The organism is Hydrogenophaga sp. (assembly GCF_030651625.1).
GTDB lineage: Bacteria > Pseudomonadota > Gammaproteobacteria > Burkholderiales > Burkholderiaceae_C > Hydrogenophaga.
The window spans coordinates 225,200-282,360 of record NZ_JAUSCF010000024.1; the positions used below are offsets into that span (position 1 = coordinate 225,200).

General features: G+C 64.6%; 55 protein-coding genes (2 of these 55 running past the window's edge). 47 read left to right on the top strand and 8 right to left on the bottom strand.

Annotation, left to right across the window (positions count from 1 at the left end; genetic code table 11):
* The 19 genes from Q7V46_RS12040 to Q7V46_RS12130 all read left to right on the top strand — a co-directional run.
* Positions 1–316, top strand: the 3' end of a protein-coding gene (locus tag Q7V46_RS12040; protein WP_304913783.1) for a 3-(methylthio)propionyl-CoA ligase. The gene continues 1,328 nt to the left of window position 1, outside the view; 316 of the gene's 1,644 nt are visible here — the last part of the coding sequence; its start codon lies off the left edge, out of view; it ends in the stop codon at positions 314–316.
* A 17-nt stretch (positions 317–333) separates the two neighbouring features.
* Entirely contained in the window at positions 334–1,617 is a 1,284-nt protein-coding gene (locus tag Q7V46_RS12045; RefSeq protein WP_304913784.1) for a branched-chain amino acid ABC transporter substrate-binding protein, read from the top strand.
* Between the two features lie 194 nt (positions 1,618–1,811).
* Positions 1,812–3,041 carry a branched-chain amino acid ABC transporter substrate-binding protein gene (locus Q7V46_RS12050; protein WP_304913785.1) on the top strand — a complete coding sequence of 410 codons (1,230 nt, stop codon included), beginning with the start codon at positions 1,812–1,814 and terminating at the stop codon, positions 3,039–3,041.
* Positions 3,042–3,250: 209 nt separating this feature from the next.
* Positions 3,251–4,276, top strand: coding sequence for a branched-chain amino acid ABC transporter permease (locus tag Q7V46_RS12055; protein WP_304913786.1), 1,026 nt, complete (start codon positions 3,251–3,253; stop codon positions 4,274–4,276).
* Positions 4,277–4,349: 73 nt separating this feature from the next.
* Positions 4,350–5,666: a branched-chain amino acid ABC transporter permease gene (locus Q7V46_RS12060; RefSeq protein ID WP_304913787.1), complete on the top strand. Its 1,317-nt coding sequence runs from the start codon at positions 4,350–4,352 to the stop codon at positions 5,664–5,666.
* Complete coding sequence (locus Q7V46_RS12065) at positions 5,663–6,478, top strand: ABC transporter ATP-binding protein (protein ID WP_304913788.1); 816 nt, start codon at positions 5,663–5,665, stop codon at positions 6,476–6,478. Before Q7V46_RS12060 ends, Q7V46_RS12065 begins: the two co-directional genes overlap by 4 nt.
* A gap of 13 nt (positions 6,479–6,491) precedes the next feature.
* Positions 6,492–7,187: an ABC transporter ATP-binding protein gene (locus Q7V46_RS12070; RefSeq protein ID WP_304913789.1), complete on the top strand. Its 696-nt coding sequence runs from the start codon at positions 6,492–6,494 to the stop codon at positions 7,185–7,187.
* 300 nt (positions 7,188–7,487) lie between these two features.
* Complete coding sequence (locus Q7V46_RS12075) at positions 7,488–9,596, top strand: 3-hydroxyacyl-CoA dehydrogenase NAD-binding domain-containing protein (protein WP_304913790.1); 2,109 nt, start codon at positions 7,488–7,490, stop codon at positions 9,594–9,596.
* Between the two features lie 163 nt (positions 9,597–9,759).
* Positions 9,760–10,935, top strand: coding sequence for an acetyl-CoA C-acyltransferase (locus Q7V46_RS12080; protein WP_304913791.1), 1,176 nt, complete (start codon positions 9,760–9,762; stop codon positions 10,933–10,935).
* Between the two features lie 158 nt (positions 10,936–11,093).
* Positions 11,094–12,917 (top strand): acyl-CoA dehydrogenase, encoded by a 1,824-nt coding sequence (locus Q7V46_RS12085; RefSeq protein WP_304913792.1) that lies wholly within the window; start codon positions 11,094–11,096, stop codon positions 12,915–12,917.
* On the top strand, positions 12,917–13,219 hold the full coding sequence (locus tag Q7V46_RS12090) for a Dabb family protein (RefSeq protein ID WP_304913793.1): 303 nt from the start codon (positions 12,917–12,919) through the stop codon (positions 13,217–13,219). Before Q7V46_RS12085 ends, Q7V46_RS12090 begins: the two co-directional genes overlap by 1 nt.
* Positions 13,220–13,444: 225 nt before the next feature.
* Positions 13,445–14,236: an SDR family oxidoreductase gene (locus Q7V46_RS12095; RefSeq protein WP_304913794.1), complete on the top strand. Its 792-nt coding sequence runs from the start codon at positions 13,445–13,447 to the stop codon at positions 14,234–14,236.
* Positions 14,237–14,365: 129 nt separating this feature from the next.
* On the top strand, positions 14,366–14,791 hold the full coding sequence (locus Q7V46_RS12100; protein ID WP_304913795.1) for a PaaI family thioesterase: 426 nt from the start codon (positions 14,366–14,368) through the stop codon (positions 14,789–14,791).
* Positions 14,791–15,576 (top strand): SDR family NAD(P)-dependent oxidoreductase, encoded by a 786-nt coding sequence (locus tag Q7V46_RS12105; RefSeq protein ID WP_304913796.1) that lies wholly within the window; start codon positions 14,791–14,793, stop codon positions 15,574–15,576. The genes Q7V46_RS12100 and Q7V46_RS12105 overlap by 1 nt, the downstream gene beginning before the upstream one ends.
* 212 nt (positions 15,577–15,788) lie before the next feature.
* The gene (locus Q7V46_RS12110) at positions 15,789–16,805 is read left to right on the top strand and encodes an NADP-dependent oxidoreductase (RefSeq protein WP_304913797.1); all 1,017 of its coding nucleotides are present in this window, start codon (positions 15,789–15,791) and stop codon (positions 16,803–16,805) included.
* Positions 16,806–16,918: 113 nt separating this feature from the next.
* A complete protein-coding gene (locus Q7V46_RS12115) occupies positions 16,919–18,583 on the top strand; it encodes an isovaleryl-CoA dehydrogenase (protein WP_304913798.1) in 1,665 nt (554 codons plus the stop codon).
* A 68-nt stretch (positions 18,584–18,651) separates the two neighbouring features.
* Entirely contained in the window at positions 18,652–19,587 is a 936-nt protein-coding gene (locus tag Q7V46_RS12120; protein WP_304913799.1) for a glutathione S-transferase family protein, read from the top strand.
* Positions 19,584–20,045, top strand: coding sequence for a GNAT family N-acetyltransferase (locus tag Q7V46_RS12125; RefSeq protein WP_304913800.1), 462 nt, complete (start codon positions 19,584–19,586; stop codon positions 20,043–20,045). Before Q7V46_RS12120 ends, Q7V46_RS12125 begins: the two co-directional genes overlap by 4 nt.
* Positions 20,046–20,183: 138 nt before the next feature.
* The gene (locus tag Q7V46_RS12130) at positions 20,184–21,089 is read left to right on the top strand and encodes an SDR family oxidoreductase (protein ID WP_304913801.1); all 906 of its coding nucleotides are present in this window, start codon (positions 20,184–20,186) and stop codon (positions 21,087–21,089) included.
* Between the two features lie 24 nt (positions 21,090–21,113).
* On the opposite strand, the gene Q7V46_RS12135 is transcribed toward Q7V46_RS12130, so the two are convergent.
* The 4 genes from Q7V46_RS12135 to Q7V46_RS12150 all read right to left on the bottom strand — a co-directional run bounded on the left by Q7V46_RS12135 (position 21,114) and on the right by Q7V46_RS12150 (position 24,956).
* Positions 21,114–22,385, bottom strand: a complete 1,272-nt coding sequence (locus Q7V46_RS12135; protein ID WP_304913802.1) for a TRAP transporter large permease — start codon at positions 22,383–22,385, stop codon at positions 21,114–21,116.
* A complete protein-coding gene (locus tag Q7V46_RS12140) occupies positions 22,385–22,960 on the bottom strand; it encodes a TRAP transporter small permease (protein WP_304913803.1) in 576 nt (191 codons plus the stop codon). Before Q7V46_RS12140 ends, Q7V46_RS12135 begins: the two co-directional genes overlap by 1 nt.
* Positions 22,957–23,958, bottom strand: coding sequence for a TRAP transporter substrate-binding protein (locus Q7V46_RS12145; RefSeq protein ID WP_304913804.1), 1,002 nt, complete (start codon positions 23,956–23,958; stop codon positions 22,957–22,959). The genes Q7V46_RS12140 and Q7V46_RS12145 overlap by 4 nt, the downstream gene beginning before the upstream one ends.
* Before the next feature lie 77 nt (positions 23,959–24,035).
* Positions 24,036–24,956, bottom strand: coding sequence for an amidohydrolase family protein (locus Q7V46_RS12150; protein ID WP_304913805.1), 921 nt, complete (start codon positions 24,954–24,956; stop codon positions 24,036–24,038).
* A gap of 150 nt (positions 24,957–25,106) precedes the next feature.
* Here Q7V46_RS12150 and Q7V46_RS12155 point away from each other — a divergent pair, with 150 nt between their 5' ends.
* The 21 genes from Q7V46_RS12155 (at position 25,107) to Q7V46_RS12255 (ending at position 44,995) form a co-directional block, all read left to right on the top strand.
* A complete protein-coding gene (locus tag Q7V46_RS12155; RefSeq protein WP_304913806.1) occupies positions 25,107–26,588 on the top strand; it encodes a PLP-dependent aminotransferase family protein in 1,482 nt (493 codons plus the stop codon).
* Positions 26,589–26,619: 31 nt separating this feature from the next.
* On the top strand, positions 26,620–27,156 hold the full coding sequence (locus tag Q7V46_RS12160; protein ID WP_304913903.1) for a methylated-DNA--[protein]-cysteine S-methyltransferase: 537 nt from the start codon (positions 26,620–26,622) through the stop codon (positions 27,154–27,156).
* A 131-nt stretch (positions 27,157–27,287) separates the two neighbouring features.
* Positions 27,288–28,502, top strand: a complete 1,215-nt coding sequence (locus Q7V46_RS12165) for a multidrug effflux MFS transporter (RefSeq protein WP_304913807.1) — start codon at positions 27,288–27,290, stop codon at positions 28,500–28,502.
* A complete protein-coding gene (locus tag Q7V46_RS12170; protein ID WP_304913808.1) occupies positions 28,499–28,807 on the top strand; it encodes a hypothetical protein in 309 nt (102 codons plus the stop codon). Before Q7V46_RS12165 ends, Q7V46_RS12170 begins: the two co-directional genes overlap by 4 nt.
* 597 nt (positions 28,808–29,404) lie before the next feature.
* Positions 29,405–29,596 (top strand): Flp family type IVb pilin, encoded by a 192-nt coding sequence (locus tag Q7V46_RS12175; RefSeq protein ID WP_304913809.1) that lies wholly within the window; start codon positions 29,405–29,407, stop codon positions 29,594–29,596.
* Between the two features lie 78 nt (positions 29,597–29,674).
* Entirely contained in the window at positions 29,675–29,854 is a 180-nt protein-coding gene (locus Q7V46_RS12180) for a Flp family type IVb pilin (protein ID WP_304913810.1), read from the top strand.
* A 119-nt stretch (positions 29,855–29,973) separates the two neighbouring features.
* The gene (locus Q7V46_RS12185; protein ID WP_304913811.1) at positions 29,974–30,582 is read left to right on the top strand and encodes a prepilin peptidase; all 609 of its coding nucleotides are present in this window, start codon (positions 29,974–29,976) and stop codon (positions 30,580–30,582) included.
* A gap of 11 nt (positions 30,583–30,593) precedes the next feature.
* Positions 30,594–31,946 (top strand): ATP-binding protein, encoded by a 1,353-nt coding sequence (locus Q7V46_RS12190; RefSeq protein WP_304913812.1) that lies wholly within the window; start codon positions 30,594–30,596, stop codon positions 31,944–31,946.
* Positions 31,947–31,948: 2 nt separating this feature from the next.
* Entirely contained in the window at positions 31,949–32,800 is an 852-nt protein-coding gene (gene cpaB / locus Q7V46_RS12195; protein WP_304913813.1) for a Flp pilus assembly protein CpaB, read from the top strand.
* Between the two features lie 16 nt (positions 32,801–32,816).
* A complete protein-coding gene (locus Q7V46_RS12200) occupies positions 32,817–34,376 on the top strand; it encodes a type II and III secretion system protein family protein (protein ID WP_304913814.1) in 1,560 nt (519 codons plus the stop codon).
* Positions 34,377–34,388: 12 nt separating this feature from the next.
* Positions 34,389–34,691 carry a hypothetical protein gene (locus Q7V46_RS12205; RefSeq protein WP_304913815.1) on the top strand — a complete coding sequence of 101 codons (303 nt, stop codon included), beginning with the start codon at positions 34,389–34,391 and terminating at the stop codon, positions 34,689–34,691.
* A 36-nt stretch (positions 34,692–34,727) separates the two neighbouring features.
* On the top strand, positions 34,728–36,017 hold the full coding sequence (locus Q7V46_RS12210) for a TadE/TadG family type IV pilus assembly protein (RefSeq protein ID WP_304913816.1): 1,290 nt from the start codon (positions 34,728–34,730) through the stop codon (positions 36,015–36,017).
* Positions 36,018–36,019: 2 nt separating this feature from the next.
* The gene (locus tag Q7V46_RS12215; RefSeq protein WP_304913817.1) at positions 36,020–36,526 is read left to right on the top strand and encodes a TadE/TadG family type IV pilus assembly protein; all 507 of its coding nucleotides are present in this window, start codon (positions 36,020–36,022) and stop codon (positions 36,524–36,526) included.
* 9 nt (positions 36,527–36,535) lie between these two features.
* Positions 36,536–37,015, top strand: a complete 480-nt coding sequence (locus Q7V46_RS12220) for a TadE/TadG family type IV pilus assembly protein (RefSeq protein ID WP_304913818.1) — start codon at positions 36,536–36,538, stop codon at positions 37,013–37,015.
* 34 nt (positions 37,016–37,049) lie between these two features.
* Positions 37,050–38,222, top strand: a complete 1,173-nt coding sequence (locus Q7V46_RS12225) for an AAA family ATPase (RefSeq protein ID WP_304913819.1) — start codon at positions 37,050–37,052, stop codon at positions 38,220–38,222.
* Between the two features lie 81 nt (positions 38,223–38,303).
* Positions 38,304–39,665 (top strand): CpaF family protein, encoded by a 1,362-nt coding sequence (locus Q7V46_RS12230; protein WP_304913820.1) that lies wholly within the window; start codon positions 38,304–38,306, stop codon positions 39,663–39,665.
* Between the two features lie 4 nt (positions 39,666–39,669).
* Complete coding sequence (locus Q7V46_RS12235) at positions 39,670–40,647, top strand: type II secretion system F family protein (protein ID WP_304913821.1); 978 nt, start codon at positions 39,670–39,672, stop codon at positions 40,645–40,647.
* A 3-nt stretch (positions 40,648–40,650) separates the two neighbouring features.
* A complete protein-coding gene (locus tag Q7V46_RS12240; protein ID WP_304913822.1) occupies positions 40,651–41,610 on the top strand; it encodes a type II secretion system F family protein in 960 nt (319 codons plus the stop codon).
* A gap of 22 nt (positions 41,611–41,632) precedes the next feature.
* The gene (locus tag Q7V46_RS12245) at positions 41,633–42,979 is read left to right on the top strand and encodes a LytR C-terminal domain-containing protein (protein WP_304913823.1); all 1,347 of its coding nucleotides are present in this window, start codon (positions 41,633–41,635) and stop codon (positions 42,977–42,979) included.
* Positions 42,980–43,130: 151 nt separating this feature from the next.
* Entirely contained in the window at positions 43,131–44,513 is a 1,383-nt protein-coding gene (locus Q7V46_RS12250; RefSeq protein ID WP_304913824.1) for an MFS transporter, read from the top strand.
* Between the two features lie 110 nt (positions 44,514–44,623).
* Positions 44,624–44,995 (top strand): hypothetical protein, encoded by a 372-nt coding sequence (locus Q7V46_RS12255; protein WP_304913825.1) that lies wholly within the window; start codon positions 44,624–44,626, stop codon positions 44,993–44,995.
* Between the two features lie 45 nt (positions 44,996–45,040).
* Here Q7V46_RS12255 and Q7V46_RS12260 read toward each other — a convergent pair whose 3' ends face one another.
* Positions 45,041–45,568 carry a 2'-5' RNA ligase family protein gene (locus tag Q7V46_RS12260; RefSeq protein ID WP_304913826.1) on the bottom strand — a complete coding sequence of 176 codons (528 nt, stop codon included), beginning with the start codon at positions 45,566–45,568 and terminating at the stop codon, positions 45,041–45,043.
* A gap of 232 nt (positions 45,569–45,800) precedes the next feature.
* Between Q7V46_RS12260 and Q7V46_RS12265 the strand changes: the two genes are divergently transcribed.
* Complete coding sequence (locus Q7V46_RS12265) at positions 45,801–47,201, top strand: mercuric reductase (RefSeq protein WP_304913827.1); 1,401 nt, start codon at positions 45,801–45,803, stop codon at positions 47,199–47,201.
* Positions 47,202–47,275: 74 nt separating this feature from the next.
* On the opposite strand, the gene Q7V46_RS12270 is transcribed toward Q7V46_RS12265, so the two are convergent.
* A complete protein-coding gene (locus Q7V46_RS12270; protein WP_304913828.1) occupies positions 47,276–47,467 on the bottom strand; it encodes a hypothetical protein in 192 nt (63 codons plus the stop codon).
* Positions 47,468–47,692: 225 nt separating this feature from the next.
* Between Q7V46_RS12270 and Q7V46_RS12275 the strand changes: the two genes are divergently transcribed.
* The 6 genes from Q7V46_RS12275 to Q7V46_RS12300 all read left to right on the top strand — a co-directional run bounded on the left by Q7V46_RS12275 (position 47,693) and on the right by Q7V46_RS12300 (position 55,355).
* Positions 47,693–50,119 (top strand): Tex family protein, encoded by a 2,427-nt coding sequence (locus Q7V46_RS12275; RefSeq protein ID WP_304913829.1) that lies wholly within the window; start codon positions 47,693–47,695, stop codon positions 50,117–50,119.
* A 224-nt stretch (positions 50,120–50,343) separates the two neighbouring features.
* The gene (locus Q7V46_RS12280) at positions 50,344–51,171 is read left to right on the top strand and encodes an HDOD domain-containing protein (RefSeq protein ID WP_304913830.1); all 828 of its coding nucleotides are present in this window, start codon (positions 50,344–50,346) and stop codon (positions 51,169–51,171) included.
* Positions 51,172–51,552: 381 nt separating this feature from the next.
* The gene (locus Q7V46_RS12285) at positions 51,553–52,383 is read left to right on the top strand and encodes an HDOD domain-containing protein (protein WP_304913831.1); all 831 of its coding nucleotides are present in this window, start codon (positions 51,553–51,555) and stop codon (positions 52,381–52,383) included.
* A gap of 47 nt (positions 52,384–52,430) precedes the next feature.
* Positions 52,431–53,510 carry a patatin-like phospholipase family protein gene (locus Q7V46_RS12290; protein ID WP_304913832.1) on the top strand — a complete coding sequence of 360 codons (1,080 nt, stop codon included), beginning with the start codon at positions 52,431–52,433 and terminating at the stop codon, positions 53,508–53,510.
* 34 nt (positions 53,511–53,544) lie between these two features.
* Positions 53,545–54,561: a rhodanese-related sulfurtransferase gene (locus Q7V46_RS12295; RefSeq protein ID WP_304913833.1), complete on the top strand. Its 1,017-nt coding sequence runs from the start codon at positions 53,545–53,547 to the stop codon at positions 54,559–54,561.
* Between the two features lie 95 nt (positions 54,562–54,656).
* On the top strand, positions 54,657–55,355 hold the full coding sequence (locus Q7V46_RS12300; RefSeq protein ID WP_304913834.1) for a haloacid dehalogenase type II: 699 nt from the start codon (positions 54,657–54,659) through the stop codon (positions 55,353–55,355).
* A gap of 5 nt (positions 55,356–55,360) precedes the next feature.
* Here the strand turns inward: Q7V46_RS12300 and chrA are convergent, their stop codons facing one another.
* A complete protein-coding gene (chrA, locus tag Q7V46_RS12305; protein WP_304913835.1) occupies positions 55,361–56,566 on the bottom strand; it encodes a chromate efflux transporter in 1,206 nt (401 codons plus the stop codon).
* Positions 56,563–57,161, bottom strand: partial view of an FAD-dependent oxidoreductase gene (locus tag Q7V46_RS12310; protein ID WP_304913836.1) — the 3' portion only. It continues 550 nt past the right edge of the window; 599 of the gene's 1,149 nt are visible here — the last part of the coding sequence; its start codon lies beyond the right edge, outside the window — the gene reads right to left on this strand; it ends in the stop codon at positions 56,563–56,565. The genes chrA and Q7V46_RS12310 overlap by 4 nt, the downstream gene beginning before the upstream one ends.

Sequence of the window (57,161 nt, forward strand, 5' to 3'; positions counted from 1 at the left end):
CAAGTCCGGTGGCGAATGGATCAGCTCCATCGATGTGGAGAACATTGCCATGGCCCACCCTTCGGTGGCCATGGCCGCCTGTGTGGGCATGAAACATCCCAAGTGGGACGAACGGCCCATCGTGGTGGTGGTGAAGAAGCCGGGTGCCGAGGTCACGCGCGAAGAATTGCTGGCGTTTTACGAAGGCAAGATTGCCAAGTGGCAGATCCCGGACGATGTGGTGTTTGTGGACGCGATTCCTCTGGGGGCCACCGGCAAGATGCAAAAGATGAATTTGCGCCAACAACTCAGAGACTACGTGCTTCCGACGGCATGAGTCAGTCAGGCGGGCCCATGTCTGCGCCGATGCAGCCTCAGTGGGTTGCGGGCTGGCCGCATTGTCTGAAGGCCACCTGCATCGGGCTGGCCGTTCTGTGGAGCACAACCCCAGCGGTGGCCGACGGTCCCCTTGCAGGTCAGACTGTGCGCATCGCCTTCATCGACCCGCTTTCGGGGCCGGTGGCCGATATCGGTCGCAACGGCCTGCGCAGCTGGCAGTTCATGGCAGAGCACAAGAGCGGTGCAGGCAATCCGGCAGGGGTGCGCTTTCTGGTGGCCGGGTTCGACAACAAGGGTTCGCCGCAAGAAAGCCTCAATGTGCTGAAAGTGGCGATCGACCAGGGATTTCGGTACATCGTTCAAGGCAACAGTTCGGGTGCGGCGGCAGCGTTGAGCGATGCGGTGACCCGTCACAACGCCCATCAGCCCGACAAGGCGGTTGTGTTCATCAACTACGCGGCCATGGACCCGGCGCTGACCAATGAAAAATGCAGTTTCTGGCACTTCCGCATCGATGCCGACACCTCGATGAAGATGCGTGCGCTGACCGGTTTTCTGATGCAGCAGCCGCACCTGAAAAAAGTGTATCTGCTGAACCAGAATTACGCGCACGGGCAGCAGGTCTCGTTGTACTTCCGTCAGGAGGTTGCACGCCAGCGGGCAGACGTCACGGTGGTGGGCGATACGCTGCATTCGCCTTTTCAGGTCGATGACTTCAGGCCCTATGTGCAACGCATCAAGGAATCGGGCGCGCAAGCGGTCATCACGGGCAACTGGGGCGTGGACATGCGCCGGCTGGTGCAGGCCCTGCAGGAAGAGGGCATGACGCTGCCCCTGTTTGCCTACTATCCCGCTCTCAAGGGCACACCGACCGCGCTGGCCCGTGCGTCAACCACCATACCGGTCTATCAGATTGCCTACAGCCACACCAACCAGGAAGCACCTGTGGCGGCGATCGCCACCCACTTTCGTAAACGGTATGGCGAGGATCTTGTGGTTCTGGCCAGCTACGACGGGCTTGAAATGCTGGGGCAGGCCATGAAGCACATGGGGACCACCGATCCCGCCCGTGTGGCGACCCGTCTCAGCGGCATGATCTTTCAGGGATTCAATGGTCCCGTGCAAATGCGGGCCGACGATCACCAGTTGCAGAAGGGCATCTACATCTCGCGCTGGCAGAAGGTCGACAACGCATTTCCCACTGGAGCCGAAGGAACCGACCACACCTTCGCGCCGGTGCAGTTCCTGCCCGGGTCCGAGATCACCGGCAGCACCAGCTGCCAGATGCAGCGACCCTGAGCACCCATGCATGGCACCTCCCCTCCAAGCCCCCGCCCGCGCATCCGCCTTTGCCAATGCCCATCCTCCCTTCTGTCGGTCCTCGGAGCAAAGACAGTCGCCTGTGCGATAGGCGCTAGGGGCAATCCCTGAGGGCCGCAGGGCACCACGCTTGTAAGCTAGACGTCAACCACCCCAACCACAGGAGACAACCCATGAAATTCGCGTTGAAAGCCCTCACGGGCGCCGCTCTGTTGACCTGCGCATTTGCGGTCCACGCCCAGAAGGGCGAGACCGTCAAGATCGCCTGGATCGACCCGCAGACCGGCCTGATGGGCCCGGTTGGCAACAACCAGCTGCGCAGCTGGCAGTTCTTCGCCGAGAAGTTCAATGTCAACAACGCTGCGGGCGTGAAGTTTGAAGTGGTCGGATTCGACAACAAGCTGAGCCCGGCCGAGAGTCTGACGGCACTGCAGGCCGCCATCGACCAGGGTGTTCGCTACATTGCCCAGGGCAACGGTTCTTCGGTGGCGGGTGCATTGATCGATGCCGTCAACCGCCACAACAGCCGCAACCCCGGCAAGGAAGTGATCTTCCTGAACTACGCGGCGGTCGACCCCGACTTCACCAACAGCAAGTGCAGCTACTGGCACTTCCGCTTTGACGCCGACACATCCATGAAGATGGAAGCGCTCACGACCTACATGAAGGAAAAGACCGACGTCAAAAAGGTCTACCTCTTCAACCAGAACTACTCCCACGGCCAGCAGGTGGCCAAGTTCGCCAAGGAGAACCTCAAGCGCAAGCGCCCTGACATCGAGATCGTGGGCGAAGAACTCCACCCGCTGGCCCAGGTGCGCGACTTTGCTCCCTACATTGCCAAGATCCGGGCAGCCGGCGCAGACACCGTGATCACCGGCAACTGGGGATCCGACCTGGCCCTGCTGGTGAAGGCCGCCAACGAAGGTGGATACACCGGCAAGTTCTACACGTACTACACCGGCGTGACGGGCACCCCAACTGCGCTGGGCACGGGTGGCGAAGGTCGTGTGTACCAGGTGGCCTATTCGCACTACAACATGGGCGAGCCCATGAAGGGATGGATGGCCGAGTTCAAGCAGCGCTTCAACGACGACATGTACACCGCAGCCATTCCCAACGTCTACTCGGCGCTGAGCGATGCCATGGCCAAGGCCAAGTCCACCGATCCGGTCAAGGTGGCCGCTGCGCTGTCAGGATTGAAGTTCAAGGGTTTCAACGGTGAGGTGGAAATGCGCAGGACCGATCACCAGTTGCAGCAGCCGCTGTACCTGACCGTCTGGCAGAAGACCGATGCCAAGCACCCCTACAGCCCTGAGAACACCGGCATGACTTTGGCACCGGTGCAGGAGTTCCCTGCCTATGTGGCCAGCACGCCCACCAGCTGCCAGATGAAGCGTCCCTGAACGAGCCCACCCCCGCGCCGCTTGGCGTCACCCCCTTGCAGGGGGCGGCGCAAGTGGCCCGGCGGAGCCGGTTCCACCGCACTTCTGGATGGGACAACTCGCGCCGGCCAGTTGCTGGTCGGCGCGATTCTTTGACTGATTGAACGGGCCGTACTTGGTCCGCTTCCATTTTCACTCTCCCAACCGCCACGCTAACGAAAGACACCTTCATGGAGTTCTTCATCATCTCCATGCTCAACGGGCTGAGCTACGGGCTCTTGTTGTTCATGTTGAGCTCGGGCCTGACGCTGATCTTCAGCATGATGGGTGTGCTGAACTTCGCGCATGCCAGTTTCTACATGGTGGGCGCCTACATCGGCTACACGCTGGCCCAGACGCTGGGTTTCTGGCCGGCATTGGTGCTGGCGCCCGTGATTGTGGGCTTGCTGGGTGCCTTGTTCGAAAAACTCAGCCTGCGCAAGGTGCACAAGTACGGTCACGTGCCCGAGTTGCTCGTGACCTTCGGGCTGTCCTACATCATTCTGGAACTGGTCCAGCTGGTCTGGGGACGCACGTCGGTGGAGTTCCGGCCACCCGAGCTGTTGCAAGGGCCTGCTTTCACGCTGCTGAACCACGCCACCGACGGCCTGAGTCTGGTGATGGGTCGCGCACCCGCCGAGCTGTGTGGCGCAGCCGCGCAGACCATGTGTTCACCATTTCCCGCCACGCGCGCCTTCATGATGCTGGTGGCTGTTGTGATGCTGGCCAGCGTCTGGCTGCTGCTCACCCGCACCCGTGTCGGTCTGGTGATCCAGGCCGCACTCACGCACCCGGAAACCGTGGAGAGCCTGGGCCACAACGTGCCGCGTGTGTTCATGCTGGTGTTTGGCGCGGGCACGGGCCTGGCCGGTCTGGCCGGCGTGATCGGAGGCAGCACCTTCGTGACCGAACCCGCCATGGCCCACACCCTGGGGTCGTTGATTTTCGTGGTGGTGGTGGTGGGTGGCCTGGGGTCGCTTTCAGGGGCGTTTCTGGCGTCCGTGCTCATTGGCGTGATCCAGACCTTTGCTGTTGCGCTGGACCATTCCCTGCTGGGGCTGGCGCAGAGCGTGGGCCTGCAGTTGTCTGACGCCTGGAGCAACAACTCGCTGCTCAGGCTCACGATCTCGCAAGTGGCGCCGATCCTGCCGTACCTGTTCCTGGTGCTGGTCCTGATTTTCCGGCCCCGAGGGCTGCTCGGTACAAGAGATACCTGACGGCATCTCCAAGCCAAATATTCCACTGGTTGCTGCCCGCAAGGGCAGCCGGTCCTACACCGAAAGGCGCAACGTGCAGCCCTCTACAACGTCTGTCATCACCCCTGCTCACTACAGCTTCAAGCCCTACAACATCGGCCGCTGGATCACCTGGGGCCTGTTTGCCGTGGTGCTGCTGTTCGCCCCCCAGGTTTTCACCAGCAACCTGTCCATCACCATGCTGGCGCAGATGGGTATCGCCATCATCGCCTGCCTGTCCTACAACATGCTGCTGGGCCAGGGCGGCATGCTCAGCTTCGGGCATGCGGTGTACACCGGCCTGGGCTCGTACGTGGCAATCCACGCGCTGCTCAAGGCGTCCGAGGGCGTCATGGCACTGCCGGTCAGTCTGATTCCGCTCGTCGGTGGCGTGGCTGGCCTTTTCTTTGCCCTGTTGTTTGGCTATGTGACCACCAAGAAAGCAGGCACCACCTTTGCCATGATCACGCTGGGCATGGCCGAGCTGGTGTTCGCGATGTCGCTCATGTTCTCCGAGTTCTTCGGCGGCGAAGCCGGTATCTCTGCCGACCGCGTGGTGGGTGATTCGGTCATGGGTATCACCTACGGACCGGGCGTGCAGGTGTACTACCTGATCGCGGTCTACACCTTCGTGAGCGTGGCGCTGATGTTCGCCTTCACCCGCACACCGCTGGGGCGCATTCTCAATGCGGTGCGCGACAACCCCGAACGCGTGGAATTCATCGGATACAACACCCAGATGGTGCGCTACCTTGCGTTCATCATTGCGGGCTTCTTTGCCGGCATCTCGGGCGGTCTGGCCGCCATTCAGTTCGAAATCGTCACCGCTGAGGTGGTGGGCCCGATTCGCTCTGGCGGCTACTTGCTGTTCACTTTCCTGGGAGGCGCCACCTTCTTCTTCGGTCCCATCATTGGCGGCATCCTGATGGTGCTGGCCTTTGTGCTGTTCTCCGAGATCACCAAAGCCTGGCTGCTGTACCTGGGCCTGATCTTCCTGTTCATGGTGATGTACGCGCCCGGCGGCATCGCCAGCCTGATCATGATGAACCTGCGGGTGGCGGCCTTTGGGCGGTTGCGTGAGCTCTGGGTGAGCTACCTGGCGCTGACCGTGACGGCGCTCGTGGTGCTGGTGGGAGCGGGGGCCATGATTGAAATGGTCTATCACCTGCAACTGAGTACGGCCATGGGCGACACCGTGCAGTTCCTGGGCGTGACGCTGCATGCGCTGGAGCCTTCGAACTGGGTGGGGGCTTTGTTGGTGGCGCTCACCGGGCTGGGTCTGTTCGAGATCACGCGCCGGGCTTTCCTGAAGCAGTGGAGCGACATCCAGACCGACATTGAAAAAGAAATCAAGCGACGGGAAACCCAATGACCGAAACCTTCATGGAACCTTCTTCTGCTTCGTCGGCCACGGGTGGGTTTGCTTTGGAGTTGCGCGACCTGCGCAAGAGCTTTGGCAAGACCGAAATCATTCGCGGCGTGAATCTGGCGGTGAGCCCAGGCGAGCGCGTGGGCATCATCGGCCCCAATGGCGCTGGCAAGTCCACGTTGTTCAACCTTATCTCCGGCAGGTTTGAGCCCACCAGTGGCGACGTGCTGCTGGGTGGTCAGCGCATCAACGGCAAGAAGCCATTCGAGATCAACCGAATGGGGCTCTCGCGCAGCTTCCAGATCACCAACATTTTCCCCAAGCTCAGTGTGTTCGAGAACCTGCGCTGTGGTGTGTTGTGGAGCCTGGGATACAAGTACACGCTGTTCCGCTTCCTGGCCGACCTTGACGACGCCAACCAGCGCGCCGAGGAGTTGATGCACATGATCCGGCTGGACAAGAAGCGCGACGTGCTGGCCATGAACCTCACCTATGCCGAGCAGCGCGCGCTGGAGATCGGCATCACCATCGCAGGCGGCGCGGGTGTGATCCTGCTGGACGAACCCACCGCAGGCATGAGCAAGAGCGAGACCTCGCGGTTCATCGAGCTGATCCGTGAAGTGACCGTGGGCAAGACCCTGCTCACGGTGGAGCACGACATGGGCGTGGTGTTCGGCCTGGCCGACAAGATCGCCGTGGTGGTTTATGGCGAAGTGCTGGCTTTCGACGCGCCCGAAGCGGTGCGTGCCAATCCGCGCGTGCAGGAGGCTTATCTGGGCTCCGTGCTTGCCGATCAACAAGCCGCTGGGCATTGAGGGAGCGCACATCATGTTGAAGATCGACAACCTCCACGCCTACTACGGCAAGAGCCACGTGCTGCACGGCGTGGGATTCGAGGTCGGCAAGGGCGAAATCGTCGCCTTGCTGGGCCGCAACGGATCGGGCCGCTCCACCACCGCCAAGGCCATCATGGGCCTGGTGGATGCCACGGGCACCATTGAATGGCAGGGCAAGCCTGTGCTGGGAAAAAAGCCGTTCGAGATCGCCCATCTGGGCCTCGGCTATGTGCCCGAGAACCGCGATATCTTTCCCAAGCTCACCGTGCACCAGAATCTGATGTTGGGACAAAAAGGCAGTGGCAAAGGATCGCGCTGGGATTTTGAAGACATGTACACCATGTTCCCGCGTCTGAAGGAGCGCCAGCACACCGAAGCGGGTGTGCTCTCCGGTGGCGAGCAGCAGATGCTCACGCTGTGCCGCACGCTCATGGGCGACCCGGACCTCATCATCATCGACGAGCCCACCGAAGGACTGGCACCCAAGATCGTGGAGCTGGTGGCCGAATACCTGCAAAAGCTCAAGGGACGCGGTGTGTCGGTGCTGCTGATCGAGCAGAAACTCACCATTGCCATGAGCATTTCCGACCGCGCTCTGGTCATGGGCCACGGCAGTATCGTGTTTCAGGGCACGCCAGAGGGATTGAAGGCCGATCCCTATACGCGGAAGGAGTGGCTGGAGGTTTAGGTACCCCCCCGCGCCGCTTCGCGTCACCCCCCCAGGGGGGCGCCATCAGCAGTCCGGCGAAGCCGGTTCCGCGCTGGCACTGGATGGGTCCTCGCGCTCCGGACTCGCTGACTCTCTTGCTCTGTAGATTCTTCCGGTTGCATGTTGGTTTGATGTGCGGTAGCCCTGATCTTTGTTCTTTGATTCAATGACTCTCTTGCGACATCTCGCACTTGTCGCAACGCAGCAATTCCCTAAAATCGCACGATCGTTCGTTTTTCTGAACGCGAATTCCCACCCGATCCATACAGAGGAGATTCCATGACCGCTGAGTACCAGGTCCACGGCGATGTGGCCGTCATTGCACTGAACAACCCGCCGGTCAACGGACTGGGATTGTCCACCCGTCAGGCCATTGTGGAAGGCCTGGAGATGGCCGAGGCCGATCCGGCGGTCAAGGCCATCGTGCTGACCGGTGCGGGCAAGGCCTTTTCAGGGGGCGCCGACATTCGCGAGTTCGGCTCGCCCAAGGCAATCCAGGAGCCCAACCTGCTGAGCGTGATCATCCGGGTGGAAAACACCACCAAGCCGGTGATCGCGGCGGTGCACAGTGTGTGCATGGGCGGCGGGCTGGAGCTGGCGCTGGGGGCGCACTACCGCATTGCGGCACCGGGTTGTTCCGTGGCCCTGCCGGAAGTGAAGCTGGGCCTGATCCCCGGCGCTGGTGGCACGCAGCGCCTTCCGCGCGTGCTGGGCGTGGAAGCTGCGCTGAACATGATCGTCAGCGGCGAACCGGTCAAGAGCGAGATGCTGGCCCAGTTGCCCGGCCAGAAGCTGTTCGACAAGCTGTCCGCCTCGGCAGAATCGCTGGCCGAAGAAGCCACCGCTTTCGCCCGCGAGATGGCCGCCAAGCACGCCGATGGTTCGGCCTTCCCGCTGGTGCGCAACCTGCCCTGCAAGCACAAGGACGGCGACGCCTACTTCCAGTTCGCGCGCAACATGGTCAAAGGCATGGCCAAGAACTTCCCTGCGCCTGCCAAGTGCGTGGACGCCGTGGAAGCCGCCACCAAGAAGAAGTTCACCGATGGCATGACCTTCGAGCGTGAGATCTTCATCAACCTGATGTGGACGCCCGAGTGCAAGTCGCTGCGCCACCTGTTCACGGCCGAGCGTGCCGCCAGCAAGATCCCCGATGTGCCTGAAGACACGCCCAAGCGCGCCATCGAATCGGTGGCTGTGATTGGCGCCGGCACCATGGGCGGCGGCATTTCCATGAACTTTCTCAACGCCGGCATTCCGGTGAAGATTCTGGAGATGAAGCAGGAAGCGCTGGACCGTGGCATCGGCGTCATCCGCAAGAACTACGAAGCCCAGGTGAAGAAGGGCAAGCTCAAGCAGGACAAGTACGAGCAGCGCATGAGCCTGCTGAGCACCACGCTGAGCTACGACGAAATCGGCTCGGCAGACTTGGTGATTGAAGCCGTGTTCGAAGAGATCGGCGTGAAAGAAGCGGTGTTCAAGGAACTCGACCGCGTGATGAAGCCCGGCGCGATCCTGGCCTCCAACACCTCCACGCTCGACGTCAACAGAATCGCCAACTTCACCCAGCGCCCGCAAGACGTGGTGGGCCTGCACTTCTTCAGCCCCGCCAACGTGATGAAGTTGCTGGAAGTGGTGCGCGGTGAAGCCACCGCCAAGGACGTTCTGGCCACGGTGATGGCCGTGGCCAAGAAAATCAAGAAGACAGCAGTGGTGTCCGGCGTGTGTGACGGCTTCATTGGCAACCGCATGATCGAGCAGTACGGGCGCCAGGGCGGCTTCCTGCTGGACGAAGGCTGCACGCCCCAGCAGGTCGACAAGGCGATGGAGAAGTTCGGCATGGCCATGGGTCCGTTCCGCATGGGCGACCTGGCCGGCAACGACATCGGCTGGGCGATCCGCAAGCGCCGCTACGAAGAAAAGCCGGACATGAAGTACAGCAAGACCGCCGACCTGCTGTGCGAAAAAGGCCGCTTTGGCCAGAAGACCGGCGCCGGCTGGTACGACTACGTGCCTGGCAAGCGCGATGCGATCCCGAACGCCGAGGTGGAGCAGATGATCGCCGACCACCGCAAGTCGCTGGGCATCACACCGCGCAAGATCTCTGATGAGGAGATCGTGCAGCGCCTGGTGTTCAGCCTGGTCAATGAAGCCGCGCACATCCTGGAAGAAGGCATTGCCAACAAGGCCAGCGACATCGACGTGGTCTACATTTTCGGCTACGGCTTCCCGGTGTACCGCGGCGGCCCTTTGAACTACGCCAACGAGGTGGGCCTGTTCAATGTGGTGCAGGCCATGAAGCGCTTTGCCAAGAACCCGCTGGACGACGCGAAGTTCTGGGAGCCGGCTCCTTTGCTCGCCAGGCTGGCTGCCGAAGGCAAAACCTTCTGAAGTTCATGAACGCCCCCCTGCGCCGCTTCGCGTCTTCCCCACTGAGGGGGGACGCTCCCTGTGGCCCGGCAAAGCCGGTTTCACGGGAGCGCTGGGTCGCTTCCCCTCGTTGCCGCGTCGCGCCCTGCAGTTCATACACCCACAAGATCACCAGGAACCCATCATGACCAACGCCGTCATCGTCTCTACCGCCCGCACGCCCCTGACCAAAAGCTGGAAGGGCGCCTTCAACATGACCCACGGTGCCACGCTTGGTGGCCACGCGGTGCAGCACGCTGTACAGCGCGCCGGCATCGACGCCGCTGAAGTCGAAGACGTGATCATGGGCTGCGCCAACCCCGAAGGCGCGACCGGCATGAACATCGCGCGCCAGATCGCGCTCAAGGCCGGCATGCCCATCACCGTTTCCGGCATGACTGTGAATCGCTTCTGTTCTTCCGGCCTGCAGACCATTGCCCTGGCCGCCCAGCGCATCATCGCAGGCGAAGGCCAGGTGTACGTGGCCGGTGGTGTGGAGAGCATTTCCTGCGTGCAGCAGGAGATGAACTTGCACATGCTCAAGGACCTCGCACTGGAGAAGCAGAAACCCGAGATCTACTGGAACATGCTGCAGACCGCCGAACAGGTCGCCAAGCGCTACAACATCTCCCGCGAAGCCATGGACGAGTACGGCGCTGCCAGCCAGCAACGCGCCACGGCCGCACTGGAAGCGGGCCTCTTCAAGGACGAGATCGCCCCCATCACCGTGACCGCCGGCGTGGCCGACAAGGTCATGGGCCTGATGACCAAGCAGGTCACGGTCGAGAACGACGAAGGCATCCGCGCTGGCACCACCAAGGAAGGCATTGCCGGCTTGCGTTCGGCACTGCCGGGCGGCCTGGTCACCGCCGGCAACGCCAGCCAGTTCAGCGACGGCGCAGGCGCCTGCGTACTGATGGACGAAGCCCTGGCCGAGAAGCGCGGCCTGAAACCCCTGGGCCGTTTCCTCGGCTTTGCGGTGGCCGGTTGCGAGCCTGACGAAATGGGCATCGGCCCGGTGTTTGCCATCCCCAAGGTGCTTGCGCGCCTGGGCCTGAAGGTCAGCGACATCGACCTGTGGGAACTCAACGAAGCCTTCGCGGTGCAGGTGATCTACTGCCGCGACAAGCTGGGCATTCCGGGCGACAGGCTCAACGTCAACGGTGGCGCCATTGCGGTGGGTCACCCCTACGGTGTGTCGGGCCAGCGCCTGACCGGCCACGCGCTCATCGAAGGCAAGCGCCGCGGTGCCAAGCGCGTCTGCGTGACGATGTGCATCGGCGGTGGCATGGGTGCTGCCGGGGTATTTGAAGTGCTCTGACGAGCACCCCCCGCGCCGCTTCGCGTCACCCCCCAGAGGGGGGCGATGCCAGTGGCCCGGCAAAGCCGGTTCCACGGCATCTCTGGACTCAGGCCCGCGCTCCGGAGATGGCGCAGGGTTTGAGAGTTTTGTTGATCGGTTTCATCTCGGAGCGCGCCATGAGCCTTCGCCCCACCGTCGATTTCCTGCTCTACGACTGGCTCAATGTGCCCTCGCTCAGCGAACGTGAACGTTTTGCCGACCACAGCCGCGAAACCTTTGATGCGGTGCTAGACACCTGCGAACGCATCGCGCGTGAGAAGTACGCACCGTTCAACCGGCTGGTGGACATGCAGGAGCCGCATTTCGATGGCGAGAAAGTGGTTCTTCCGCAGGCCACGCACGATGCGCAGAAGGCTTACGCTGCCTCCGGCATGCTCAGTGCGGCGCAGGACTACGAAGTGGGTGGCATGCAACTGCCCTACACCGTGGAGGCATCGGCCAACGCATTTTTTGCCATGGCGTCGGTCAGTATCGGCAGCGGCATGCTCACCACCGGCAACGCCAACCTGCTGATGGTGCATGGCACCGATGCCCAGAAGAGGGTGTTTGCACTCAATGAATTTTCAGGTCGGTTTTCCGGAACCATGTGCCTGTCCGAGCCGCAGGCCGGCTCTTCACTGAGTGACGTGGCCACGCGGGCCGTGCCCGATGGCGAAGGTTTCGAGAACGACCCGCTGGGCCCACGTTACCGACTCAGGGGCAACAAGATGTGGATCTCGGCTGGTGAACATGAGCTGACCGACAACATCATCCACCTGGTGCTGGCGAAGATCCCCGATGAAAACGGCAAACTTGTGCCTGGCACGCGCGGCATCTCGCTGTTCATCGTGCCCAAGAAAATGGTGGATACAGAAGGCCAACTGACCGGCGAGCGCAACGATGTGGCCCTGGCGGGCCTGAACCACAAATGCGGCTGGCGCGGCACCACCAACACCTTGCTGAATTTTGGCGAGGGCAAGTACCCCGTCAATGGCGAAGCCGGTGCGGTGGGCTACCTCGTCGGCGTGGCCGGCAAGGGCCTGCATTGCATGTTCCACATGATGAACGAAGCCCGCATTGGCGTGGGCCTGGCCGCCACCATGCTGGGCATGGCGGGCTACCACGCCAGCCTGGACTACGCGAAGAACCGCCCCCAGGGCCGGCCCATGGGCCCGGCCGGTAAAGACCCGGCGCAGCCGCCGGTGCGCATCATCGAACACGCGGATGTGAAGCGCATGCTGCTGGCGCAGAAGAGCTATTGCGAAGGCGCACTGGCGCTCGAACTCTATTGCGCGCGCCTGGTGGACGAGCAGCACACGGCCGATGCTGCAACTGCCGACGATGCGCGCCTGCTGCTGGAGGTGCTCACACCCATTGCCAAGAGCTGGCCCAGCGAGTGGTGCCTGGAAGCCAACTCGCTGGCCATCCAGATCCACGGTGGCTACGGCTACACGCGCGACTTCCCGGTGGAGCAATACTGGCGCGACAACCGCCTGAACATGATTCATGAAGGCACACACGGCATTCAGGGCATGGACCTGCTGGGCCGCAAGGTGCTGATGGAAAACGGCAAGGGCCTGCAACTGCTGGCCGGGCGCATCAACGCCACCATCGAGCGCGCGGTCCAGTTGCCTGAACTGGCGGCGCACGCCAACGCCCTGGGCCAGGCACTGGCGCAAGTGGGATCGGCCACCAAGGCCGCCTGGGCCACCGGCAACCCCACCGACGCGCTGGCCAACGCCGTGCCCTACATGCAGGCCTTTGGTCACACGGTGCTGGCCTGGATCTGGCTGGACGTGGCCCTGGCCGCACACGCCGCCGCAGAAAGCGCTGCCCGCACCGGCCGCCTGGCCGCCATGCGGTTCTTCTTCCATTACGAGCTACCCAAGATCGGCGCCTGGCTGCAAGTGGTGAGCAGCCGCGACCAGACCTGCGCCGCCTTGCCAGAGGAGGCTTTCTGATGCTGCACCACATCGTCATGTGGACCTTGAAGGACGAGGCCGAGGGCGAAAGAAAGGCCACCAATGTGGTCAAGGCCGCCGAGATGCTCAAGGCCTGCGCCGACATCACACCCGGCATCCTGCGCTTTGAAGTGGGCACCGCCCAGCCTGGCATGGAAGCCACCTGCGATCTGCTGCTCTGCAGCGCATTTACCGACCGCACTGCGCTGGACGCCTACCTGAACCACCCGGACCATGTGGCGATCAAGCCTTTCATGAAGGCGGTCGTCGAGTCGCGCCAGTGCTTTGACTACGAGGTTTGATCCCACCCCCGCCGCGCTGCGCGCGACCCCCTCAAGGGGGCACACCTTTGGACCGGCAAAGCCGGATCCTGGGTGTTGCTGGATGGATCAATGCGCTCCGGATGTGTGATTGCTCCAGTACGGTAGACCGCAGATGCCAAGGCCGCGCCGGTGACACACTGAAGGGTGTGAATCACCCACAATGACACACCACCTGACACCCCCAATCACAACGAGGAAGACAACATGACCCGTACCGTTTCCCAGCTTTTTGACCTCAAGGGCAAGACCGCCCTCATCACCGGCGGATCACGCGGCCTGGGCCTGCAGATGGCCCATGCACTGGGCGAAGCCGGCGCCCGCGTGCTGGTGAGTTCGCGCAAGGCCGACGACCTGGAGGCCGCCACGGCCGAACTGCAGGCCGCTGGCATCGATGCGCGCTGGGTCGCGGCCGACTGCTCCAAGGAAGAAGACATCCACCGTCTGGCCGATGAAAGCCTGCAGCGCCTGGGCGACATCGACATCCTGGTCAACAACGCCGGCGCCGCCTGGGGCGCACCCGCCGAAGACCACCCAGTGGAAGCCTGGGACAAGGTGATGAACCTCAACGTGCGCAGCTATTTCATTCTGAGTCAGGTGCTGGCCAAGCGCAGCATGATCGCGCGCAAGAGCGGCCGCATCATCAACACCGCCTCCATTGCCGGCCTGGGTGGCAACCCGTCCGGTATGAACACCATTGCTTACAACACCTCCAAGGGCGCGGTGATCAACTTCACCCGTGCGCTGGCAGCGGAATGGGGCAAATACGGCATCACGGTCAACGCCATCTGCCCGGGCTTTTTTCCCAGCAAGATGACGGTGGGCACGCTCAAGGCCATGGGTGAAGAAAAGCTGGCCGCGCACGCGCCGCTGGGCCGACTGGGTGACGACGAAGACCTGAAAGGCCTGACGGTGCTTTATGCGTCGGATGCTGGCAAGCACATCACCGGCCAGTGGCTGGCGGTGGATGGCGGGGTTTCTGTCATTACTGGCGGCTAGATTCGGCCCACCCCCGCGCCGCCTGCGGCGTCACCCCCTCAAGGGGGCGGCGCTGGCGGCCCGGCAAAGCCGGTTCCGCGGCGCCACTGGATTAAAGACACTGCACGCCATCGGTCGTATCGTTTGCCCATGAAATTTTCTGTTCGCATCCCTTTTGTTGATCTGCTGGGTTTTGAACTTCACCGCATGGAAGACGGTGAAGCCGAGATCACGTTTGCGCCAGCCGATGACCATCTCAATTCGTTTGACGTGGTGCACGGTGGCGCGAGCATGACGCTGCTGGACGTGGTGATGGCACACGCCGCGCGTTCGGTGCAGCCAGAGATGGGTTGCGTGACCATCGAGATGAAGACCAGTTTCATGCGGGCGGCCAAGGGGCCGCTCACTGCGCGGGGCAAGCTGCTGCACCGCACGGCCACCATGGCGTTCACCGAAGGCAGCATCTTCGATGCCGAAGACAAGCTGTGTTGCCATGCCACCGGCACCTTCAAGTTCGTGCCTCGCCTGCCGGTGGGCAAGGGTACCCACGAACTGAACACCTTGCGGACAGACTGATGAAGATCCAAGACTTGCCCGTTGCCCTCGTCACCGGCGCTGCCCGGGGTATCGGACTGGCCTCGGCGCGCTGGTTCCTCGCCAACGGCCACCGGGTGGTGCTGCTCGACAACGACGAGGCCACGCTGGCAGCAACCGAGGCGGCCTTGCGTCATGAAGGCATTGGCGCCGAGCGCGCGATCGCCGTACCAGCCGACGTGTCGCACCCACAGCAAGTGGACGCGGCCGTGCAGCGCACGGTCGATCATTTCGGGCACATTGATGCGCTGGTGAACAACGCCGGGGTGGCGGTGTTCAAGCCGATTGGCGAAACCAGTTTTCACGAATGGCGCTTCGTGATGGCCACCAACCTCGACGGTGCTTTTCTCATGACCCAGGCCGTTGTCCCTGTGATGCTGGAGCAGGGCGGTGGCGCGGTGGTGAACATTGCGTCCATTTCGGGCCTGCGCGCCAGCACCTTGCGCGTGGCCTATGGCACTTCCAAGGCGGCACTGATTCACCTGACCAAACAGCAGGCGGTGGAATACGGTAACGCGGGCATCCGCGTGAATGCGATTGCGCCCGGGCCGGTGGAAACCGCCATGGCCAAGGCGGTGCACACACCCGCCATCCGCGCCGACTACCACGACACCATTCCGCTCGCCCGCTACGGCAGTGAAGAAGAAATTGCCAACGCCATCGGCTTCCTCTGCAGCCCGCAGGCCAGCTACATCAACGGCCAGGTGCTCGCGGTCGACGGTGGCTTCGACGCCGCCGGCGTGGGCTTGCCCACACTGAGAGGCTGAGAGTCTTTCGTTCATGCCCGCTCACCACGCCAAAACGCACCCACTCGGCGTTGCAAATGCGCGCCATAGCCCGAGCTATGGCTGTGCTTTGCGCCTTGATTGGGCACGTTTTGGCGCGTTGCTCGGACACGACCGAAAAACGCTCAGCCTCTGAGGCGCACCCCATCCGTTTGAATTTTTCTCTTCCCCTAACACCACCAGGAGACCCACCCATGCCCACCAACCAACAAGTCCTGCTCGACAACCGCCCTCAAGGCGAAGCCACAGTCGACAACTTCAAGCTCGTCACCACCGACACGCCCGCCCTGACCGAGAACCAGGTGCTGGTGCGCCACCACTTCCTCAGCCTGGACCCGTACATGCGCGGCCGCATGAACGACAGCAAGAGCTATGCGGCCTCGCAGCCCTTGGGCGAGGTCATGATCGGCGGCACCGTGGGCGAGGTGGTCGAATCGAAGCACCCCAAGTTCCAGGCGGGCGACAAGGTCGTGGGCATGGGCGGCTGGCAACAATACAGCGTGGTCGATGCCGCGCAGCCCGGCGCGCTGCGCAAGGTCGACACCACGCACGTGCCGTTGTCGTACTACCTGGGCGCGGTCGGCATGCCCGGCGTGACCGCCTGGTATGGCCTGGTGAAAATCATCAACCCCAAGCCCGGCGACACCGTGGTGGTGAGCGCGGCCACCGGCGCCGTGGGCAGTGCCTTTGCCGCACTGGCAAAGGCACGTGGCTGCCACACCGTGGGCATTGCCGGCGGTCCGGAAAAGTGCAAGTACGCGGTGGAAGAGCTGGGCTTTGACGCCTGTATCGACTACAAGCTGCACAAGGACATGTACTCGCTGGCCAAGGCGCTCAAGGAAGTCTGCCCCAAGGGCATCGACGGCTACTTCGAGAACGTGGGTGGCATGGTGCTCGACGCGGTGCTGCTGCGTATGAACGCCTTTGGCCGCATTGCGGTGTGCGGGATGATCGCTGGCTATGACGGGCAGCCGCTGCCACTGACCAACCCGGCGCTGATTCTGGTGAACCGCCTGAAGATCGAAGGCTTCATCGTGAGCGAGCACATGGAAATCTGGCCTGAGGCGCTCACCGAGCTCGGTACCCTGGTGGCCACCGGCAAGCTGCGCCCGCGCGAGACCGTGGCAGAAGGCCTGGCAGCAGCACCAGGGGCTTTCATGGGCCTGCTCAAGGGAAAGAATTTCGGCAAGCAGCTCGTCAAGTTGATCTAACCCCCCCCTGCGCCGCTTTGCGTCTTCCCCCCATGGGGACGCCACTGGCGGCCCGGCGAAGCTGGTTCCGCGGTGGCTCTGGATGAAGGCATCGCGCTCGATAAGGAGTTGTCATGAGTGCCACGCATGAGGTGTTCAACCAGGTGGAGCCGCTGGTCGATGTCAACCTGTTTGCCGGTAACCGGGCGCTGCAGGACGCGCTGAAATTCAATGCGCCTGCGCTGGACACGGCGCCACTGCATGCGCTGGGTGGTCTGGTGGGTAGTGCCGAAATGCAGACCCATGCACGCCTGGCCAATGTGTTCACGCCGCAGCTCAAGTCGCACAGCCGGTTCGGGCACCGCATCGACCAGGTGGAGTTTCATCCGAGCTACCACGCGCTGATGGGTGCGGCGGTGGGAGCGGGTTTGCATGGTTCGGCTTGGGGTGAGGGCGCAGCGGACCCAGACGAGGCAGGCCGCGCAGGGGCTCACGTCCAGCGCGCCGCCGGCTTCATGCTCTTCACCGAACTCGAACCCTCCATCCTCTGCCCCATTTCCATGAGCTACGCGGTCGCACCCGCACTCAAGGACAACCCGGCCATCTACCGGGACTGGGCCCCCGGCCTCACCAGCCGAACCTACGATCCCACACTCAGGCTGTGGAGTGAGAAGCCGGGCCTGACCATGGGCATGGGCATGACGGAAAAGCAGGGCGGCTCCGACGTGCGCGCCAACACCACGCAGGCCGTGCCCGATGGCAGCGACAACTGGGGCCAGCGCTTCCAGGTCACCGGCCACAAGTGGTTCTTTTCCGCACCCATGTGCGACGCCTTTCTGATCCTGGCGCAAACGGCCAGCGGCCTGAGCTGCCTGTTCCTGCCGCGCGTGCTGCCCGATGGGTCGATGAACCAGCTGTTCATCCAGCGCCTGAAAGACAAGCTGGGCAACAAGGCCAACGCCAGTTCCGAAGTGGAGTTCGTGGGCGCCAGCGCCTGGCTGGTGGGTGAAGAGGGACGCGGCGTGCCGCAGATCCTGGCCATGGGCACCATGACGCGGCTGGACTGTGCGCTCGGCACCAGCGGGCTGATGCGCCATGCGCTGAGCCTGGCGCTGAACCACACCGCACAGCGCAAGGCCTTTGGCAAATACCTGATCGATCAGCCGCTGATGAAAAACGTGCTGGCCGACCTGGCGCTGGAGAGCGAAGCTTCCACTGCACTGGCGCTGAGGCTGGCCCGCTGCTTCGACCGCCCGAACGACGCCCATGAACAGGTGATGGCGCGCCTGCTCACCCCGGTTTCCAAGTTCTGGATCTGCAAGCGTGGCAGCCACTTCGCACAGGAAGCCATGGAATGCCTGGGCGGCAATGGTTATGTGGAAGAGGGCGGTGAAGGTGTCATGGCGCGCATCTACCGCGAAATGCCGCTGAACTCCATCTGGGAAGGCGCGGGCAACATCATGGCCATTGACCTGCTGCGGGCTTTGCGCAAAGCCGATGCGGCAGCCGCATTGGAACACGAACTCGCGCCAGCGAGGGGTATGCACCCCGCACTGGACCGGCTGGCAGCGCAACTTCCCATCCGCGTGGAAGAAATGGCTTCTGAAATGGAGGCGCGGCGACTGGCCCAGGACGTGGCGCTGGCGGTGCAGGCCGCGCTGCTGGCGCAAACCGCACCGGGTGCCGTGTTTGCTGCATTCTGCGATTCGCGCATCGATGGCCAGTGGGGCCACAGCTTCGGTTCGCTGGGGGCCGGCACCGACTTCGATGCCATCCTTCAACGCGCCCAACCCGCATGAACCAGCCCACACCCGTTCGCCCTGAGCCTGCCGAAGTGCTCACCTCGAACGCATTTATTGAGACAGCCATGTCCGACCTCATCCTGCACCACTATCCCACCTCGCCGTTCTCGGAGAAAGTGCGCCTGATCTTCGGCCACAAGCGGCTGCCCTGGCAAAGCGTGATCATCCCGCGCATCATGCCCAAGCCGGATGTGCTGGCCCTCACGGGCGGCTACCGGCGCACGCCGTTTTTGCAGGTGGGTGCTGACATCTTTTGCGACACCGCGCTCATCTGCGACGTGCTCGAACATCACCAGCCTGAACCCACCCTGTACCCGGACCGGCTCAAGGGCATGGCCCGCGTGCTGGCCCAGTGGGCAGACAGCACGCTGTTCTGGGCCGCCATGGGCTACAACCTCAGCCCCAAGGGCGCGGCCGCGCTGTTCGCCGACCAGCCGCTGGCCAGCGCACAGGCGTTCGCCGCCGACCGCGGTGCCATGCGCGCCGGCATGACCAGCCTGCGCCCCAGCGACGCCACCGCTGCCTACAAGAGCTACCTGCGCCGCCTGTCCACCATGGTGGAAGACCAGCCCTTCCTGCTGGGCGAAATGCCCTGCGTGGCCGACTTCGCGGCCTACCACCCGCTGTGGTTCAGCCGTGTGGTGAACCCAGCCATGGCGGGTATTCTTGACGCCACGCCGGCGGTCATCGAATGGATGGACCGCATGGCAGCGATCGGCCACGGTGACATGGGCAAGCTCAGCAGCACCCAGGCCATCGAAATCGCCGGCGCTGTCGACCCCGCACCGCTGCCCGAAGATACCTTCCAGGACGACCACGGCATCGCCCTGGGCAGCCGTGTCACCGTTGCCGCTGAAGCCTTCGGTCAGGAACCCACCGAAGGCATCTTGCGTGCCGCCACGCGCACCCGCTACACGCTGGAGCGCACCGACGAACGCGCCGGCCGCCTGCATGTGCACTTTCCGCGCATCGGCTTTGTCCTGAGGGAAGTGCGCGATTGAGCCCCCCCGTTCCCGTGGCCTGGCGCTGCCTGCCTTTTGATGCCCTGCATGCCCGCACGCTGTACCGTCTGCTCCAGCTGCGCACCGAGGTGTTCGTGATGGAGCAGAGCTGCGTGTTCCAGGACATGGATGGCGCCGACCTGGACTGCTTTCACCTGCTGGGTGAAGCCCATTCAGGCGCATTGCTGGGCTACGCCCGTCTGGTGCCTCCTGGACTGAAGTTTCCCGAGGTGAGCATTGGCCGCGTGGTCACGGCAAAAGCCGCACGCGGCACCGGCATCGGCCATGAGCTCATGCGCGAAGCACTGCGGGCCGTGCACGGCCTGTTGGGCGAGCAGCCCATCCGCATCGGCGCACAGGCGCACCTGCAAACCTTTTACCGGCAACACGGCTTCGAGCCCGACGGCCCGCTCTACATCGAGGACGGTATCGACCACATCGAGATGATCAGGCTGTGAATCCCCCCTGCGTCGCTTCGCGCCTTCCCCCCAGGGGGACCACACCAGCAGCCCGGCAGAGCCGGTTCTGCGGTGTGTGCTGGTCAACACACTTGCGCACCCCACTCAGGTAATGACTTTTAACGACAGGAGACAAACATGATTCAAGACTTCAAAGGCAAGACCGCCGTGCTCACCGGCGCGGGCTCCGGCTTCGGCCTCGAATGCGCGCGCATCGGTGCATCGCTGGGCATGAACCTGGTGCTGGTCGACGTGCAGCAGGACGCGCTGGACGCCGCCGAAACCGAAATCAAGGCCACCGGCGCTCAGGTGCTGGCGCGCCGGGTGGACGTGTCCAGCCAGGCACAGATGGAAGCGCTGGCTGCTGACGTGCAGACAACCTTCGGCGCACCGCATTTCGTGTTCAACAACGCCGGCGTCGGCTCGGGCGGGCTGATCTGGGAAAACTCGGTCAAGGACTGGGAGTGGGTGCTGGGCGTGAACCTGTGGGGTGTCATTCACGGGGTGCGCTTGTTCACGCCCATGATGCTTGCGGCCGCCAAAGCCGACCCGGCCTACCGGGGCCACATCGTCAACACCGCGAGCATGGCCGGCCTGCTCACGCCGCCGAACATGGGCATCTACAACGTGAGCAAGCACGCGGTGGTGAGCCTCACCGAAACGCTGTACCAGGACCTGAAGCTGGTGAGCGACCAGGTCAGCGCCAGCGTGCTGTGCCCGTACTTCGTACCCACCGGCATCAGCCAGAGCCACCGGAACAAGCCGGCGGAGCTGGCCGACGAGAAAGCCACACAGAGCCAGCTGATCGGCCAGGCCATGAGCGACAAGGCGGTGAGTTCGGGCAAGGTCACGGCCGCGCAAGTGGCGCAACTGGTGTTTGACGCGATGAAGGCCGACCACTTCTACATCTACAGCCACCCCAAGGCGCTGGGCAATGTGCGCGCCCGAATGGAAAATATCGTGAACCAGGAAAACCCGGCCGACCCGTTCCTGGAGCGGCCGGAGATTGGCGTGGCGCTGCGGGCGCAGTTGCGCGGGGCCTGAGGGCGGCCGCGCCCGAGGCCGCCCTCAACGGATGAGCAGCAATGCCACCTGCGGCACGTAGGTCACCAGCAGCAGCACCACCAGCATCATGGCGATGAAGGGCAGCATGGCGCGCGACAGCGGCCACAGCTTCACGCCGCCAATGGCCATGCCCACGAACAGGCAGTAGCCAATCGGCGGTGTGGCCATGCCGATGGCCACGTTGGTCACGATCATGGCGCCGAAGTGGATCGGGTCCACACCGAACTGGTTGGCAATGCCAATGAGCATCGGCCCCAGGATGACCATGATGGCGATCTCGTCCATCACCGCCGCCATGGCAAAGAAGCCCAGGTTCAGGGCCATCAGCATGCTCCAGCGGTTCTCGAACTGCGTGGCCAGCCAGACGGCCAGTTTGGTGGCCAGCTGTTCCTGCGCCACCAGAAAGCCGAAGCCGGCAGACACCGCCACCACCGCCATCACCACGCCGCTGATCGACATGGCGCGCGCCACGATGGCGGGCAGCTCTCGCCATTGCAGGCGCCGCTCGATCAGCAGCCCCACCACCAGCGCGTACACGCAGACCACCACGGCGGCTTCGGTGGGCGTGAAGGCGCCGCCGTAGATGCCGCCCAGCACCACTGCGGGCGCCAGCAGTGCCCAGATGCCTTCGCGCAGGGCCGCCAAGCGCTCGCGCCAGCTGGCCCGGGGCTCGCGTTCGCGCCGTTCGCGCAGCGCCTTGAATACGATGAGCACCACCATGCCGGTGGCCATCAGCAGCGCCGGCACCACGCCAGAGAGAAACAGCTTGCTGATCGATTGTTCGGCAATCACGCCCCAGATCACAAAAGCGATCGAGGGCGGCACCAGCGGCGCCAACACGCCAGCGCTCACCACCAGGGCGGTGGCGTAGGCGCGGTCGTAGCCGCGCTCGGCCATGGCCGGGATCATCACGGCGCCGATGGCGGCCGTGGTGGCCGGGGCCGAACCGCTGACCGCTGCGAACACCAGCGCGGCCAGAACGACCACCAGGCCCAGGCCGCCGGGCAGATGGCGCACGAACACCTCTGCCACCCGCACCAGCCGCTGCGACAGGCCGCCCGCCAGCATCAGTTCGCCCGCGAGCATGAAAAACGGAATGGCCAGCAGGCTGAAGCTCTGCGTGCCGGCAATCAGCGTCTGCGGCAGCAGCATGGGCTCGATACCGACCACCAGCAGCACCACGATCACGCTCAGCGCAATCGCAAAGGCGAACGGCATGCCCATCAGCACGAGGGCTGTGAAACCGGCCGTGAGAATCCAGGCGGTGGTCGACATCAGGCGTTCTTGTGCGGGGTGGCTGGGGCGGCGCGGGTGGCCTGGGAAGGTGGTCCGAGCACCACGTGCTCCAGTGCAAACAGGCAGATCAGCGCGCCGCTGACAGGCGCACAGGCGTACAGCCACGCCGTGGGGTAGCCAATGGCGGCCGAGGTGGCACCAAAAGAGTCCACCACGTAGTTCTGACCGGCCCAGGCGATGAATCCGCCCACGCCCGCCACCGCCAGCGCCGACGCCTTGTCCAGCCAGTGGGCCAGTGCGCCCGGAAGCGCGGCCACCAGCAGGTCCAGCCTCACGTGCACGGCGTCGCGCACGCCCAGCGCAATGGCCAGCAGCGCGGACCAGCTGAAGCACAGCAGCGCCAGCTCCTCGCTCCAGCTCAGCGCCTGGCCGAACACGTAGCGCATGACCACCTGCAGCGCCAGGGCGCTCAGCATCACGGCCACCAGCGCCACCACCACGGCGCGCACGGCGCTCGCGAGGTGCGTGAACGCCGTGCGCAGGCCCCGCCACAACGCGTCTTGCGGCGCTGTAGCGGGGGTGTCCTGAACGCTGCCGGTCACTTCACTTGTCACTTGACCGCTTCGAGGGCCTTGTCCAGCACCGCGCCCTGGCCGCTCTGGCGGAACTTGTCGTACACCGGCTTCACGCTGGCCCGGAAGGCGGCCACGTCCTGTACCGGGTTGATCTTCATGCCGTTGCTTTCCAACTTGGCCAGCGTGGTCTTCGCATCCGCCGCTGCGGTCTGGCGCTGGGTCGCTACAGCAGCGGTGGCTGCCGTTTCAACCGCTTTGCGCAGGTCGGCGGGCAGCTTGTCCAGTGAGCGCTTGCTCATGACGAGGCCAATGGCGGAGTAGGTGTGGTTGGTGAGCGAGAGGAATTTGGTTACCTCAAAATACTTGTTGGAATCGATCACCGCCAGCGGGATTTCCAGACCATCGATGGTGCCCTGCTGCACGGCGGTGAAGGTCTCGCCCCAGGCCATGGGCACGGCAGAGCCGCCCAGGCTGGTGAACATGTCGATGAACACCGGGTTCTGCATCACGCGGTATTTCACGCCCTGCACGTCGGCCGGGGTGCTGACCGGCCGCTTGTTGTTGATCATGTTGCGAAAGCCCCCTTCCATGAAGCCCAGCAGAACAATGCCCTTGCCGGCGAGCTTGCCACCCAGGTCCTTGCCAATCTCGCCGTCGAGCGTCTTGTGCGCCTGTGCCTCGGTGGCGTACAGGAACGGCAGGTCGTTGACGCTGAAGGCGGGCTCCAGCTGGGCGATCACGGCGTTGGTGATGATGCCCGCGTCCACCGTGCCAAAGCGCATGCCTTCCAGCATCTGCCGCTCGTCGCCCAGTGCGCGGTTGGGGAACAGCTGTACCTCGACGCGACCCGCCGTTTCTTTTTCCACCGCCGCCTTGAAGGCGCGCGCGCCCACCGCGTAGGGGTCCTGCGCGCCGTCTGAGGTGGTCCAGCCGAGCTTGATCACGGTGGGCGACTGCGCATGCACGCTGGCGCCCAAGGTCAGGCAGGCGCTGGCGGCCAGGGCGATGAGGGTGCGTAGCTTGTTTCTGTGGTTCATGGTTGTCTCCTGTTGTGGGCGAAATAGCGGGCGAAAAAAATGGTGAAAGGGGGTGGTTGAAGGAATGGATGCGCCGGTCAGTCGGACCAGTACAGCCGCGTGGGGTTGTCGACCAGAATCTGCTGCAACTCTTCATCGCTGCAGGCGTCCAGCAGGGTTTGAACCAGATCGCCGTCGTCGACCATGGGCGGTGCAATGGCCGGGTGTGGCCAGTCGCTGCCCCATACCAGTTGGGCCATGTTGGCGCGCATCAGGGCCTCCACCAGCGGTTCGGCGTCGCTGAAGCGCGTGCGCTGCGGCGTGAGCCGGTACAGCCCGGAAAGCTTGACCCACGCGCGGCCTTCGCGCACCAGGGCCAGCAGGTTGTTGAAGCCGGGGCTGTCCAGCGCCTCGCTGGCCGGCACATGGCCGCAGTGGTCCACCACCAGGGGCACCCCCAACGCAGCCAGGTCGATCACCTGCCGGGGGTCACGGTTCACGTTCATGAGCACCTGCAGGTGCCAGCCGAAAGCGCGTACCCGGTCCACGATGCGCGGTATGGCGTCCTCGGGAACGCCGCCGTCGAACAAGGCGTTGCAGCGCGTGCCGCGCGCGCCCAGCCGGTGCCAGCGCTCAATGTCGGCCAGCGGCGTGTCCGGCTTGGCCACAGCCACGCCGCGCATCCAGCTGCCGCACACCGTGAGCCAGTGTTCGAAGCTGCTGTGGTCGCTGCCGTACACGCTGGGGTGCACCAGCACCGCGCGCTCGATCCCCAGCGCGTTGATCATCGTGCGGTAGTCGCCCAGGCTGGCAGGGGTTGGTGTGTAGCTGCGCGGCTCGGCAAACGGGTAGGCGGGAGTGCCCTGTGGCGTCGGCTCGAAGATGTGGAAATGACAGTCGCAAGTACCCGCGGGCAGGGCGCGGCTGGGCCACTTCACCCCGGCCTTGAAGGGAAGGTAAGCCGGGGCGGGCGTGGCGAAGACCTTGGTCAGTGCCTGTGCGATGGTGATGTCGTTCATGGGGCTCTGTTCGCCAGGTCCGGTTCGGGGTGGGCCGCTGGCCTGAGGCGGGCGGGCATGGGCGCATCTTGGAAGGGATTTGGCTGGTTGAAAACGGCCAGAATGAAATATCCTTCAAGGCCAGAATTCGCACGAACCGAAAGGACCACCATGTCCAGACCGTCTTCGGGGGCCCTGTTGCCGGGGCTGAGCCTGACCAAGGGCAGCCGCGCGCCCATCAGCCGGCAGCTGTTTCAGGAGCTGCGCAAGGTGGTGTTGTCCGGTCAGCTCAAGCCGGGTACGCGCATGCCGGCCACGCGCAACCTGGCCGATGAGCTGGGCGTGTCGCGCACCACGGTGGCGCAGGCTTATGAGCAGCTCAAGTCGGAGGGGTATCTGCAAGGGCGCGAGAAATCGGGCACCTTCATCCCGGAGGTGCTGCCCGCAGAGCTGGGGGGGCTCGCCCAGCGCGGCGCGGTTCCCGGCGTGACAGTGCCACCCGGGGACCGCCTGTCCGAGCGGATGGCCCAGACCAAGCCGGTACGACCAGAACGTGGCGTTCTGGCGCAGCCCTTCAACCCCGGTATTCCCTCCATCGCCACCTTTCCGGCGCAGCTCTACGTGCGCATTCAGCGCCGCATTTCGCTCGGGCTGATCCGGTCGGGCGCCGCGCGCTGCCCGGCCGAAGGCGCAACAGAACTGCGCCAGCAGGTGGCCGCCTACCTCGGTGCCAGCCGGGGCGTGATCTGCGATCCGTCCCAGGTGTTCATCATCAACGGCACCCACCAGGCGCTGCACCTGGTGCTGCTGGGGCTGTCCAACCCGGGCGACGGCGCATGGACGGAAAACCCCGGCTATCCGGGCGCCAGAAAATCGTTCGCGCTGTTTCGCCTGCGAACCACCGCCGTGCCGGTGGATAGCGAAGGCATGGTGGTGGCTGAGGGCCGCAGAAAGGACGATGGCGCGCGGTTTGCCTATGTCACGCCAGCCCGGCAGGCGCCACTCGGCCACACCATGAGCCTGAGTCGGCGGCTGGAACTGCTGAGCTGGGCGCGGGAGCGCGACGCCCTCATTCTGGAAGACGACTACGACGGCGAATACCGCTTCGGCGGCACGCCCGCACCGTCGCTGCAAAGCCTGGACCCGGACGGCCGGGTGATCTACTTCGGCACCTTCAGCAAGACGCTGCTGCCTTCGCTCGGCGTGGGCTATCTGGTGGTGCCCACCCGGTACGTGGACATTGTTTCCCGGCTGATCGACCTGATCGGTCGCCCTCCCAACTTGTCAACCCAGCTCACCATTGCACGCCTGATCGAGTCCGGCGCGTTTGAGTCCCATGTACGCAGCATGAGAACCTACTACCGGCGGCGCCAGGATGCTCTGCACCGATACCTTCGTGACGCGCTGTCCGGCCTTGCCGACATCGAGGTGCTCAACGCAGGCCTGCACCTGATCGGCTGGCTGCCCCCGCACTTGAACGACCAGCGCGTGGCGGAGAACGCATGGCGGCGCGGCCTGCTGCCACGCCCACTGGCAGACTTTGTTGTCGAAGGACAGTTTCCACCGGCGCTGATGCTCGGTTTCTCGAACATTTCTGACGAGCGAATGCCGTCTGCGGTTGAAGCTTTGAAATGCGCGATCCTCGAGAGTTGATGGGCGGCGGCCAAGGGTCCATATGCCACTCATGGAAGAATGCGGCCATGCGCTGTTCAACACCGCCATTGGCGTGTGTGGCATTGCCTGGGGCCCGCACGGCGTGATGGCGGTGCAATTGCCGGAGGCTGATGCACCAGGCACCCGCCTGCGTCTGCTGAAGGGCCTGCCATGTATGGCAGAGGCGGCACCACCGGCCGCCTTGCAAGCGGCTATCGAAGGCGTGCAGGCCGTGCTGGAAGGGCGTTCGCGCAGCGATCTGCGCGAGATCACGCTCGACATGGCCCGCCTCACCCCGTTCCAGCGACAGGTTTACGACTGCGTGCGCTCCATACCGCCAGGGCAAACGCGCACCTATAGCGAGGTGGCCCAGGCGTTGGGTGACCCAGGCTTGGCCCGTGCGGTGGGGCAGGCGATGGGCCACAACCCGTTTGCGCCGGTGGTGCCCTGTCACCGTGTGCTGGCAGCAGGCAACAAACCCGGCGGGTTTTCAGCCAGCGGTGGGGCGCGCACGAAGCTGCGCATGCTGATGATCGAAGGCGCGCTGGATAGGGGTCTGTTTGATTGACGGTGAGAGCTGGAGTGCTTTGCCCACAGTTCCTGCTCCTTTGCGCAAGGCATGCCCGGTGCCCTGATGGGCATGAGTCCATCGGCCATACCCGGGTTTTCACCTACGCGGTGCGGCGACAATAGCCGGCTATGCAATCGTTTTCGTTCCTCAAAATCGCACTCATTCTGGGGCTGCTCTCGGCCATCGGCCCCTTCGCCATCGACATGTACCTGCCCGCGCTGCCTGCCATTGGCAGCAGCCTGGGGGCCGAGGTGGGTGCCGTGCAATGGACGCTCACCGCCTTCTTTCTGTCGCTGGGTGCCGGCCAGTTGCTCTACGGCCCCATTTCCGACATGGTGGGCCGCAAGCCGCCGCTGTACTTCGGCCTGGGCCTGTTTGCCCTGGCCAGCGTAGGCTGTGCCCTGGCCACCGACGTGCAGACCTTGGTGGTGCTCCGCTTCCTGCAAGGTCTGGGCGCGGCCGCCGGCATGGCCATCCCGCGTGCCGTGGTGCGCGATCTGCACACAGGTACCGAGGCTGCGCGCCTCATGTCGTTGCTCATGCTCGTCTTCAGCGTGTCCCCCATTCTGGCGCCCCTGGTCGGCAGTGGTGTAATCGCGCTCACCGGGTGGCGCGGCGTGTTCTGGGCGGTGGCACTGGCGTCCGTGGCAGGCCTGGCGCTGGTGTTCGGCGCGCTGAAAGAAACCCGCCTGCCCGCCCAGCGCCTGGAGAGCAGTCTGAGCAGCGCACTGCGCTCTTACGGTGTGCTGCTGCGCGACTGGCATTTTCTGGGTCTGGTGGGCATTGCCAGCACGGCCCTGGCCGGCTTCTTTGTCTACCTCGCCGGTTCGCCGTTCGTGATGATCAACCACTACGGGCTCACACCCACGCAGTACAGCCTGGCGTTTTCGGTCAACGCGGCCGCCTTCTTTGGCGCCGCGCAGTGCACCGCGTTGCTGGGCCGCCGCTTCGGGTTGGTGAATGTGGTGAAGGCGGCGGCCAGTGCGTCAGGCGTGGTGATGTGCCTGCTGCTGGCCTACTACCTGGCGGGTGGCGATGAACTGTGGGTGCTGATTGCCCTGTACTTCGTTGCCAGCGGGTTCATGGGCCTGGTCATCCCCACCACGTCGGTGCTTGCACTGGAAAAGCATGGCGCCATCGCCGGTACGGCGTCGGCTTTGATGGGTACGCTGCAGATGCTGGGCGGCGCCCTTGCCATGGCCGTTGTGAGCCTGTTTGCCAGTGGCAAACCGCTGCCCATGGTGGTGGGCATGGCCAGTGGCGCGCTGGTGGGCGTGATGCTGACCTGGGCCACGCTGGGTGGGTACGCGTCTGGCCCGTGTCCGGCCGGGGCCAGCAGTTGAGCCTGCCCGACGGTCTGCCTTCCCCGCAGCGGGGGCGGGCGGTGCTGGAGCACGGATTGGGAGACCTGGTGAACATCGAGGAGCTCAACGCCGGCCTGCACATGATCGGCTGGTTGCCCAAAGTGCTCGACGATCGGCGGGTCGCAGAGAACGCGTGGGGTCGCAATTTGTTGCCGCGCCCGCAGTCGGACTTTGTGATCGAGGGGGCATTCCCGCCCGCTCTGATGCTGGGTTTTTCGAACCTTCCCGACGACCGCATGCCTTCAGCTGTTGAAGCCCTGCGGCAAGCAATCCTGGAAAGCTGAAGCTGGAAGCCGCTGCGCGTGGCGGTGGAAGGCGTTCACGACTTCCGACCCAACCGGCTCGGGTGGCGCCGGGCCGGCCAGTCGGTTAATCAAGGGCCTGAAAGCGGCGAACCCATCGCCCGCGGCAGCTCCGCCAGCCATTGGGCGGCGCACCGGATACCGAGCCTGTTCCTGCGCGACAGCGGGCTGGCACTCCCCCAACTTCTCACCGAGTCGCGTACCGCACTACAACGGGGCATTCTTCATCATGGCCGAACTGGTACACAACGGCACTGTGCCCACGAGACAGCGCTAACAAAGTGTTACCCCAAGATCGGATGACCGGTTTTATTTATGACTCGAACGGATATGTCTGTGCGATATCACACACAAAACGTTAAAAAAAGGCCAAACGGCCGGTCAAGGTGTAACAGAACACTGGGAATCCCTTGCAAAGTTTTAGCCGAGTATCAGAATGAATCCATGAGTTGCAAATATTGCCCTGAATGCACCACTTTGGTACACATTTCGAAGGCGATGAATGGGGCTCATGCATTCATTGGTTGCCCATGGGGGGTGGCTGATGGTTTCAACCTGAACTTTGCTTGGAGCTGAATCATGGACAAATTTTTGAATGTGACCCGTCGTTTTCTTCGCGATGAAGAGGGTGTGACCGCCATTGAATATGGGCTGATCGCGGCGCTGATTGCGGTGGTGATCATTGCCGCTGTTGCGGCTGTGGGTGATGGACTGGGAACCACGTTTCAAGCGATAGCAGATTGCTTGGAAACTCCCGCCACTTGTGTGTGAACTTGGTCAGCCGAACTCGGAGGTGGCGCACTGACCAACTCTCCGAGTTCGTTTGCAAGGGTTCATCGAAAGGTATGTATGCCGACTCACAGAAAAGCGAAATCAACTCAGCAAGGTGTGACAAGCATCGAGTACGCGCTTCTGGCCGCGCTAATTGCCTTGGTGATTATTGGATCAGTGTCTGTTGCTGGCACTGGCAATGGTGGTCTTTGGGGTACTTGGACCAGTACTGTATTGCAGGCGATTGGAGGCGGCTGAAACTCAATTGACTTGGCATGCAGGTCGACCATGCCAGCTTCGCAACCACCCGACCCGCCCGTCCAGCGTCATGGATGTGAATCACCAAAAAACGCATTGATGAGTCAAGGGGGTTGCTCATGACAGGAATCCTGTCGCCGCAAGGCTGGCAGTTCACCGCCTTGTTGGCGCTTGCCGTGCTGTTGGCCCTGGCGGTCCGGTCGGACGCCCGGCAGCGGCGCATACCCAACACCCTGGTGCTGGTCGCGCTCATGGCGGGCGTGCTGCTGAACCTGGCCCACACGGCGTCTGACGCCCGCACGGGTCTGTTCACCACCGAGCCAGGCGCTCTGGGCCTGTGGCTCTCGCTGGCCGGCGCCTTGACCGGTCTGCTGCTCTTTTTGCCCATGTACCTGCTGCGCGCCCTGGGCGCGGGCGATGTGAAGCTGCTGGCCGCCGTGGGCGCCTTTGCCGGCCCGGCCGCCACCGTCAACCTGGCGCTGTGCGTGCTGCTGGCCGGGGGTGTGCTGGCCCTGGCCCGCATGTTTCTCTTCCCGGGAGGTGCGCTGGTGCGCCACAACATGCTGGCCCTGCTGGGCCAGCTGCGCCCCGGCGCCACCGGCCCCGTTTTTGACCCCCGCACCCAGACCGCCTGGCGCATGCCTTACGCCGTGGCCGTGGCCGGCGGTGTGGCCGGGTATGCCGCCTGGACCCTCTCGGGCAGGGCCCCTTTCATCCCGTTCGGGTGAGCGAGCTTGCCATGACCGAAATGTCCCAGCCTTCGCCTTCGCTGCTGCTCCGGGCCCTGCCCACCGACCCGTTTGGCGACGGACCCGACGTGGCTGGCCTGCCGGCCGCTTTCCTGACCGATCTGGCGCTGCGCCACCTCAGCCGCAAGGGCGAACTCAAGCTCTATGCCCTGGCCCAGCAACTCGGGCTGACTGCGCAGGTGGTCGACGGCCTGCTCATCCACATGCGCACCCAGGCCCTGGTGGAGGTACCGCGCCGCGGCACGCTGGAAGGCGACATCAGCTACGTGCTGACCGACGCCGGCCAGCGCCGCGCGCGCATGGCGTTTGACAAATGCCACTACCTGGGCCCGGCCCCGGTGCCTCTGGACGATTACGTGGCCCAGGTGCACGAACAGAACAGCCAGCTGCAACCGGTGCGCGCCCAGCGCCTGGCCCAGGTGCTCGGCGACATGGTGCTGCCGCCGGCCCTGCTGCCCAGCCTGGGCAGCGCCATGAATTCGGGCAAGGCCATCTACCTGCACGGCGCCAGCGGCACCGGCAAGACCTTTCTGGCCGAGCACCTGGTGCGCACCATCGAAGGACATGTCTGGGTACCCCACGCCATTTACGTGGATGGCGAGGTCATCCAGGTGTTCGACCCCATCGTGCACCGGCCCGCGCAGGCTGGGGCGGGCATGGGCCGCAGCCTGCTGCGCGATCTCTCGGCCGACGGCCGCTGGGTGCGCTGTGATCGCCCGGTGGTGATTGCCGGCGGCGAGCTCACGCTGGACACGCTGGACCTGGCCTACGACCCCCATACCCGCATGCACATCGCGCCACCCCAGCTCAAGGCCAACAACGGCATCTTCGTGGTCGACGACCTGGGCCGCCAGCGCATCAGCCCCACCGAGCTCATGAACCGCTGGATCGTGCCGCTCGATCGCCATGTCGACTATCTGGCGCTCAGCACCGGCACCAAGTTTTCCGTGCCCTTCGATGTGCGGGTGATCTTCTCCAGCAACCTGCCGCCCGACAGCCTGGTGGACCCGGCCTTTGCGCGCCGCCTGGGCTACAAGATCGAGATCGAGCCGCTGGACGCCAGCGCCTACCGCCGGGTGGTGGCCCAGGCCTGCCAGCGCACCGGGGTGCCCGAAGAACGGCCCGGTGTGCAGCACCTGGTTGACAACCTGCACCCCCGCCATGGTCAGCCCTACTTGCCGTGCATTCCCTTCGACGTGATCAGCAAGATCGCCGACCTTGCCCGTTACCGCCAGAGCCCCCCACGCCTCACACCCGAGGCCCTGGAGTGGGCCTGGGCCAACTATTTTGGTCTGCCCGGGCGCGACGCACCGGCCAATGACGCCCCTCTTTCAGGAGATTGACCATGCAAAGCAAACGGGCCGTTTTCATGTTGCTGTTGTCGCTGCTGGCGGGTGCCGCAGCGGTCGTGCTTGCGGCGCGCTGGTTGGGCCAGCAGAGCAGCGGAGACCGCACCCAGGTGCTGGTGGCCACGCGCGACCTCGACCTGGGTCAGGCCATCACGCCGGTCATGTTGCAGGCCATTCCCTGGCCAGCGGGCAGCGTGCCTGCCGGGGCGTTCACCGACGCCAAGCTGCTCGAAGGCCGTGTGGTGCGCAGCGGCATCTTCCAGGGCGAGCCGGTGCTCGAGCCCAAGCTGGCGCCCGAGGGCACCAAGGCCGGGCTGGACTCCATCATCAAGGCGGGCCACCGCGCCATCACCGTCAAGGTCAACGAGGTGGTGGGGGTGGCCGGCTTCCTGGCGCCGGGCAGCTTTGTGGACCTGCTGGTCAACATCCGCGACGACCGCGACACCGCCATCTCGCGGGTGGTGCTGGAACGCATCATGGTGCTGGCGGTGGCGCAGGAGGCGCGCCGCCCCGACGAGACGCGGCCGCGCGTGGTCAACGCCGTCACGCTGGAGGTCACGCCCGAGCAGGCCGAGAAGATCGACCTGGCGCGCAACGTGGGCACGCTCTCGCTGATGCTGCGCAACCAGGTCGATGTGGAAGACGGCGCCAACACCGCCGGCATCCGCCGCGAAGACCTGTTCGGCGATGCGCGGCCGACGCCGGCACCGGCACCCGCCGCGGCACCCGCGCCGGTGCGTCGCGTCGTGTCGCGCCCTGCCGCCGCGCCGGCTGCTCCCCCTCCGGCGCCACCGGCCACCACCGTCGAGGTGATCCGGGGCACCCAGAAGTCCTCCGCCAGTTTCTAAGAAAGAAGAAGCGACCATGAACACCCCACTTCTGCGCGCCCTCAGCCTCTCCCTGGCCGCCGCCGGCCTGCTCGCCGCCACGCCGGCGCAAACCCAGACCGCGGTCACGCGGGGCGTCACCACCAGCCAGGTGGCCGCCGCGCCGCTGGCCTCGACCGCCATCAGCACCGATCTGGCCACGGTCGGCCCGTCGATGGACCTCACGGTGGGCAAGTCCACGCTGCTGCGCATGCCCAGCGAAGTCACCCGCATCTCGCTGGGCAACCCCACCGTGGCGGATGTCACCCTCATCAGCCCGACCGAGCTGTACCTGCTGGGCAAGACCTACGGCTCGACCAACCTGATCGTCTGGCGTCAGGGGGGCGGTGCCACGGCCATCGATGTGAATGTCAATATCGACTACAAGCGCATGGAAGCCAAGCTTCGCGAACTGCTGCCCAGCGAGACCGGCATTCAGGTGCGCCCGGCGGCCGACTCGGTGATCCTCACCGGGGTGGTGTCCAGCGCGGCCAAGGCCATGGCGGCCGAAGAGATTGCCAACGCCTTCGTGCGCGATGTGAACAAGAGCCTGGTGTTGCCGGTGGTGGCGGGCGAGAACCGCGCCGAGTCGGGTGCCACCATGAAGGTGGCCAGCACCGGTGGCGGCGCTGCCGCGGCCCGCACCGCCGGTGCACAGGTGGTCAACCTGCTGTCGGTAGCCGAAGCCCAGCAGGTGATGCTGGAGGTGGTGGTGGCCGAGGTGTCCAAGACCATGATGGAGAAGATGGGCATCAACCTGTTTTCTTCGCGTTCGGGCGGCAACTGGACTTACGGCATCAACCCCAATTTCGGTGGTGACGGCCGCGGCCTGTTCAGCGGCATCAACGCGCTGACCAACAACCGCTTCCAGATCGACGCCGAGAAAAGCGATGGCGTCGTCAAGATCCTGGCCGAACCCAACCTGGTTGCGGTGAGCGGCCAGGAAGCCAGCTTCCTGGCCGGCGGCAAGATCTTCATTCCAGTGGCGCGCGACAACAGCGCCACCGGCGGCACCACCATCACCCTGGAAGAAAAGGAATTCGGCGTGGGGGTGAAGTTCACGCCCACCGTGCTCGACGGCGGCCGCATCCACCTCAAGGTGGCGCCTGAAGTCTCCGAGCTGTCTTCCACCGGAACCCCCTTCACCACGGTGGCCGGTGTGACGTCCATCCTGCCGAGTTTCACCACCCGCCGCGCCGCCACCACGGTGCAGTTGATGGACGGGCAGAGCCTGGCGATTGCGGGGCTGATCAAGAACAACGCCCGCCAGGCGCTGGACGCCGTGCCCGGCCTGGGCGAAATCCCGGTGCTGGGCGCCTTGTTCCGCAGCAACGAGTTCCAAGACGACCGCACCGAGTTGATGTTCGTCATCACCCCGCGCCTGGTGAAACAGCTCGACCCGGGCTTCGCCCTGCCCACCGACAGCTACCAGCCGCCCAGCCGGGCCGAGTTCTATCTGGGCGGCCAACTGGAGGCCTACCCGCCCAACCAGCCAGCGCCGGCAAACGCACCGCCCGCCGCGCCCGCCGCGCCGGCAGCCAACCCGACCACGAAATAAGGAGCCCCCGCCATGAACCCCCACACCTTGACCTTTCGCATCGTCAGATGGTTGACGGTGGGTGCCGCCGTGCTGGGCACCGCAGCCTGCGCCACCTCCACCCCCCGGCTGGACGCCAACATGGGCGTGGCCGTGCGCGAAGCGCGCGCGGTACAGACCCTGAACCCGCAAGCCAGCGAACAGAACCGCGACCCGGTGCTGGGCATCGACGGCAAGGCCGCGAACGCGGCCCAGGGGCGCTACGTGGACTCGTTCAAGGCACCGCCCCGGACGTTCGAGGTCATCAACATCGGCGGCGCGATCACCGGCGACTGAGCCCGCGATCGACACTCACAGACCATGGAGAGGCTCATGAAGCGCCATCCCCATCGACGCGAAGCCCCTGCACGGCGCCAACGTGGTGCGGTGGCGATCATGTTGGGTATCACGCTGGCGGTGCTGATCGGCTTTGCTGGCCTGGCCATCGACCTGGGGCGTTTCTTCATCATCAAGACCGAGTTACAGAACGCCATGGATGCCTGTGCCCTGGCCGCTTCCTCTCAGTTGCGCCCTGGACAGAACAACGCCAACGCTCTGGACCGGGCCATCGCCTACGGTCGGGTTTTCACAACCGGCGGCGTGAGTGAAAACCCCCTCGAAGGCAATATCGCCGCGATCCAGAACCGGGTGAACTTCCAGGGCCAGGTGGTCAACGTCCAGCCTGAAAACGTCACCTTTGCAGAGAACCTGGCGGGCCCCTACGTCACGCGGGCCTCGGCCGACGCGAACACCGCCGCCTTCGTGCAATGCAGCGTGCCACTGGCGGATATTCCTGTCTTCTTCATGCGTGTGCTCAATCCCTTGTTGACCACACAGACCGTGTCCGCCCGTGCGGTGGCGACCTTGGCACCCTCGGATTCGGCCTGTGCGATCCCGGTCGCGGCCTGCAAGGTGGCGGGTACGACGGCCGCTTCCAGCTTTGGCCTGTCGATCGGCCAGTGGCTGGCACCTCCGTCGGGCCCAGGCTCTCCCTACGGCACAGGAAACTTCGGCTGGATTGACTTCACCCCACCTGGTGGTGGCGCCAGTGAACTGGCTGATCTGCTGACCGGCCCTGGGCAATGCGACACGGCGATCGGTAGCGAGGTCGACGAGCCGGGTGCCATCGCATCTTTGGAGACTGCGTGGAACTCGCGCTTTGGCATCTACCGCTCGGGCGCCGGCAATCCCCAGGTGGCTACGGCCCCACCTGACATCACAGGCTACGGCTATTCGCTGAGCAACTGGCCCGCAGGCGCCAATGCCTATGCCGGTTCACAGGCGGGTGCGATCAACTACCGGACAGCGGCTTCCAGTTATGCGTCCTACCAATTCAGTGTGCCCAATCCATACAGCAGTATCTCTTCGGGACAGCACACCAGCCTTGGGCGCTTTCGCCGACTGGTGGTGGCACCCGTGGTTGACTGTTCGGTCTGGAATGTGGGCACAGGGCGCCCCGTGGTGGAGGGCTGGGCCTGTGTGTTGATGCTCAACCCGATGCTGGGCAGTTCGCCGGTGCCGACTATGGAGTTCCTCGGGCTGAGCACCGCAGTTGGCAGCCCGTGTGCCACCAACGGCGCGCCCGGTACCTTCGGGCCCCTGGTGCCGCAACTGGTGCAATGAGCATGAAAGTCACAGGCTTTCCAGGAAAAAAGCACCAGCGTGGTGTGGCTGCAGTGGAGATGGCCATCGTTGTCTTGCCGATGCTGATCCTGTGCTTTGGTATCACGGAACTGGGTCGGGCGCTCTATCAGTACAACGGGCTGGTCAAGGCCACGCGGGGGGCAGCCCGATATCTGTCGCAGCAGAATTTGGCGAGTCCGCCGGCAGGTCAGACGGCCGATGGCATCCGGACCAACGCGCGCTCGCTGGCCCTGTGTGGGACCTTCAACTGTGGCGATCGCGAGCCGCTGGTGCCCAATATGACGGTCGCCATGATCTCGGTCTGCGATCCGGTGTTGTGTCCAGACACGCACGCCAACGTAGCGACCGGCGATGGCACCACCAGTCTGGTTTCGGTCACGATCGGAGGCACTGGCTCGACTTACGCATTTCAGTCGCTGGTTCCCTGGGTGGTGCCGAACATCAATTTCTCGCCGGTGAGGATCACCATGGCGGCCAGCACGAACTGAGGAGGCGCCATGCAAATGCATCTCCCTCGATTCCATTGCCGTCCCGCTCGCCACGGTCTGCAGAAAGGCGTGGCAGCGGTCGAGTTCGCCATCGTTGCGGTACTGTTCTTCACCCTGCTGCTGGGCATCATGGAATTCGGGCGCTGGCTGTTCCTGCTCAACGGCGCGAACGAGGCCACCCGCCTGGGCGCTCGTCTGGGCGTGGTCTGCAGCATCGAAGCGGACACGGACTTCACCCGCATCAAGGCGCGCATGAGCCAGATGACCGGGGGCGGTATTCCGGCCAGCCGGATGGTGCTGGAGTACGAACCGGCGGGCTGCAACATCGACACCTGCACCACGGTCACGGCCCGCATCGTGGGTGCCCAGTTTGCACCCGTCAGCCCCTTCTTCGGCCTTCCTTTTCCGATTCCGCAGTTCCCCACCAGCCTGCCGCGCGAATACATGAACAGCGCAGGGAACTCGGTTTGTCCTGCGCCTCCCGCTTGATACCCGGCCTCGCCCTGCGCTCTCTACTTTCAATATGACCTCCAAAGTTTCCCTGATCTGCGCCACACCTGAACACCGAGAGCAGGTGGTGCGGCAGTTTGCGAGCCTGCCGGGCGCTGAAATCACCGTGCACGTGGGCGGCGCACGGACCTTGCTGTCGGTGCTGCAGAAGGACCAGCCCGATGTGCTGCTGCTTGACTTGCCCGAACCCGATGACACCGACTTCGAACTGATCGACGCTGCCACCCAGCGTGTCACCGGTGTGCTGGTGCTGATGGTGAGCAACGACGCTTCCATGGCCACCCTCAAGCGCGCGATGCGCGCGGGGGTGCGCGACGTGCTTTCGGGGCCGCTGAGCGCCGAGACCCTGATGGTGGCGCTCGACTATTTGCGCGATGCGCGCGCCAACACCTCGCGTTTCGGCGAAACCATGGGCGAGGTGCATGCCTTCATTCCGGCCAAGGGCGGCTGCGGCGCCACCTTTCTGGCGACCAACCTGGGCTATGTGCTGGCCAAGAGCAGCCGCCGGGTGTTGCTGATCGACCTGAATCTGTATTTCGGCGACGCCGCTACCTACCTGACCGATCGCAAGGCGCCGGCCAACGTGGTCGATCTGGCGCGCCAGGCGCGGCGTCTGGACAGTGCCCTGCTGGGTGCCAGCGTGCTCAAGGTGCGCGAGAACCTGAGTGTGGTGGTGGCGCCCGAGCTGCCTTACCAGCTGGAAGAGGTGACGGCCGACAGCGTGGCGGCCCTCATCGCGCTGGCGCGGACCGAATACGACTTTGTGCTGCTGGACGTGGGCCGGGCCATGGATCCTGCCACAGTGAAGGCGCTCGATGTGGCCGACCGCATCACCCTGGTGGTCGAACAAAGCCTGCCTGCACTCAAGAACGCCCGCCGCATGGTCCAGGTTTTCGATGGACTGGGGTATGGCCGGGAAAAAGTCCGCGTGGTGCTCAATTCCTTTGCCAAGAGCAACCTGATCCGGCCGGAAGATGTGGAGAAAGCCACCGGGCTGCCCGTGGCGCGGCAGATCCCTTCCAGCGACGCGGCCGTGCGCACCGCCATCAACCAGGGCGACCCGCTGCCGCGTCTGACGCCCAAGGACCCGGTGGCCAAGGCTCTGGTGCAATGGGCGAAGGAGCTGTCGCCCGTGACCGTGAAGTCCGAGCGGAGCTGGTTTGCCACCTGGGCCGGAGGCCTCTGAGAGCGGGCCCTGCACACCCACACACACGACCGCCACACAGACCGAATGACCGACTGAAGCACCGACACGAACGAGAACACCATGAACCTCCGAGCACAGCCCCACGAATTGCGCAGTCCGTTGCGCCCCGGCGACGCGCCGCGCCAGCCGTTCGAATCCGGCTCGTCCCAGGCTGCCTACCACGACCTGCGCGATCGCTTGCACACCCAGCTGCTGGGCCGCATCGACCTCGAAGTGATGGGCGCCATGAAGCCGGAGCGCCTGCGCGAAGAGCTGGGCATCCTGGTCGAGCAGCTGCTGATGGAATCGGGGGCGGCACTCAACGCCCAGGAACGCCGCCGCATGGTGCTGGACATCCAGGACGAGATCATGGGCCTGGGTCCGCTGGAGCCCTTGCTCGCCGATCCGACGGTGTCGGACATTCTGGTCAACGGTCCCTACCAGGTGTTCGTCGAGCGGCGTGGTCGCCTGGAACTCACCGACGTGGTGTTCTCCGACGCCGACCACCTGATGAAGATCATCGACAAGATCGTCTCGCGCATCGGCCGCCGGGTCGATGAATCCAGCCCGATGGTGGACGCACGGCTGCAGGACGGCTCACGGGTGAACGCCATCATCCCGCCGCTGGCGCTGGACGGGCCATTGCTCTCGATCCGCCGGTTTTCGGTGGTGCCGCTGACCATGGACGACCTGATCGGCAAACGCTCGCTCACGCCGACACTGGCCGAGCTGCTCTCGGCCATGGTCAAGGGCAAGATGAACATCCTGATTTCAGGCGGCACGGGCACCGGCAAGACCACACTCCTCAATGTGCTGTCGGCGTCGATTCCGCACCACGAGCGCATCGTGACCATCGAGGACGCGGCCGAACTGCAGCTGCAGCAGCCCCACGTGGTGCGGCTGGAGACCCGGCCGCCCAACATCGAGGGCAAGGGCGAGGTGAGCCAGCGTGCACTGGTGATCAACAGCCTGCGCATGCGGCCCGACCGGGTGGTGCTGGGCGAGGTGCGGGGCGCCGAGGTACTGGACATGCTGCAGGCCATGAACACCGGCCACGAGGGCTCCATGGCCACGGTTCACGCCAACACCCCACGCGATGCGCTGACCCGGCTGGAAAACATGGCCACCTACGGCGGGGCCACCATTCCGCAGGACGCGATGCGGCACCAGATCAGCTCGGCGATTCACGCGGTGATCCAGATTGCGCGCCTGAACGACGGCCGGCGCAAGCTGGTGAGCGTGCAGGAGATCACCGGCATGGAGGGCGATGTGATCACCATGCAGGAGATCTACCGTTTCAACCAGACCGGCATGGCGGCCGATGGCACGGTGCAGGGGCACTTCCGGGCCACCGGGGTACGGCCCAAGTTCATGGACCGGCTCAAGTCCTTCGGCCTGTCGGTGCCCGACGCGACCTTCGATCCCTCCCTGATCTACGAGTGAAGCCATGAACCTCGGACTGGCCCTGTTTGCCTTGCTGGGTTTTCTGGCGGTGGTGCTGCTGCTCGAAGGCCTGTACGTTTACTGGAGCGACACCAAGAGCCCCGAGGTTCGGCGTGTGGAGCAGCGCTTGCGCGCCATTTCCGCCGGAGGCCAGGTGGAGGAGGGCGAGCTGTCGATGATTCGCCGTCGCCTGCTCAGCGAAAGCCCTTCTTTCCAGCGCCTGCTGCTGGGCATGCCGCGTGCCCGGCAGCTTGACAGGGTGATGCAGCAGGCGGGGGATCGCAACTCGGTTTCGCACTTTCTTGGCGTGTGTGCGATGCTGGCGCTGGGCGGCCTGCTGGTGGGTCTGCTGCTGCGCTGGCCCTGGTTTTTCGTGCTGGGCATGGTGGTGGCGCTGGCGCTGCTGCCTTTGTTGTTGCTGCTGCGCCGGCGCAACAAGCGTCTGCACCAGATCGAGGCCCAGTTGCCCGATGCGCTGGACCTGATGTCGCGGGCCATGCGCGCCGGCCACGCTTTTCCAGTGGCGCTGGCCATGGTGGGCAGCGAAGCGCCACAACCCGTGGCCAGCGAGTTCCGCATAACCTCGGACGAGATCGGCTTTGGTGTCTCGGCCGATGGTGCGCTGAGCAACCTGGCCGCGCGCGTGCCCAGCCCGGACGTGCGCTACTTCGTGATGGCGGTGATCATCCAGCGCGAGACCGGCGGCAACCTGGCCGAGCTGCTCGGCAAGCTGGCCGAACTGGTTCGCGAGCGCTTCAAGCTGTTTGCCAAGGTGCGGGTGCTGGCGGCCGAGGGCAAGCTGTCGGCCTGGATCCTCACGCTGTTGCCTTTTGGTGTGGCGCTGATGATTTCCATCGTGAACCCGGGCTACATCAGCGTGCTGTTCACCGATCCGTTCGGCATCAACCTGATCTACGGCGCACTGGGCATGATGGCCCTGGGCATTTTCGCCATGTGGCGAATCATCGACATCAAGGTCTGAGTCATGGCCAACCTGCTCAACGAACAATGGCCGATGCTGCTGCTGGTGTTTCTGGCGGTGACGGGCATCACCCTCGGACTTACCATGTGGCTTAACCGCCGGGCCGGGGTGCAGCAGCGCCTGGACCAGGTGGGTTCGGTGGGGTTGCGCAGCCCCGGCCTGGAAGGCAGAGCCGAATGGCATGCCAAGGTGGTCAAGGCCGTGGGGCCGGTGGCCAAACTGTCGGCGCCCAAGGAAGGCTGGGAGGGCTCCAGCCTGCGGGTGCGCTTCATGCAGTCCGGGCTGCGCGAGAAAAGCTGGCCCGCGCTGTACTTTGCGGGCAAGACGGTGCTGGCACTGGGCCTGCCCGGTCTGTTCCTCATGTTCACCGGCCTGGCATCGGTGCAGCTCAGCACCAACACGCACCTGCTGTTGCTGCTGCTGCTGGCGGCGATTGGCTACTACCTGCCCAATGGCATCCTGGCGCGCTTGGTGGCTTCGCGCAAGAACGAGCTGCAGGATGCGCTGCCCGACGCGCTGGACCTGATGACCGTGTGTGTGGAGGCCGGCCTGGGGCTGGACGCAGCGATGAACCGGGCCGCCAGCGAGATCGGCATGCGCAGCCAGGCACTGGAGGACGAACTGGGTCTGGTGGCGCTGGAGCTGCGCATGGGCGTCAAGCGTGAAGTGGCGCTGCGCAACCTGGCCCTGCGCACCGGCGTCGACGACATTGCTTCGTTCGTCGCCATGATCGTGCAGGCCGACCGTTTCGGCACCAACGTGGCCGAGGCGCTGCGCATCCAGGGCGAGACCATGCGGGTTCACCGGCGCCTGCGCGCCGAAGAGCGCGCGGCGAAGATTCCGCTGAAGCTGCTGTTCCCGCTGATCTTCTTCATCTTTCCATCGCTGATGCTGGTGCTCATGGGGCCCGCCATGATCAGCATCTACCGGGTGCTGTTGCCCACCATGGGTGGCAATGGTTGATCGCTGAACCAGGAGTAACGACATGAGACTCACGACGACGGTTTCCTTGCTGGCGCTCGCCGGCCTGATGGGGTGTTCCACTGTGGGGTCCGATATGCGGATCGAACCGGTGATGCGCATCGGGCCAACCCCGGTGCTCAAGCCCCAGCTGTCGGTGTCGGAGAGCATGTATGCGATGGCCCGGCTGGCGCACGATCAGGGGCAACTGGCGACCGCCGCCCAGCGCTACCGGCGCGCGCTCGAGATGAAACCAGACCACGTGGGCGCGCTCAACGGGCTGGGCGTGATCCTGGCGCAGGACGGCCGCACCGCCGAGGCGCTGGAGCTGCTGGTTCGCGCGCGCGACCTGGCGCCCGGGGCAGGTCACATTCACAACAACCTGGGCTACATCCTGCTGCGCGAAAACCGATTCGACGAAGCACAGGTGGCTCTGCGCATGGCGCGCGAGTTGCTGCCAGAGAGCCAGCAGACACTGCGCAACCTGGCCCTGCTGGAGAAGGCGCGCAACGAGGGGGCGAGCCAGCCGACGCAGGGGGTAGTGACTCAAGTTCAAGGCCAGACTCAGCAACAACTTCAGACACAGGACACTGCCGGTGGCGCTGTGGTGGCCGACTCGGCGCAGATCGTCTCGGTGGCGCCGCAGGTGTTCGAGTTGCGGCCAGCGGGTAGCGAGCGGGGCGTGGCGTCGGCCGTTGCGCCGGTGGCTGCGCTGATCCAGGCGCCTGCGGTCGCGGTGGTTGCCGCGCCGCTTCCGGTGCAGCCACCCGAACCGACGGGCGTGGCACCCACAGCCCAGATCGTGCCGGGCCTTGAGCCCTCGGTGATGGTGCTGCAGGTGGTTGACAACGCCATGCCGCCATCGCCCGACACGCCGGTCTCGGTCGTTGCAGCCCCCGGGGCGGTGCGCGAGGTCGCGAAGGTCGAGCCCTTGCCGACCCCGGACACCGGCTACCGTCTGGTGCTCAGCCGCGAGCTGGCCCTTCAGCAGGGGCCATTCGCTATCTGGACCGACATCCGCGGGGTCAAGCTGGAAATTGCCAATGGGGCGGGCGTGGTGCGGCTGGCCCGCCGCACCGCCGACCGGCTGGCACAGGAGGGTGTGGTCACGGCCCGCCTGACCAACGCCAGGCCGTACCGGCAACGTCACACCCAGATCGAATACGCGCCGGGCCAGGAAGCCGCGGTTCAGGCGCTGGCCGCGCGCCTGCCATTGCCGGTGGATCTGGTGCCCGTGTCCCGGCTGGACCGTGAGATGACCCTGCGCCTGGTGTTGGGCCAGGACGCCCTGGGGCGGACCATCGCGGCCTGGCTCGATGGGAACGCGCCGCAGCTGGCGCAACAAACGGCAATCACCGGTCCCGCTGGCTGACGCGCTTCCCGTTGCCCTGGCCCGCCTATGGCAAACTGGCCGGCCCTTGAGCAATCAGTGGCGCCGGAAGGCGCTTTTTTTTCTTCATGCAGACAATCATCGCGAAGGTCGCGAAGGAACCCAGGCCGGACCCGGTTGCCGAGGCCCACGGTTGACCCCGCCCGACGGCTTGCCCTCCCCCGAACGGGGCCGCGCCGTTCTGGTGATCGTGCTGGGCATCGCCATGGCGGTGATGGACGGCAGCATTGTCAACCTGGCGCTGCCCGGCATAGCCCGCGAGCTCAATGCTGGCGCGTCGCAAGCCATCTGGGTGGTTAACGCCTACCAGATCGCCTCGCTGGTGATGCTGCTGCCTCTCGCGGCGCTGGGCGACCGCCTGGGCTACCGGCGCGTCTACCTGGTGGGCATGGCGCTGTTCGTGCTCGCGTCTGTCGGCGCCATGCTGGCGACCTCGTTGGCCACACTGACGGCCGCGCGTGCACTGCAGGTCCTGGGCGCGGCCGGCATCATGAGCGTGAACGCCGCGCTGGTGCGCCTGATCTACCCGAGCGCGCGGCTGGGTCGCGGCATCGCCGTCAACTCGATGGTGGTGGCCACCTCGGCCATGGCCGGCCCGGCTGTGGCGGCCAGCATCCTGTCCGTGGCCTCATGGCCGTGGCTGTTCGCAATGAACGTGCCGCTGGGCCTGCTCACCCTCTGGATGGGACGTCGCGCGCTGCCATTCAACTCGCCACGCACGGGCACCGCGCCGCGGTTTTCTCTGGTCGATGTGCTGCTCAATGTGCTCATGTTCACGCTGGTGTTTGTCGGTGCAGACCAGTTGGGTGTACGCGGCGGTGACGCGGCTCACACCACCCCGGTGCTGGGCTGGAGCCTGCTGGCCGCCGGTGTGCTCGTGGGGGCGGTGTACCTTCGCCGCCAGTGGCACCTGGCCGCGCCCATGTTCCCGCTGGACTTGCTGCGCATGCCCGTGTTTGCGCTGTCCATGGGTTCATCGGTCGGCGCCTTCTGCGCGCAGATGCTGGCCCTGCTCAGCCTGCCGTTCCTGCTGCTGGAAGTGCAAGGCCGCTCGCACATGGAAGCCGGGCTGATCATGATGGCGTGGCCCATGGCGACCGCGCTCACCGCGCCCATCGCAGGGCGCCTGATCGGCCGCTACCCTGACGGCTTGCTGGGCGGCGTCGGCATGCTGGTGTTCGCCACCGGCCTTCTGCTGGTGGGCCTGCGGCCCGAACATGCCACGGTTGTGGACATGGCCTGGCGCCTGTCGCTGTGCGGCGCAGGCTTCGCGCTGTTCCAGTCACCCAACAACCACACGATCGTGACCACGGCGCCCCTGCACCGCAGCGGCGCGGCCAGCGGCATGCTGGGTACGGCACGCCTCACCGGGCAGACGATAGGGGCGGTGATGCTTGCCGCTATTTACGGGGTGTGGAACCAGCACGATGGCCAGGGCGAGACGGTGGCGCTGTGTGTGGCGGCGGGGTGTGCGCTGCTGGCGGGGTTAAGCAGTTCTTTGCGGGTGCGGCATTGAGGACCAGGCGCTCGGTAGGACTTGGCAACGCCGGAGGCGACTGAACAAATCACCTGAACCTTGCAGACTGCTTCTGCACCCCGTAGCATGACTCTCAAGTTTTCAGGGACTTGAACATCGATATGTCTCCGAGCTTCTTCACGCGTTTGGCCGCACAAATGTTCCCCCATCGCTGGTGGTTTCTTGGGATTTCGGTGGTAGGCATGGCGTTGCTGCTGGTTTCGTTTTCCATAGGGTCGGAGCGGGTGGTAACGGTGGTCGGTGCACTCGCTGGGCCGATCGCTTTTGCGCCGTGGGCATTGCTTTGCGTATGTGTCTGGTTCCATCCTGAGCGTGGTAATTTGCAGTCGAATAGCAAGATCGTCGGCAGGCTGCCAAATGCAGTTCAGGTCGGTATTCGTTGGTATGCCTCTCTCTTTCTCGCCGTGTTTTTCTTGGTTGGAGCCGTTGGTTGGCCAGCGATTTCATTGGCGATGCCATGAGTGACCTATCCAAGTGGGCCTTCCCCGGTTGTTGACGCCAGTGGATCAGGGGGCCTCCCCCAGTTTGAACAAGTTCATTTCCTTCCATCGGCCCGTAGAGTTTTCAAGCAACACCACGGACGTGCATGCGGTGGCCTTGATCTGCCCAGCCGCGCGCAACTTCTCCTCAAGCTCAAGCGCCGCCAAGCTTGCACGCTCCGCGTCCCCATCCGCCACCGTCAGATGGGGAATCACCTCCGCATGCTCACCGCCATATGGAGGAAACTCTGGAAACACGCGAACCAGTGCTGCTGTCATCGCGACGAAGGGTGCTGAAGGCGCAGGTGCCAGGTAGGTGGTGGTCGGAAAGCGTCCCACCCGCCTCAGCGTGAACTCGAAGGACGGGACTTCCATCAAGGCTTCCTGCGCTTTGGCCAGTACGGCGGGCGTGACGTGTGCAGGGTCCATGAACGGGACCAAGATGCTGATGTGCGGGGGCACGCCAAGCTTCACCGTTGGGTCAAAACGCTCGCGCAGTTCAGCGACAAGGCTTTCTGCTGAAGGCACCAGAACGGCAAACGCAGTGGTGGGCATGGTGCTAGGTGGTGATTGATTGCGGGGAGGCAGGCCTGCTTGCTCCGCCCGGCGTCATGGTAGTCCAGTGACCCCACGCGCATGATGGCGCGCGGCTCACATCGGGTTGCAATTCGCATGTTCGCATTGGTTCATGATGAACGCATGTCGCCAACAAACGGGATCGTGCGTGCGTGTCACGGTGCATGCAGCACAACCAGGCGGTTTCGATGAAAGCAAAGGAGGTCGCTTCATGACAACCGATACATTCGACGCGATCGTCATTGGCGCCGGCCAGGCTGGCCCGTCGCTGGCCGCCAAGCTGGTGGCGCAGGGCAGCAAGGTGGCGCTGGTGGAGTCGCGTGAGTTGGGCGGCACCTGTGTCAACCGAGGCTGCACGCCCACCAAGACCTTGCGCAAGTCGGCCCGGGTGGCACACCTCGCGCGGCGGGCGGCGGAGTTTGGTGTGGAGGTGGGCCCGGTTCAGGTCAACTTCGGGGTGGCCATGCAGCGCATGCACAAGCGCGTGGACGATTCGCGGGCAGGCCTTGAGGCGTGGCTGGGCGGGCTGGATGGGCTCACCATCGTCAAGGAGCATGGCAGGCTGGCGGGCCGCGCGGGCGACAGTTTCATCGTGGAAGCTGGCTCGCACACACTGCACACCCCCAAGGTCTTTCTGAACACCGGCACGCGGGCCTTCATGCCGCCTATTCCTGGTCTGGAAGAAACGCCCCATCTGGACAACGACAGTCTACTGAAGTTGCGGGAATTGCCGCGCAAGCTGGTGATCATCGGTGGTGGCTACATCAGTCTGGAGATGGGACAGATTTTCCGGCGTCTGGGCAGCGAGGTGGGCATCATCGAAATCGGGCCACGGCTCACTTCGCGGGAAGACGAAGATGTGTCTGAGGCCATCGCCGAGATGCTGCGGGCCGAAGGCATTGAGCTGCAACTGGGTGTGGAGATATCGCGGGTGTCGCCCGGCAAGACCGGAGACGGTGCCCGCGTGGAGATGGCTGACGGTCGCATCATTGAAGGCAGCCATTTGCTGGTGGCGGTGGGGCGCAAGCCCAACACCGATGACCTGGGGTTGAAGTCCGTTGATCTCAAGACCAACAAGCGCGGCTACCTGTTGACCAACGACCGGCTGGAGACGGATGTGCCAGGCATCTGGGCGCTGGGCGACATCAACCAGCGCGGCGCCTTCACCCACACCAGCTACCACGATCACGACATCGTGGGCGAGAACCTGGCAGGCGGGCAGCGCAGCGCCGACGCGCGCAACACCATTTACGCCATGTTCACCGACCCGCCGCTGGCCCATGTGGGCCTGTATGAAGCCGACACGAAGCGCTTGTTAGCAGAAGGGCGGCGCATCAGCCAGGCCGTGCACGCGATGAAGGATGTGAGCCGCGCCAAGGAGGAAAGCGAAACCACCGGCCTCATCAAGCTGCTGATCGACGAAGACAGCGGGCATTTCCTCGGCGCCACCATGCTCGGCATGGCGGCCGACGAAGTGATCCAGGCCATCGGCCTGGTCATGGCCAGCGAGGGAAGCTGGCGACAGGTGCGTGAAGCGCTGCCGGTGCATCCCACCGTGACCGAGTTCCTGCCCACGATCATCGATGCCCGCAAGCCGCTTGAAGCTGCGTGACGCAAGTTGCTCAGGGACTTTGTGAAACGCTCTCCAAAAAAGAGACGCATCACGCCCAACAGGTTACGGATCGTTCAGATTTTTGGGTTCTTCGGTGTGTCCGTCGTGGGCTTGCCGTCGTCATCCAGATTCGTGTTCGGCTTGACGGCCGGCGAACCAGCGCCTGGAGCGTCGTCGACGTTGGCCTCTACCAGATTCCGTGATTCATCAACCTCGTCAGTTGAGTGCTTGGATGGCTCAATGTGGGCCGTTTTCTCGTTGGACATGGCGTTTTCCTTCGGTTTGGGGGCGCGACATTTGGCAGCTCTCCATTTCGCTTCCGTTGACCAGCGTCTTCAGAAGCTGCGACAAGAAAGCACATCGCCAATCGCAGAGCCCTTATTCAGTCAGGTTTCAGGCCGCCTGTCCGTTCGCCAGCGAACCATCTGGGAACCTGCAGCAACTCCGCCTGTGGCAAACTGGCGCGCTTCTTGTTTCCACATCGACGGTGCATGCAGCAGATCATTCGGCAGATCGCCACAGAAATCAGGGTTGAGGAACGGCAGGTTCAGGCTGCCGTGGAGTTGCTCGACGGTGGGGCCACAGTGCCCTTCATCGCGCGCTACCGCAAGGAAGTCACCGGCGGGCTGGACGACATCCAGTTGCGCGAACTGGAACACCGCCTGGGCTACTTGCGCGAGCTCGAAGACCGCCGCGTGACGGTGCTCAAGAGCATCGACGAACAGGGCAAGCTCACGGATGCCTTGCGCGCCGCCATTGCCAACGCGCCCACCAAGCAGGAACTGGAAGACCTGTACCTGCCCTTCAAGCAGAAACGCCGCACCAAGGGGCAGATCGCGCGCGAGTTTGGCATTGAGCCGCTGGCCGACAGGCTGTGGGCCGACCCCACGCTGGACCCTGCTTTCGAGGCGGCTGCCTTCACTCGCGAGCCCGAGGTGCTGGACGACGGCAAACCCGGGGCCGACTTCTCCACCGTGCCCGCCGTGCTGGATGGCGTGCGCGACATCCTTTCCGAGCGCTGGGCCGAAGACGCTGCCTTGCTGCAGAACCTGCGTGAATGGCTCTGGGCTGAAGGGCTGCTCAAGAGCACGCTGGTGGCCGGCAAAGACGAGAACGCGCCCGAGGTGGCCAAGTTCCGCGACTATTTTGATTACGACGAACCCATCAGCCGCGTGCCCTCGCACCGCGCTCTTGCCGTGTTCCGGGGGCGTGCGCTGGAGATTCTGGATGCCAAGCTGGTGCTGCCAGAAGCCGAAGCGCCGGCTTCGACAGGCTCAGCCCGAACGACTGCTGTGCCGAGCCTGGCCGAAGGCCGCATCGCCCTGCACCTGGGCTGGAGCCACAAAGGCCGTGCGGCCGATGATTTGCTGCGCAAGTGCGTAGCCTGGACCTGGCGGGTGAAGCTCTCGCTCTCCAGCGAACGCGATCTGTTTGCCCGTCTGCGCGAGAGTGCGGAGGCGGTGGCGATCAAGGTGTTTGCCGACAACCTGCGCGACCTGCTGCTGGCCGCACCCGCCGGGCCGCGCGTCGTCATGGGCCTGGACCCTGGCATTCGCACCGGCGTAAAAGTGGCGGTGGTGGACGCCACTGGCAAGCTGGTGGACACCGCCACCGTGTACCCGTACGAACCTCGGCGTGACTGGGAAGGTTCGCTGCACACGCTGGCCAAGCTGTCCGAGAAGCACGGCGTGAACCTGATCGCCATTGGCAACGGCACAGCCAGCCGCGAGACCGACAAGCTCGCCGCTGATTTGATCAAGTTGGTGCAAAAGGGCACCGACGCCAGCCACCCTTGCCACGGGCTGCAGAAGGTGGTGGTGAGCGAGGCCGGCGCTTCGGTGTATTCAGCCAGCGAGTTTGCCAGCCAGGAAATGCCCGACGTGGACGTGAGCCTGCGTGGCGCGGCCAGCATTGCGCGGCGCTTGCAGGACCCGCTGGCCGAACTGGTGAAGATCGACCCGAAGAGCATTGGCGTGGGCCAGTACCAGCACGACGTGAACCAGAGCGAACTGGCCCGCACGCTGGACACCGTGGTGGAAGACTGCGTGAACGGTGTGGGTGTGGACCTGAACACGGCCAGCGTGCCGCTGTTGTCCAAGGTGTCGGGCCTCTCCGGCAGCGTGGCCAAGGCCGTGGTGCGCTGGCGCGAAACCCATGGCGCGTTCAGGAACCGCAAGCAGCTGATGGAAGTGGCGGGCCTGGGCGCCAAGACCTTTGAGCAGAGCGCGGGTTTCCTGCGCATCCGTGGCGGCGACAACCCGCTGGACATGACCGGCGTGCACCCGGAAACCTACCCGGTGGTCGAGCAGATCATGGAACAAACCGGCAAGCCGGTGGCGGACCTGATGGGCCGGGCCGACATGCTCAAGACCCTGCGCCCCGAACTGTTCGCCAACGAGCGCTTCGGCGTGATCACGGTGAAAGACATTCTGGGCGAACTGGAAAAACCCGGCCGCGACCCGCGCCCGGATTTTCAGGTGGCACGCTTCAACGACGGTGTGGAAGACATCGCCGACCTGCGCGAGGGCATGGTTCTTGAAGGCACGGTGAGCAATGTGGCCCAGTTTGGCGCGTTCATCGACCTGGGCGTGCACCAGGACGGTCTGGTGCATGTGAGCCAGTTGGCCAACCGTTTTGTGAGCGACGCGCGCGAGGTGGTCAAGACTGGCGACATTGTCAAGGTGAAGGTCATGGAGGTGGATGTGGCGCGCAAGCGCATCGGCCTGTCCATGAAGCTCGACGCCGAGCCGGGGCGGCGCGATCGCGATGCGGGTGCGTCACCACGCGACAACCGGTTCGAACCGGCGCGCCCGGTGCAGCGAGGTGGTCGTGGTGCGCCTCAAGGGGGCGGCCAGGCGGCAGCACCGTCGGCCATGGCTTCGGCGTTTGCCAAACTCCAGGGGCGGGACAAGCGCTGAAGGGCGGCCCGCGCATCGTTGAGGCGGCGCCCGGCTTTGGCAAAGCGCCAAGTTGGGGAAAAGTACCCCAAAAGCGCCGCACGAAAATGAAACTGAATGTTGCAACTCGGTGTAGAGTGGGTCGGTCGCCCGCGCTGATGGCGCGAAACGGTGTCTTCAAGTTGTCGACAGAGATGCCGATAAGCAAGGAAGTTAACCATCCAACGTCCTCCGGACTTCAGCTCATGCAACTCGAAGCCCTACTGAATTTTCCTGGTGCGCTGCCCACCATGCCGCGCAGTGTTTCGGACCTGCTCGCCGAGATGAACAAGGAAGACCCCGATCCCAAGAAGATCGGGCATCTGATCGCCCAGGATCCCGCGCTCACCACCCGGGTGCTGCGCCTGTCGAACTCCGCGTTCTTTCGCGTCAGCCGCAAGATCGGCAACGTGGAAGAAGCCGTGGCCATGCTCGGCCTGACCCACGTGCGCTCGCTGGTCATGGCCGCTGCGCTGGGCGCCAGCTTCAAGAACATCCCTGGTATCGACCTCAAACAGTTCTGGCGCTACAGCCTGCGGGTGGCCGACATTTCGCGCTCGCTGGCCGGGGTGTTGCGGCAGAACGAGGGCAATGCGTTCACGGCGGGACTGATCCACGCCATCGGCATTCTGGTGATGCACATCGCCATGCCTGACGAAATGGTACCGGTGGACATGGGCACCTCGCCGCTGGACCTGCAGCGTGCCGCCGCCGAACGCAATTACTTTGGCTACACCTACGCCGAGGTGGGTGCCGGGATGGCCGAAAAATGGCACTTTCCTCCGGAGATGGTCTCCGCCCTGGCCAACCAGATCGAGCCGTTCGAGGGCGAAGCCTACGACCGTCTCGGCGGTTTGCTGCACCTGGCCTCGTGGCGCGCCCGCGCCGAAGAAATCCAGCTCGACGCCAGCGGCCTGGTGGCCACCTTCCCTGACATGATCGGCCTCACGCTGGGCCTGGATCTGGACAGCGTGCTGGAAAAGGACCCGACCGAATGGTCGTTCAGTCAGGCGCTGGGAGCTTTTATAGATTGACACCCCCCTGCGCCGCTGACGCGGCTTCCCCCTCTCTGGCGCGCCTTCGGCGCTGGGAGGGGGGACGGCATCTTGGGCCGGCGGAGCCGTCCCTTGATGCCCCTGGATGGGTGCACTTCGCTCCGGAAGGCATTCGGTACTTCCCCTGCGCCGCTGACGCGGCTTCCCCCCTCTCTGGCGCGCCTTCGGCGCTTGGAGAGGGAACGGCACCTTGAGGCGGCGGAGCCGGACCCTTGGTGCCCTTGGACTGGGCCACGGCATGCCAGGCGGATCGCGCGCCGGGGATGTTTCAAAACCGCTCAAGTCTGCTCTCCACCGGACGAAATAGAGTCAAACAGCGAATGTCCGTCTGTTTGAACCGAACCTTTGCAGGTGTGCCGCATGCAGATCGAAAAGCTCCTCAAGCAGCCCAATGCGCTCCCGTCGGCGCCCAAGGTGGTGCGCAAGCTGATCGAGACCTTCGAGCAGGAAGAGGTCGACATCTTGCAGGCGGCGATCTTCATTGAGTCGGACCCGGTGCTCACCGCCAAGCTGCTCAAGCTGGCGAATTCGGCCTTTTTCGGTCTGCACCGCTCGGTCACCACCGCGCGGGATGCCATCAGCGTGATGGGCCTGATCAAGGTGCGTGCCCTGGTGGTTGGCGCTGCTTTGAGCGACTGCTTCCACATGGTGGGCAGTGTCAACCTCAACCAGTTCTGGCGCTACAGCCTGAATTCGGCCAACCTGTCGCGCTACCTGGCGCTGCCTATCAGGATCGACGAGAACACCGCGTTCACCGCAGGCCTGATTCACGGCATTGGTGAACTGGTGATGCACGTGGGCATGCCCGAAGCCATGATCGACCTGGACCGCAGCGTGCCCATGCTCGATCTCAAGCGCGCCACCGCCGAGCGCGGGTTGTTTGGCTATAGCTACGCCAACGTGGGTGCCGCGCTGGCCCGGGAATGGAACTTCCCGAAAAAGATGATCAACGCCATCGAACACCAGAACGCGCCGTTCGACAACGATGTGTACGAGCCGATCGCCGGCGTGATCCACATTGCCTCGTGGCGTGCGCGGGCCGAAGAACTCGAATTCCGCAGTGACAACCTCATCAACACCTACCCGGATCCCATCGGTCTGGTGCTGGGGATCGACCCCGACACCGTGGTGGGTGAAGAGATTCCTGCGCTGACCCGCATCGGCAGCGAAAGCGAGCACGAAACGGCCTGAAGGCCTGAATCTTCCAGTCGCACGCGGCTGCGAGACAATCGCAGCCCATGCAAGCGCTTCGACTCCACGCCGGTCCCCACGCACGCCGCCACATTGAACAGGCAGGCCTGCGTCCGCAGGACGTCGGCATCGTGCCCGCTGCTGCAGGTGGCCCCAAGGGCCTCATCCTGGGTCCGCTGGACCGTTTCATCTTTGGTGAATGGCTGTTGCAGAGCGAGCAGCCGGTGCACCTGATCGGTGCCTCGATCGGTGCCTGGCGCATGGCCACCGCCTGTCTTGGCGATCCTCGCCAGGCTTTCGAGCGCCTGGAGCACGACTACATTGCCCAGCGACATGATCCGTCGCCCGGCCAGTCCCGGCCCACGCCCACACAGGTCAGCCAGCGCTTCGCCGGCAACCTGAAGGTGTTCTATGGCGGGCGCATCGAAGAGGTGCTGCACCACCCCCGCTACCGGCTTCACATCGTGGCGTCGCGCGGGCGCCACTTGCTGGCACGCGACGGTCGCTGGCGCACCCCCCTGGGCTACCTGGGCGCCTTCGCCAGCAACGCGCTGCACCGCAAGGCGCTGGGCGCCTGGCTGGACCGGGTGGTGTTTTCTTCTGACCACCCGCAACCCCTGCCATTCGGCACGCGCGACTTCCGCACCCACCAGGCGCCGCTGCGCAGCGACAATTTCATGGACGCATTGCAGGCCAGTTGCTCGATTCCCTTCATGCTGCGACCGGTGCATGGCATTGCCCACGCGCCCCCGGGTACTTACTGGGACGGCGGCATCACCGACTACCACCTGCACCTGCAGTACCAGCCAGCGCCACAGTCCCCCATCGTGCTCTATCCCCATTTCCAGAAATCGGTGGTGCCCGGCTGGCTCGACAAGGCCTGGAAACGCCGGCACCGCGCCAGCGCCGCACTGGACAACATGCTGGTGCTCGCACCCGACCCGGCCTGGGTACAGACCCTGCCGGGCGCGCGCTTGCCGGACCGCAACGACTTCATTCGCTACGCACACGATGTGCCGGGGCGAATGAAGGCATGGACAGCCGCCACCTCTGCCGCCGCTCAGCTGGCAGAAGAATTTGCCCATTGGCTCCAACACCCGGACCCTTCCCGGCTGGAGCCTCTGTAAGGCCCAAGTGGCGCGCAGGAGGATAATTTCGCCCATGACCCCGCCGACACCCGACTCTGCGCCCAAGGCGTCCCGCTACCTCACCGCTGCGCTCTACAAATTCGTCGACCTGCCCGACTTTCAGGATCTGCGCGACGCCTTGCAGGCCTGCTGTGAGGCGAATGGCGTGAGGGGCACGCTGCTGCTGGCCAGCGAAGGCATCAACGGCACCATCGCCGGCCCCGAAGCCGGTGTGCGCGCGGTGCTGGCCCACCTGCACGCCGATGCTCGACTGGCCGCGCTCGCGCACAAGGAATCGTGGAGTGACAAGCCGCCGTTTTTGCGCATGAAGGTGCGGCTGAAGAAAGAAATCGTGACCCTGCGCGTGCCCGAGCTCGACCCGAACAAGACCGTGGGTCAGTACGTGAAGCCGCAAGACTGGAACCAGTTGCTGGCCGATCCGGAAGTGCTGCTGATCGACACCCGCAACGACTACGAGGTGGCCATCGGCACTTTCGAGGGCGCCATCAACCCGAACATCAAGACCTTCACCGAACTTCCAGCCTGGCTCGATGCACAACCTGAACTGCAAGGTGGGAAGAAGCCCAGGGTTGCGATGTTCTGTACGGGCGGGATCCGCTGCGAAAAATCCACGGCGCTCATGAAAATGCGCGGCTTCGACGAGGTCTACCACCTCGAAGGCGGCATCCTCAAGTACCTGGAAGAAGTGCCTCCCGAACAGAGCACCTGGCAGGGCGAGTGCTTCGTGTTCGACGAACGCGTCAGCGTGGGCCATGGCCTGCAACCCGGCCCGCACGAGTTGTGCCGTTCCTGCCGCTGGCCGCTGAGCGAGGCCGACAAAGCTTCACCGCACTACGTGAAGGGCGTGAGCTGTGCCCATTGCTTTGAGCAGCGCACATCTGAAGAGAAGGCTCGTCTGGCTGAGCGTCAGCGGCAGGTGGAGCTGGCCGAGGCTCGCGGTGAGATTCATGTCGGAGCACGGTTCGAACAACCCCCCGCGCCGCAGCACGAGGATGCACCCCCCGCGCCGCCTCCGGCGTCACCCCCCTGAAAGGGGGGCGCACCCTGTGGCCTGGCGAAGCCAGTTCCACGGGTGCCCTGGATCAAGACCTTTCGCTCCGGCACCTACTTCTAGAATTTGATTTCATGCCTATCTCTCCCACCATCCTCGCCTTCGACATCTTCGGCACCGTGGTCGACTGGCACGGCAGCATCGTGAGCGAGATGCAGGCGCTGTATCCGCAGGTCGATGCCGACGCGTTTGCGCTGGCCTGGCGCGGCGGTTATCAGCCGGCGATGCAGCGGGTGCGTTCAGGCGAACTGGGATGGACGCGCATCGACAGCTTGCACCGCATGATCCTGGACGAATTGCTCCCGAAGTTCGGGCTGTATCACCTGGGTGAGGCCGAGAGGGTCGAACTCAACCGCGCGTGGCACCGGCTCAACCCCTGGCCGGACACGCTGGCGGGGCTCACCCGTCTGCGGACCCGCTTCACCATTTGCACGCTTTCCAACGGCAACATCGGCCTGCTGACGAACATGGCCAAGCGCGCCGGCCTGCCATGGGATTGCATCCTGTCTGCCGAAGTGTTCCGCGCCTACAAGCCAGACCCTGCCACCTACCTGGGCGTGGCGGACACCTTCGATGTGCCGCCTGCTGGTGTGATGCTGGTGGCCGCCCATCAGGATGACCTCGCCGCTGCGCGCGACTGCGGCCTGGCCACGGCTTACATCGAGCGCCCGCTGGAATTCGGTGCGGTGCGTGTCAAGGACGTGTCTCCTGACCCTGACAACACCTGGCACGCGCGCGACCTGGTGCATCTGGCCGAACAGTTGGGCTGTTGAACCTGTCAGCCAAGTCGTGAAAGCGCCCAGCCCGCCAGCGCACAACCCAGTACCACTGCCCACGGCGGCAGCTTCCAGCGCATGAGCGCCATCAGCGCGAGCAGGGCCAGCCCCAGATCGGCAATGCTGTGGATGGCGCTGCTCCACACCGGGTCATACAGCGCCGCCAGCAGGATGCCCACGACCGCCGCGTTCACGCCCATGAGCGCGGCCTGTGCCTTGGGCAGCACCCGCAGCCGTTCCCAGAAGGGCAGAGCGCCCGCAATCAGCAGGAACGATGGCGCAAAAACCGCCAACAGTGCGACGAGGCCGCCCACCCAGCCGCTGGGTGCCGTGCTCATCGACGCACCCAGGAAGGCCGCAAAGGTGAACAGCGGGCCGGGCACCGCCTGGGTGGCGCCATAGCCAGCCAGGAAGGTGTCGTTGTCCACCCAGCCGTTGGGCACCACTTCGGCCTGCAGCAGAGGCAGCACCACGTGGCCTCCGCCAAAGACCAACGAGCCGGCGCGGTAGAAGGCGTCAACGCGCGCCAGTGTCGCATCGGGCACGGCCTGGGCGAGCAGGGGCAGACCTACCAGCAGGATGACGAACAGGGCCAGCCAGAACAGGCCGGTGCGGCGGCGCACGGTCAGCGGCAGCGCGTCGGTGGTGGTTGCCGCAGTGGGCTGGAACAGGATCAGACCCGCTGCGCCAGCCACCATGATCACGCCCACCTGCGCCCACACCGTTGGCAGCAGCAGCACGCCAGCGGCGGCCAGCACCATCATCACCCGTCGCGTGGCGTCCGGACACAGGTGGCGTGCCATGCCCCAGACGGCCTGCGCCACCACGGCCACCGCCACCACCTTCAGTCCGTGCAGCGCGCCGGTCGAGATCATGTCGCCATGTCGCGCCACACCCAGCGCGAACAGAATCAACGCAATGGCCGAGGGCAAAGTGAAGCCCACCCAGGCTGCGAACGCGCCAGCATAGCCACCGCGCGTCAGCCCCAGCGCCATGCCGACCTGGCTGCTGGCTGGACCGGGCAGAAACTGTGCCAGGGCCACGATGTCGGCATAGGAGCGCTCGCTCAGCCAGCGCCGCCGCTCCACGAATTCGGTGCGGAAATAGCCCAGGTGGGCCACCGGGCCGCCAAACGATGTCAGCCCCAGGCGCAGGAACACGAGGAACACCCCCCAGGCGCTGCGGTCGGTGGCAGTCCCGGAAGTCATGCCGGCAGCGTGTATTGGGTGATGAACCCGCGGTCGATGCGATCCTTCCAGTGCCAGGCCCAGCCACCTTCGAGGTGCCAGGGGCCATAGCTGGCGATGGCGTGTCGGGTACCGCAGGACAGCAGGTTGAGCGTGCGCGCTGGTGGCGGATGGGGCTTGAGCGCCTGGCCTTCGTGTGCCGCCAGGAGGTTTGTCGAAAGCGCAGGACCGGCCCGCACGGCGTACACGCCACTCTTGGGGTGGGGTGCATCGCCGCGCGTGGCCACATCGCCGGCGGCGAACACCTCCGGGTGGCTGGTGCTTTGCTGGAAGACGTTGACCAGCACATGGCCCTGATCGGAAAGTGCCAGGCCACTTTCCTGCAGCCATGGGGGTGCGTGGGTGCCCACGGCCAGAATGGGCACGTCGCAGGCGAGCGTGGCGCCATTGGCCAGATGCACGGTTCCTTCAGCGACGCCGGTGCAGGCCTCACGCAGCACCGTGATGCCGCGGCGCTTCAACTGGCGCAAGACGCGCCGGCGCACGCCTTCGGGGTAGTTGTCGACCACCTCCGGCCCGCCCGTGATCAGCGTGAAGCGCGATCCAGGTCGACCCT

Coding starts and splice junctions, on each gene's coding strand:
- Q7V46_RS12045 (WP_304913784.1), top strand. CDS start 334: ATGTCTGCGCCGATGCAGCCTCAGTGGGTTGCGGGCTGGCCGCATTGT.
- Q7V46_RS12050 (WP_304913785.1), top strand. CDS start 1,812: ATGAAATTCGCGTTGAAAGCCCTCACGGGCGCCGCTCTGTTGACCTGC.
- Q7V46_RS12055 (WP_304913786.1), top strand. CDS start 3,251: ATGGAGTTCTTCATCATCTCCATGCTCAACGGGCTGAGCTACGGGCTC.
- Q7V46_RS12065 (WP_304913788.1), top strand. CDS start 5,663: ATGACCGAAACCTTCATGGAACCTTCTTCTGCTTCGTCGGCCACGGGT.
- Q7V46_RS12070 (WP_304913789.1), top strand. CDS start 6,492: ATGTTGAAGATCGACAACCTCCACGCCTACTACGGCAAGAGCCACGTG.
- Q7V46_RS12075 (WP_304913790.1), top strand. CDS start 7,488: ATGACCGCTGAGTACCAGGTCCACGGCGATGTGGCCGTCATTGCACTG.
- Q7V46_RS12080 (WP_304913791.1), top strand. CDS start 9,760: ATGACCAACGCCGTCATCGTCTCTACCGCCCGCACGCCCCTGACCAAA.
- Q7V46_RS12085 (WP_304913792.1), top strand. CDS start 11,094: ATGAGCCTTCGCCCCACCGTCGATTTCCTGCTCTACGACTGGCTCAAT.
- Q7V46_RS12090 (WP_304913793.1), top strand. CDS start 12,917: ATGCTGCACCACATCGTCATGTGGACCTTGAAGGACGAGGCCGAGGGC.
- Q7V46_RS12095 (WP_304913794.1), top strand. CDS start 13,445: ATGACCCGTACCGTTTCCCAGCTTTTTGACCTCAAGGGCAAGACCGCC.
- Q7V46_RS12100 (WP_304913795.1), top strand. CDS start 14,366: ATGAAATTTTCTGTTCGCATCCCTTTTGTTGATCTGCTGGGTTTTGAA.
- Q7V46_RS12105 (WP_304913796.1), top strand. CDS start 14,791: ATGAAGATCCAAGACTTGCCCGTTGCCCTCGTCACCGGCGCTGCCCGG.
- Q7V46_RS12110 (WP_304913797.1), top strand. CDS start 15,789: ATGCCCACCAACCAACAAGTCCTGCTCGACAACCGCCCTCAAGGCGAA.
- Q7V46_RS12115 (WP_304913798.1), top strand. CDS start 16,919: ATGAGTGCCACGCATGAGGTGTTCAACCAGGTGGAGCCGCTGGTCGAT.
- Q7V46_RS12120 (WP_304913799.1), top strand. CDS start 18,652: ATGTCCGACCTCATCCTGCACCACTATCCCACCTCGCCGTTCTCGGAG.
- Q7V46_RS12130 (WP_304913801.1), top strand. CDS start 20,184: ATGATTCAAGACTTCAAAGGCAAGACCGCCGTGCTCACCGGCGCGGGC.
- Q7V46_RS12135 (WP_304913802.1), bottom strand. CDS start 22,385: ATGTCGACCACCGCCTGGATTCTCACGGCCGGTTTCACAGCCCTCGTG.
- Q7V46_RS12145 (WP_304913804.1), bottom strand. CDS start 23,958: ATGAACCACAGAAACAAGCTACGCACCCTCATCGCCCTGGCCGCCAGC.
- Q7V46_RS12150 (WP_304913805.1), bottom strand. CDS start 24,956: ATGAACGACATCACCATCGCACAGGCACTGACCAAGGTCTTCGCCACG.
- Q7V46_RS12155 (WP_304913806.1), top strand. CDS start 25,107: ATGTCCAGACCGTCTTCGGGGGCCCTGTTGCCGGGGCTGAGCCTGACC.
- Q7V46_RS12160 (WP_304913903.1), top strand. CDS start 26,620: ATGGAAGAATGCGGCCATGCGCTGTTCAACACCGCCATTGGCGTGTGT.
- Q7V46_RS12165 (WP_304913807.1), top strand. CDS start 27,288: ATGCAATCGTTTTCGTTCCTCAAAATCGCACTCATTCTGGGGCTGCTC.
- Q7V46_RS12175 (WP_304913809.1), top strand. CDS start 29,405: ATGGACAAATTTTTGAATGTGACCCGTCGTTTTCTTCGCGATGAAGAG.
- Q7V46_RS12180 (WP_304913810.1), top strand. CDS start 29,675: ATGCCGACTCACAGAAAAGCGAAATCAACTCAGCAAGGTGTGACAAGC.
- Q7V46_RS12185 (WP_304913811.1), top strand. CDS start 29,974: ATGACAGGAATCCTGTCGCCGCAAGGCTGGCAGTTCACCGCCTTGTTG.
- Q7V46_RS12190 (WP_304913812.1), top strand. CDS start 30,594: ATGACCGAAATGTCCCAGCCTTCGCCTTCGCTGCTGCTCCGGGCCCTG.
- cpaB (WP_304913813.1), top strand. CDS start 31,949: ATGCAAAGCAAACGGGCCGTTTTCATGTTGCTGTTGTCGCTGCTGGCG.
- Q7V46_RS12200 (WP_304913814.1), top strand. CDS start 32,817: ATGAACACCCCACTTCTGCGCGCCCTCAGCCTCTCCCTGGCCGCCGCC.
- Q7V46_RS12205 (WP_304913815.1), top strand. CDS start 34,389: ATGAACCCCCACACCTTGACCTTTCGCATCGTCAGATGGTTGACGGTG.
- Q7V46_RS12210 (WP_304913816.1), top strand. CDS start 34,728: ATGAAGCGCCATCCCCATCGACGCGAAGCCCCTGCACGGCGCCAACGT.
- Q7V46_RS12215 (WP_304913817.1), top strand. CDS start 36,020: ATGAAAGTCACAGGCTTTCCAGGAAAAAAGCACCAGCGTGGTGTGGCT.
- Q7V46_RS12220 (WP_304913818.1), top strand. CDS start 36,536: ATGCAAATGCATCTCCCTCGATTCCATTGCCGTCCCGCTCGCCACGGT.
- Q7V46_RS12225 (WP_304913819.1), top strand. CDS start 37,050: ATGACCTCCAAAGTTTCCCTGATCTGCGCCACACCTGAACACCGAGAG.
- Q7V46_RS12230 (WP_304913820.1), top strand. CDS start 38,304: ATGAACCTCCGAGCACAGCCCCACGAATTGCGCAGTCCGTTGCGCCCC.
- Q7V46_RS12235 (WP_304913821.1), top strand. CDS start 39,670: ATGAACCTCGGACTGGCCCTGTTTGCCTTGCTGGGTTTTCTGGCGGTG.
- Q7V46_RS12240 (WP_304913822.1), top strand. CDS start 40,651: ATGGCCAACCTGCTCAACGAACAATGGCCGATGCTGCTGCTGGTGTTT.
- Q7V46_RS12245 (WP_304913823.1), top strand. CDS start 41,633: ATGAGACTCACGACGACGGTTTCCTTGCTGGCGCTCGCCGGCCTGATG.
- Q7V46_RS12260 (WP_304913826.1), bottom strand. CDS start 45,568: ATGCCCACCACTGCGTTTGCCGTTCTGGTGCCTTCAGCAGAAAGCCTT.
- Q7V46_RS12265 (WP_304913827.1), top strand. CDS start 45,801: ATGACAACCGATACATTCGACGCGATCGTCATTGGCGCCGGCCAGGCT.
- Q7V46_RS12270 (WP_304913828.1), bottom strand. CDS start 47,467: ATGTCCAACGAGAAAACGGCCCACATTGAGCCATCCAAGCACTCAACT.
- Q7V46_RS12275 (WP_304913829.1), top strand. CDS start 47,693: ATGCAGCAGATCATTCGGCAGATCGCCACAGAAATCAGGGTTGAGGAA.
- Q7V46_RS12280 (WP_304913830.1), top strand. CDS start 50,344: ATGCAACTCGAAGCCCTACTGAATTTTCCTGGTGCGCTGCCCACCATG.
- Q7V46_RS12285 (WP_304913831.1), top strand. CDS start 51,553: ATGCAGATCGAAAAGCTCCTCAAGCAGCCCAATGCGCTCCCGTCGGCG.
- Q7V46_RS12290 (WP_304913832.1), top strand. CDS start 52,431: ATGCAAGCGCTTCGACTCCACGCCGGTCCCCACGCACGCCGCCACATT.
- Q7V46_RS12295 (WP_304913833.1), top strand. CDS start 53,545: ATGACCCCGCCGACACCCGACTCTGCGCCCAAGGCGTCCCGCTACCTC.
- Q7V46_RS12300 (WP_304913834.1), top strand. CDS start 54,657: ATGCCTATCTCTCCCACCATCCTCGCCTTCGACATCTTCGGCACCGTG.
- chrA (WP_304913835.1), bottom strand. CDS start 56,566: ATGACTTCCGGGACTGCCACCGACCGCAGCGCCTGGGGGGTGTTCCTC.